We start from the raw sequence: 56890 nt of genomic DNA, 5'->3' as shown, positions 1-56890 counted from the left end.
GCGCGGCGTCACGGGCGGACTCGCCCGGCGCAACGCCCTGCGCAGCCCCAAGCGGACCGCCGCCACCGCGAGCGCCCTGATGATCGGCGTCGCCGTCGTCTCGCTCTTCACCGTCTTCGGCGCCTCCCTGAAGGCGACCATGGACCAGACGGTGAACCGCTCCTTCGCCGGTGACCTCGCCATCAGCACCCCGGGCTTCGGCGCGGGCGGCAGCGGACTCAGCCCCAAGCTGGCCCCCGCGCTCGCCGAGCGGCCGGAGGTGGCGACCGCGGTCGGCCTCGGCAAGGGCGCGGCGGAGGTCGACGGGAAAGGCCGCGCGCTGACGGTCACCGACCCGGGCCCGTTCGCCAAGTCCTTCGACCTCGGCGAGGTCGAAGGGACACTGGACGGCCTCGGCGCCGACGGCATCGCGATCACCCGGGAGGAGGCCGAGAAGCAGGACCTGAAGGTCGGCTCCAGGACGGAGCTCGCCTTCGCCGACGGCGAGAAGGCCACCTTCACCGTCCGCGCGCTGTACGGCCGCTCCGAGCTCGCGGGGGACTACGTCATCACCCGCGAGGCCTGGGCGCCGCACCGCATGCAGGACGCCGACAGTCTCGTCTCCGTCCGCTTCAGGGCAGGCGTGGGCGCGGACGAGGGTGAGGCAGCGGTCTCCGAGGTCGCGCGGAAGTACGGAAATCCGGATGTGCAGACCCGCGGTGAGTACGCGCAGTCCGCGGCGGGCGGCATCGACATGATGCTCACGCTGGTCTACGCCCTGCTGGCGCTCGCCGTCCTGATCGCCCTGCTCGGCATCGCCAACACGCTGACCCTCGCCATCCACGAACGGACCCGTGAGCTGGGGCTGTTGCGTGCCGTCGGGCAGACCAGGGCGCAGCTGCGGGCCATGGTCCGCTGGGAGTCGGTGCTCGTCGCCGCCTTCGGCACGGTCGGCGGCCTGGTGCTCGGCGGCTTCCTCGGCTGGGTACTCGTCAAGGCCTCGGACGGCGCGACGAGCAGTGCCTTCGCGTTCGCGGTGCCACCCGTGCAGTTGACGGTGGTCGTCCTGGTGGGCCTGACGGCGGGAGCCCTCGCGGGTCTGCGTCCGGCACGGCGGGCCGCACGCCTGGACGTGCTGCGTGCCATCGCCACCGAGTGACGTAGGACGCGCGCTCCACGGAGCCTGTCACCGCCCGGTCAGCCGACAACGGCCGACCGGGCGGGAGCATGTCGGGGCGCGTGCCCGTCGGCGAGGGACCGAGGCCCCGCGCCCAGGTCCGCGAAGGGACCCGCGGCGGCCGCGCCGTACGCCGGACAGGTGGACGCCAGGGCGACGGTGGTCGTAGGGGCCGGGAGGGTGAACCAGACGACCTTGCCGGTGTCGCCGTGCGGGCGCACCCCCCAGCTCTCGCTGACGGCGGCGACCATGGCGAGTCCGCGGCCACAGGTCGCGAACGGCTCCGCGTCGTTCACCTCGGGGAGGCGGGGATCGTGGTCGTGCACGGAGACCGTGAGGTGGTCGAGCAGCAGCTCGATCTCCACGGTGCACGCCTTGTCCGGCTGCGCGTGCCGGTGCACGTTGGTCAGGAGCTCGGTCACACCGAGTGTGGCCTGGTCTATCAACGGATCGAGATGCCAGTGGCGCAACTGCGCCGATACGATTCTGCGGACCTGGCCGATCCGCGACGGCAGAGCTTGAAGCTCCACCGTGCAATGTTTGCTTGGCTGGCTGATCACGGCTGCGGCTCCCCGAATTGTGGTCCGGAAGAAGACGACGATCGGATCCAGCAGCGGCCGCGGGGTCTGCCGGTCGCTTTCATGACCGGCGGGCTGGTTCGCAGCGTTATCGCCGATGAACCCAGAGTGATGTGAGACCAGAGTGACTCAGGGGGTGCGGGCGTGCAACTCGCACCCACCCGGCCGGGAGCCCACGGGCTCCTCAGACGTGCGCCATGCGGCCTTTGGCCCTGCGTACCGCGTCGATGAACTTGCGGACCGTGGGCGGCCCCGCCTTGCCAGGCGCCGGATCATGATCGGCGAGCGTGAGCCGATAGCGCGTGCCGTTCAGTTCGGCAAGGGCCCGGTCGTCGGCGGCGAACCAAGGTTTGCCTGCTCGCACCGTCTGCACGGGTGCGCTGTCGATCTCCCTGCCATAACTGGTCAGCAGCTCGAACCTGCCGTCGGTGATACGGATTTGGCCCGCCCGGGTGAGGGAGCGCAGCCGTCGTCCGATCCGCACGCCTGTGGCCGTGAACTCCGGCTCCGCCATGACGTTCCGCCCCCTTGAGCGCTTCGATAGGTCGTTCCGTACGGGACCGCGTTCCCCGTGCGGTGCAGTCTGCACGCACCTGACGTCTCGCACCAGTGCGTATGAAGACGTGGTCACCATTGCGCCGCATCCTCTCCCCAGTGTGCCGCGCCCCTGCGCCAGTCGGCTGTGCCAGGTGTGCCTTTGAGGTGCTCAAAGGTGTGTTTATGCAGGTGAGAAGCGTGCGGAAGGTGCTTATGATCGAGGTGTCCGGCCCGCTCCGAGCGCGGCCAGGTTGACGCCAAGGAGCCGCGCGGTGAGCACCACACAGCAGGATCAAGCCGACGAGCCGATGACCACGCTCGACGTGGACCGCAGCGACGCGGAGTATCGGGTCTGGCTCAAAGAAGCCGTGCGCAAAGTGCAGGCCGACGCCAACCGTTCCGCCGACACGCACCTGCTGCGCTTCCCGCTGCCGGAACAATGGGGCATCGACCTGTACCTCAAGGACGAATCGACCCACCCGACCGGCAGCCTCAAGCACCGCCTCGCCCGCTCGCTCTTCCTCTACGGCCTCTGCAACGGCTGGATCCGGCCGGGGCGGCCGGTCATCGAGGCGTCCAGCGGCTCGACGGCCGTCTCCGAGGCGTACTTCGCCAAGCTGATCGGGGTGCCCTTCATCGCGGTGATGCCCCGCACGACCAGCGCCGAGAAGTGCCGCCTGATCGAATTCCACGGCGGCCGGTGTCACTTCGTGGACGACTCACGCACGATGTACGCCGAGTCCGCCGCCCTCGCCGTCGAGACCGGCGGGCACTACATGGACCAGTTCACCTACGCGGAACGGGCCACGGACTGGCGAGGCAACAACAACATCGCCGAGTCGATCTACCAGCAGCTGAGGCTGGAGCGCTATCCGGAGCCCACATGGATCGTCGCCACGGCGGGCACGGGCGGCACGTCGGCGACCATCGCCCGCTACGTCCACTACATGCAGCACGACACCCGGCTCTGTGTCGCCGACCCCGAGAACTCCTGCTTCTTCGACGGCTGGACCCGCCACGACCCGGACGCCACCAGCGACTGCGGCTCCCGCATCGAGGGCATCGGCAGGCCGCGCATGGAACCGAGCTTCGTGCCGGGCGCCATCGACCGCATGATGAAGGTGCCGGACGCGGCGAGCGTCGCAGCCGTACGCGCCCTGGAGCAGGCGATCGGCCGCAAGGCGGGCGGATCGACCGGCACCGGCCTGTGGAGCTCCCTGAAGATCGTCGCCGAGATGGTGGCCGAGGGCCGCACGGGCAGCGTCGTCACGCTCATCTGCGACCCGGGCGACCGCTACCTGGACAAGTACTACTCGGACGCGTGGCTCGCCGAACAGGGGATGGACATCACGCCGTACTCCGCCGCGATCAAGTCGCTCCTGGCGAACGGAACCTGGACCTAGTCGCCCGCAACCGCGGCGTGGCACTCAGGCGTTGGCCGCGGCCAGGCGCCGGTCGAGGGCGGTGACGGCCTCAGTGAAGGCGCGGCCCATGCCGGGCCTGCCGAGTTTCAGCGCGAGGCGGAACGGTGCGACGCCGTCCGCGGCGAACGTCCACTGCACACGGGTGCCTGTCCCGGCCGGGGTGAGCCGCCACTCCTCCAACAGGGCACGCAGGCCCGGGGCGTTCGTCTCGTCGACGCGGTAGGCGTACCGCTCGCAGGCCTCGGCCGCGACGATCGTCTCCCAGAAGCGCGTGCCGCCCTTGAGCCGGACCTCGCGGCCCTTGCCGCCTTCCGCGCAGTCGATGGGCAGGCACAGCGTGACCGCCGTGAACCACTCGGGCCAGCCGGCCATGTCGTCGGCGAGCGCGCGGTACACCGCCTCCGGGGGCGCGCTCACCTCACGCGCGAAGACCAGACGCAACGGAGCGGACTTGACGAACTCCGGTCCCACGGGCCTCAGTCGGCGTGCCATCGAACTCAGCCCCCAAGCGGAATCGGGTCGTTGACCGGGCACCGACACCATAGCTGGCGGGCCGTCAGATGTCTGCGGTGCTCCCGGCGTTCGCGGCCCGTCCCGCGTCCACACCGTTTCCGACCGGCTCGTCGGCTCCCGGCTCCTCGGACTCGCCCGTGATCACCAGACGACGCAGACGCTCGGAAATCTCCGTCCGTGCCTCCGCGGGCAGTCCGGCATCCGTCACCAACGTGTCGACCTGATCAAGACCGGCGAACGAACTGAGGCCCACCGTCCCCCACTTGGTGTGGTCGGCGACCACGATGACGCGGCGCGCCGACTGCACCAGACGCCGGTTGGTCTCCGCCTCCGCGAGATTGGGCGTGGACAGACCGGCCTCCGCCGATATGCCGTGCACACCAAGGAAGAGCACGTCGAAGTGCAGCGCGCCGATCGCCTGGTCGGCGACCGGGCCGACCAGCGAGTCCGACGGGGTGCGCACACCGCCCGTGAGGACGACGGTGGCCGCTCCCTGGCGTCGGCCCGAGGTGCGCTGCGCGGAGTGGAAGACATCCGCGACCCGCACCGAGTTCGTCACCACCGTCAGGTCCGGCACGTCGAGCAGGTGGTGGGCCAGTGCGTACGTCGTCGTGCCGCCGGAGAGCGCGATCGCCGTGCCCGGCGCCACCAGGGAGGCCGCGGTGCGCGCGATGTCCTCCTTGGCGTTCAGTTCGAGGCCCGACTTGGCCTCGAACCCCGGCTCGTGCGTGCTCGCCTCCACCACCGGGACGGCGCCGCCGTGCACCTTCTCCAGGACACCCTGGCGGGCGAGGGCGTCGAGATCGCGGCGGACCGTCATGTCCGACACACCCAGCTTGCGGGTCAGTTCATTGACGCGGACCCCGCCCCGGCGGCGTACCTCATCGAGGATCAAGGCGCGGCGCTGCTCCGCGAGGAGGTTCTGATTCTCACTCACGTCCGTCCCGGCCCTTCTGCCTCGTCACACCTGTCGCGCCCGTCCATCACGCTGCCTCATCCTCGCATGGGCCACCGACAGGCGGTCCACCGCCCGATTCCGCGCGGTCACCCGGAACGGGGAGATTACGTGATGGCTGGTGTGGACGGCGTTCGGAGTGGAGATCCTTCTTCCCTGACCACGCGCACATCGGGGGAAGCGAACAGTGGCAGCTGACCACAGAGAAGAGACGGCTCTCGAACTCCTCGTCCACGGGGTGGGGGGCACGACACCCGAAGAGATGCTGGGCGATCCGCGGACCGTCCGGATCTCCGGCGACGAGACGGCGGCCGTGTTCCGCCGCACCGAGGACGCCGACGCCGAGAAACGTCCGGACGACTACCGGGGCAAGCCGGTCCCGGAGGCGTACGTCTGGTGCAATCTGACCTCCGGCAACGGCTCGCGGGCCCTGTGGCTGCTGCTGCTCCCGTTCATGGTGGTCAACCTCGCGCACTGGATGCGCCCCACCTCGAGGCGCATGCGCAAGACCGTCCGGACGTACGGCCTCCTCGTGCGCCTCATCGGGCTCACCCTCACCGTCCTGCTGGTCGCCGCCGCCTGCGAGATCGCCATCGACCTGACCGCCTGGCAGTGCGCGGGCACTCCGGAGTGCGCCGCCGAACGCTCCTGGCTGGGCTTCCTCGCGACCGACGCCTCCGGACACGGCGGCTGGTGGAGCCAGCCGGGACGCCGTCTCGCTTTCGCCGCCCTGCTGCCGACCGCGCTCACCGGCCTGCTCTGGTATCTGTCCCAGCGCACCTGGAGCGCGTACGAGTCCCAGACACCGCTGCCCCACCAGGACGACCCGGAGGAGGAGCCCGGCCGCACCGCGCTCGGCAAGCCCGGCTTCTGGTACGGACGCCGCCTGGTGGCCCGCCTGCGCGCCGCGCACACGGCTGCCGGGTTCCTCACGGTGGCCGCCGCGGTCGGCGCCGCGGCCGCTCGCCACGACCGGCGCCCCGGCGGACCCGCGCTGCTCGATGCTCTCGGCTGGACCCTCGTCGTGACGCTGCTCCTGGGAGGCGGCTTCGTCGCCCTGGTGGTCTGGCGCAGGGGCCGCAGCGAGAGCAGGCTCGACCGGCACCTCGACGAGAGACTCATCCGCGGGCTGCCCCTCGGCGCGCTCACCCTGCTCGTCCTGACGCTTGTGTACGCGGGATGGTCACGCCCCGCATGGACCTCCGAGGGCAGGCTGCCGGGCAACGCGACCTTCGGAGCCATCGCCCTTGGCCAGGGACTCCTGGTCATCGCGCTCGCGGTGGTCGCCCGCACGCTCTACCGCACGGCCCCCGACCCGCGCACCGCCCTGCGGGGCTTCGCCGGCCCCTCCGTCGCCATGCTCGCCTGCGCGCTCGGCGGTGTGATGTCCGGAGGCGGCGCCCAGCGTGTCGCCGACTGGCTCGACGGCGCGGGGGAGCCAGGCTCCGGCGGCACCATCGACGGCCCGCCCGTGCTCCTGACCTGGCAGGCATCGGTCATCCCGCCCCTCCTCGTGGTCCTCGCGGCACTCTGCGGCTGGCTGGGCGTCCGCACCTGGCGCCGGGCACGCCGCGACCGGGAGAACATCCCGCTCGAATACCCCGGCGAGCCGAAGGACGCGGCCCGCAGCCGCCGCATCGCCGGCACACGCGCGCGTGCCGCCCTCACCGACCGTGCCCCCCTTCTGGTGGGCATCACCTCGGCGGTGACGCTGCTGCTCGGCGCGGGCGCACTGGCCGGCGCGTGGATGACCGAGGAGGTCCCGAGCAAGGCCGCGCAAGGGCTGCCGCTCTTCTTCGAGGGCGCGGCCGAGACATCGCAGGCGCTCGGCTCCTGGCTGATCGGCTTCGGTTTCATACTGTTCGTGACGTGGGGCCGCCGCGCCTACCGTGACGCCTCAGCCCGGCGCACCATCGGCATCCTGTGGGACGTCGGAACGTTCTGGCCGCGTGCCGCCCACCCCTTCGCCCCGCCCTGCTACGCCGAGCGCGCCGTCCCCGACCTCACCTGGCGCATGCACACCTGGACCCGCGCGACGCGCGCCACCGGCGGCAGGCTCGTCATCTCCGGTCACTCGCAGGGCAGTGTTCTCGCCGCCGCGGCCGCCTGGCAGCTGTGGCCGTCCGTCCGCAAGAGGGTCGCCCTCCTCACCTACGGCTCACCCCTGGAGCGGCTCTACGGCCGCTGGTTCCCCGCCCATTTCGGCCCGGCGGCCCTCGGCTCCCTGCACCGCGAGGTCGACTGCTGGCGCAACCTGTACCGCGGCACCGACCCGATCGGCGGCCCCGTACGGGTACAGCCCGAGGACGGCGGACCGAAGGTCGACCACGACGCACTCAAGGACCCTCTGGTCTACGGACGCACGGAGGAACACCCGCTCCCCGCGCCGATCCTGGGCCACTCCGACTACCAGGCCGACCCCGCCTTCGCCGAGGAGCGCGCACGGCTGCTCGCCCGGCTCAAGCCCGCCGTGCCGGCGCCGCGCCCCCGGACCGAGGAGCCGCCCGCGCCCGCCGCCACGGTCACGGCAGCTCCGGCAGATCCTCCGGATACAGCAGGGTGAGGTCGTCCGTGCTCGGCTCCTCGAACTGGGCGACCCGGCCCGCGTGCCGCTCCACCATCGCCTCGAACGTCTGGCGCGCGGTGCGGCCGTTGCCGAACGCGGGACCCTTCGGAAGCGCCGTGAAGTACTTCAGGAGGGCCTCGCCCGTCCCCGTGTCGAGGCGGTACTCGTGCTCCTCGGCCTGCTGCTCGACGATCCGCAGCAGCTCCTCGGGGGCGTAGTCGCCGAAGGTGATGGTCCGTGAGAAGCGGGAGGCCACACCGGGGTTGACCGAAAGGAAGCGCTTCATCTCGGCCGTATAGCCCGCGACGATCACCACCACGGCCTCGCGGTGGTCCTCCATCAGCTTCACCAGCGTGTCGATGGCCTCCCGGCCGAAGTCACGCCCGGAGTCCTCGGGCGAGAGCGCGTACGCCTCGTCGATGAACAGCACACCGCCGCGCGCCCGGTCGAACGCCTCCTGGGTGCGGATCGCCGTCGAACCGATGTGCTCGCCCACCAGGTCGACCCGCGACACCTCGACGAGATGCCCGCTCTCCAGGACACCGAGCGAGGCGAGGATCTCGCCGTAGAGCCGCGCCACGGTCGTCTTGCCCGTGCCGGGGGAGCCGGTGAACACCAGATGGCGGCGCACGGACGCGGCCTTGAGACCGGCGAGCTGCCTGCGCCGCCCCACCTCGATCATGTCCGTGAGGGCGCGCACCTCGCGCTTCACGCTCTCCAGGCCGACCAGGGTGTCGAGTTCACCGAGCACGTCCTTGGAGGACCGGGACGGCGGCTCGGGGGTCGTGGTCGTCGCGGGCGCCAGATCCGCGCGCTGACCGGGGATCGCGCCGAGCAGCCCCACGGTCTGCTTGGCCGTCCGCGGGGCGGCCTCCTGCGCCGCCGAAGCCGCAGTCGCCGCAGTCGCCGCGGTGCGTACCCCGCCGCTCTCGTCGCTCGTGCAGTCCTCGACGAGCGGCCCGTCCTCCGCGAACTCGAAGCCGCCGCGCGCGCACCGCTCCGTACGGCACTTCTTCAGCGTCGTACGGCAGCCGTCGATGACATGGAAGCCGTACCCTCCGCTGTCGTTCACCCGGCAGCCGTGCAGGGTGCCACGGCCGCCGGCCGAGACGTAGAAACCCGCCTCCGCCGGTGAGGTGACCGTGCAGCGCTCGAGGGTGGGGTCGGCCCCCTTGGTGACGATGACGCCCGTCTGGACGCCGTCGACCGTGCAGTTGGCCAGGGTGCCGCCGCTGCCGTGGTCGCGGAACCACGCGCCGGTGGCGGCATCGCGGATGCGGCAGTCGTCCAGCTGCGCCGTCGCGCCGTCGCTCACGGACACCGCCGTGTTGCGCACCTGGGAGAGATCGCTGTCGACGACGTCGGCGCGCGAGCCGCGGTCCAGGACGAACAGGGCGTCCGGCACGTCGTGCACCCGGCAGGACTCCAGGACGGCCGTCGCGCCGTCGCTGACCCACACCGCGGGATAGTCGCCCGTGCTGTCGTGGATCTCGCACTGGTTGGCGTCCACGCGCGTGCCCGGGTCCCACACCGAGAGGCCGTTGCGCCCGAACTGCCGCACCGTGGAACGCGTGAGGGTCAGGACCGAGCGGGAACGCAGGTCGATCGCGTTCTCCGGGATGTCGTGGATGCGGCAGTCGGCGAGCGTGAGGACCGCGTCCGTGTCGAGCGTGACGCCGTCCGACGTCGTGCGGTGCACGTCGCAGTCCGTCAGATGAGCCGTGCCCCGCCCGGTGATCTGTACGCCCGAGCCCTTGACCTCGTACACCTCGCAGCCGATCGCCTCGAGGCCCGAGTGCTCACCGGTCACCGACAGACCCGCGCCGGACGCGTGATGCACCCGGCAGCGCTCGAGACGGGGATGCGCGCCGCCGCGCACCGCTATGCCCGACTGCCCGGCCGATACGACCTCGCACTCCTCGAAGACCCCGCCCCCGCCGTCGAGCACGGCGATGCCGATACCGCCCGGGTTGTCGACCGTGCAGCGCCGCACGGTGGGGCGTGCTCCGCCGCGCACCTCGATGCCGCTCGCGGAACGTGTCACCACGCGTACGTCGATGAGTTCGGGCGCCCCGTCCTCGACGAGCAGCGCGGGCGCGGCCGAGTCCTGGCCCTCGACGTGCAGGTCCTGCACCACGGCGGACGACCGGACGGTGAGCGGCACCCCGTCGGAGGGCGCGATGCGGACGGAGCCGGGGGAGCCCTCGGGGCCGCGCAGCGTCACCGCCCGCTGGACGACGAGGTTCTCGCGGTACGTGCCGGGGGCGATGGTGAGGACGTCCCCGTCGCTCGCGGCCTCCAAGGCGGCAGCGAGCGATGCGTACTCACCCGTGCGGCGCCGCCACCGCGAGGTACCGGTGTGCGTCACCTGGACCGTGCCCTGTGCCATGGAGTTGCTCTGCCCCCACCTTGTTGTACGCGGGACCTCACGACCTCGCGCAAGGCGCCGAAGAGTTCGGCCGGTCCACCGTAGCGCGCGCGGCGAGGGCGAGTTGACCCGATCGCCAGGCTCTCACCTGGTCATCGCCGCTCTCTCACCGGACCCGGAAGTCCGTATCGGTGCGACGATCAGGGCTTCACGAGCCGGTGCCGGTCCTTCCCCAGTCCGGCCCCGCCTTCTCCCAGGCCTGGTCCCAGCGGTCGTGGCGCCGCACCACGATCCGCCAGACGACGATCCGGCGGGCTCCCTCGACGAGTCCGGCGACCGCCGCGGCGGCGCCGATCCCGGCCAGTGCCGCGTGCGTGCTCGCGGTCGCGTCGTCCAGCGGGCGGCCGACCACCTGGCCGTGCTCGTCGGTCCAGAGCCGGAAGCGGTCGCCGGGGTCGGGGGACTTCAGGGCGGCCACCACCGTGCCGGAGTGCGCCGTGCCGTCCGGGGCCGTCCATTCGGCGAGCACACGGCTGTGCCTGTCGCGGGCGGAGGACGTCTCGGGATCGGGGTCGACCGGGGGTCTCGAAACCTTCTTGATCACCGTGCCCGCGACTGCGTGCCGCACCTCGCGCTGTTCCCGCACCGACTGGAGCAGGGCGTCCCGCGAGAGGCCGCCGACCGCGAAGCCGGCCAGCGGCACGGCGACGGCGATGAGCAGCACGGCCACGAGGGCCACCCAGGCTTCGACGAGGTCGGTCCTGCGGCGCAGCGGATTGTGCCGCCAGCGCCAGAGCCCGACGAGTGCTCGCACAGTCCTGCACCCCCTTCCGCGTCCGTCTTAACCACGAACGGCACGGCCCACGCCTCGGCGGGAAGAAGAGAGAGGCAAATCACCCTTCTCGTCCACGCTCAACGACCGTGCCGGGCCTTCGAGTTCCCGTGCGGACGCCTCTCAATCGAGGACGGTGAACGCGTCGCCGACCCGGATCGTCCCGGTCGTCTCCGGCACGAGATTCTGGCCGAAGACCAGCTGGTCACCGAAGCGGCGGTGCTTGGCGAGCGTGCGCAGCGGTTCCTTGCCGCGCTCGGCGCTGCGCTGGTCGGTGGTGGTCACGACACAGCGGCCGCACGTCTTGGCCACCCGGAAGGTGACCTCGCCGATGGCGACGCGCGACCAGTCGTCCTCGGCCCAGGGCGCCGTCCCGTCCACGACCACATTCGGCCGGAAACGGTTCATGGGGAGGGGCCCCTCGTCGGAGTGGTCGCCCTGGGCGATGAGCGAGTTCAGGGCGTCGAGGGAGGAGAGCGTGGTCAGGAGCAGCGGGTACCCGTCGGCGAAGGAGACGGTCTCGCCGTCCTTGGCGTACGCCGGGTCGATGGGGCGTCTGGTCGCGGGGTCGTCGAGGTGGAGGAGCCGGGCGTCCGTGTCCAGGTAGGCGCTGAACCAGGCGTGCGCCGCCGCGTCGGCGGGCACCGCGTCGACCAAGTCCTTCCAGATGTCCACCGTGACGGTCTCGCCGGGGGGCGGCACGGCGACCGTCAGCGGCTCCCGGCCGGGCGCGGACATGCGTATGCCGCCGCCGGGCAGGAGCTCGGCGGCGGCCAACGCCAGCCTCGGATGCGGTCGTTGCGTGATGATTCGTCCGTCGCTGTCCACAAGGACCCACCGTCGGTCACCCGCGAGCCCCCAGGGCTCGACGACGGCCTCACGCGGAGCGTGTCCCCCGACCGCCTTGAGCGGGTAGAAGTGGATCGAGTGCAGCGCTGGATTCGGCATGCCGCCATCCTGCCAGCACCCGCTGACAGGGAAGCGGGCGGTCGAATCAGTAGCCGCGGTAGGGGCGGTTGTACGGGTCCTCGTACGTCGCCGGGGCGGGGCGGGGTGCCGCGGGGCGCATGGCCTCGTAGCCCGTTCCGGCCGGGGGACGCTGTTGTTGCTGCTGAGGGCCCGGGTAGCCGCGCGGCGCCGACGGCTGCTGCGGGATGTACGGCGCGGGCGCCTGCTGCAGCGGTGCGGGCTGCTGCGCGTAGCCGTACGAGGGGTTGTGGTGGGACGGTGCGGCGGGCAGCGCGGGCAGGGCTGACTGCAGCGCGGGCAAATGGCTGCCCGTGTCGTACGCGGAGGGGACCCGGATCGGGGCGATCTGAGGAGTACCCCGCTCGGCGACAAGGGAGTCGTAGATCGGAGTGTCCGGGAAGGACGGCGCGGAGTAGTAACCGCCGCCATAGGTGGAGCGGGGGGAGGTCATGACACATAAGTTAAGCCCTTGATGTGCTGGTTGGGGAGACCGATAAGAGGGTTGTTTTACGTGTCGGTAGTGACCGGACGTCCCCAATGCGAGCGAACTTAGGAAAAATCGGTCGCGCGGCGGCGTAGGGATCCTGTAAAAGCCAAGCTCCGTACGGGTTACCGGCGGTTGACGCAGGGTTGACATGAAGGCCGTGCGGCAGGGTGTCGACGGTGGACATGGGCCTGCCGGGGGTCCGGGTAATAGGTTGGTCATGAACGGGACGGCGGCCTGGCCGGACGTGGCGACTTACGATGTGACTTGCGATGGGGGCGGACATGACAATGCCTAAGGGATCGAATGTTCCCGTGCCGGCACCTGCCGTGCGCGTCGAACTGGGATGGGCTTCAGGAGCGGGGGTGCCGGACGCCGACGCGTCGGCCCTGTTGCTCGCCGCTTCCGGAAAGGTCCGCTCGGACGACGACTTCGTCTTCTACAACCAGGCGGTCCACACCTCCGGTGCGGTGCGCCACGAGGGCAAGAAGACCGACGGCGGCCGGGTGACCGACGCGCTCGTGGTGGACCTCGCGCGCGTGGAGCCCGCCGTGGAGACCGTGGTCCTCGCCGCTTCGACGGACGGCGGCACGTTCGGGCAGATCCCCGGCCTCTTCATCCGGGTCGTCGACGCGGCGAACGGCGCCGAGATCGCGCGTTACGACAGCGAGGACGCCACCGTGGAGACGGCGTTCGTCCTCGGCGAGCTCTACCGCCGCCAGGGCGCGTGGAAGTTCCGCGCCGTCGGGCAGGGTTACGGCAGCGGACTCCAGGGACTGGCCACCGACTACGGGATCTCGGTGGACGAACCGCAGCAGGCGCCCGCGCCCGCGCCGGCCGCGGTGCAGCCGCCTCCGGCTCCGGCGGCCCCCGTCCAGGCCCCGACACCGCCCGCCGCCGCCCCCGCTCCCGCGGGCCGGCCCGTGCGCCTCAGCAAGGTCACGCTCACCAAGGACGCGCCGTCCGTCTCGCTGAAGAAGCAGGGCGGCACCTCCGGGGCGATGCGCGTGAACCTCAACTGGGAGGTGCGCAAGCAGTTCAAGGGCTGGGCCAGCAAGCTCGGCCGGGCCGTGGCGATGCACGCGGACCTCGACCTGGACCTGTGCGCCCTGTACGAACTGGCCGACGGCCGCAAGGGCGTCGTCCAGGCTCTCGGCAACGCCTTCGGCTCCCTCGACCAGCCCCCGTACCTGCTGCTCGACGGCGACGACCGCACCGGCGCCGTGGCCAGCGGCGAGAACCTCACGGTCAACCTCGACCACATCAACGACTTCAAGCGCATCGTCATCTTCGTGACCATCTACGAAGGCGCGCGCAGCTTCGCCGACCTGAACGCCACGGTGACCCTGCAGCCGCAGCACGGCGCCTCCATCGACTTCTCACTCGACGAGTGCACGGTGCCCTCCACGGTGTGCGCGCTCGCACTGATCACGAACAACAACGGCGACCTCTTCGTCCAGCGCGAGGCCCGCTACCTGGTGCCGGAGCGCGGCGTGAGCCCGCAGCGCACCATCGACTACGCGTACGGCTGGGGCATGAACTGGACGCCCGGCAGGAAGTAGCCGCCGACGTATCAGTTCTGCTCGGGAGCGGGATCGGGGCGGGTGTACGTCCGCCCCTTCCACGCCGCCCCGCGCCCCCTGTAGTGCTGCACCGCCGAATCCACCGTCATGAGGAGGTAGAGGAAAGCGGTGAACGGCAGCAGGGGAGCGAGCCAGAGGGTCTGCCGGTAGTAGCGCAGCATCGGGACGTACGTCGCCGTCATCACCAGCCACGCGATGCCGCCGAGCACGGCCGCCCACGCGCTGCCCGTGGCGAGACCGCCGAACAGCGCGACCGGGGGCAGCAGATAGATCAGGGCGAGCCCGAGGACCGTGCCGAGCAGGATCAGCGGGTTGTGGCGGAGTTGGGCGTAGGCGCTGCGCGAGACCATCCGCCATAGGTCGCCGAGCCCGGGGTAGGGGCGCACGCTGTCGACACGTTCCGCGAGCCCCAGCCAGATGCGGCCGCCCGAACGCTTCACCGCCCGGGCCAGCGTCACGTCGTCGATCACCGCGTGCCGGATGGAGTCGGGGATCGCCGCGCGCTCGGCGGCGGCCGTGCTCAGCAGGACGCATCCGCCGGCGGCCGCGGCCGTGCGCGAGCCCTTCTGGGCGATCCAGCGGAACGGATACAGCTGCGCGAAGAAGTAGACGAACGCCGGGACGACGAGCCGCTCCCACATGCTCGCGACGCGCAGCCGCGCCATCTGCGAGACAAGATCGAATCCGGCCGTCTCCGCCGCCGCGACCAACTCCCGCAGACTGTCCGGCTCATGGGCGATGTCCGCGTCGGTGAGCAGCAGATAGCGGGGCGCACGCGCGCGTGCCAGGCCGATGCCGTGCCGTACGGCCCACAGCTTGCCGGTCCAGCCAGGCGGCGGCTCTCCCGGTGAACCGACGGTCAGCGGCAGGCCGCCGTGCCGGTCGGCGAGGGACCGGGCCAGTGTGCCGGTGCCGTCCGAACTCCCGTCGTCGACAAGGAAGACCTCGGCCCGCCCCGGGTAGTCCTGGGCGAGCAGCGAGGGCAGGCTCTCGGGCAGCACCTCGGCCTCGTCGCGGGCGGGGACGACGACGCAGACCGAGGGCCAGACGTCCGGATCGCGGCGCGGCGGCAGACGCAGGTCCGTGCGCCAGAAGAAGCCCTGTCCCCACAGCAGCCACAGCCAGGCGGCAAGCGATGCGGCGGCGGTCCACACAACGGCGCTCATCCGCCGCAGTCTGCCCCACGCCGCCGGGCTCAGGAGGCCGATCGACTATGGTGACCGGGTGAAGATCGCGCTCATGGACTCCGGTATCGGCCTGCTCCCCGCCGCGGCGGCGGTACGTCGTCTGCGGCCGGACGCCGATCTCGTCCTCTCCTCGGACCCCGACGGACTGCCCTGGGGACCGCGCACCGCGCAGGACATCACGGAGCGCTCGCTCGCCATCGCGGAGGCGGCCGCCGCACACCACCCCCAAGCGCTGATCGTGGCCTGCAACACCTCGTCCGTGCGCGCCCTGCCCGCCCTGCGCGCCCGCTTCGAACCCGGCCTGCCCGTCATCGGGACCGTGCCGGCGATCAAGCCGGCCGTGGCCGGCGGTGGCCCCGTCGCCATCTGGGCCACTCCCGCCACCACCGGAAGCCCCTACCAGCGCGGCCTCATCGAGGAGTTCGCCGGCGGCGTCGGCGTCACCGAGGTGCCCTGTCCCGGTCTCGCGGACGCCGTGCAGTCCGCCGACGAGGCGGCCATCGACCGGGCGGTCGCCGCGGCGGCGGCACTCACCCCGCGTGACGTAAGGGCCGTCGTCCTGGGCTGCACCCATTACGAGCTGGTCGGGGAGCGCATCCGCGCGGCCCTCCAGCAGCCCGAGCTGCCGCCCCTGGTCCTGCACGGCTCCGCGGGAGCGGTCGCCGCCCAGGCGCTGCGCAGGACCGGCGAGCTTCCCGGCCCCGGCACCGGCCCGGAAGGCGGCCTCACGGTCATCCTCAGCGGCCGCGCCGCCGAGCTGCCCCTCGCCGCCCACACCTACGCAGAGGGCAGGCTCCTCGCGGCGGCCACCCCCGCACGCTGAGTCCCGTACGGACGCATGGCGGGCCCGCACGCCGGGCCCCCGCCCCGCCCGCGTACAAAGCGGAACCACCCGTACAACCGGCATGGTGACGCTCCGCGATGCCGTGCCTTCGCACCGGAACGTCGGTACTCTCGGTCGCATGAGGGACCACACCCACGGCGAGCGGGGCAGCACGGCCGACGCCCCGCCGGAAGTCTGGACCGGAAGCGCGACCAACCGCGTGCAGTGGCTGCTGGCCCTGGCCGGCGCCCTCTGCCTCGCGCTGGGGATCGAGCTGGCCGTCGACAGCATGTGGACGTCCGGGATCGCTGCCCTCGCCATGTCCGTGGTGGGGTGCATCGCCGCCGGGCTCTTGATCCTGTTCGGCACCCTCGCCTTCGTCCATGTCGCCGTGACGGTCGACGAGGACTGCCTGGAAGTGCGCTGCGGGCACATGGGCCTGCCGCGCCGCCGCATCCTCCTGTCCCACGTGGTGCGGGCCGAGTTCGCGCAGGTCGTCTGCCCCAGACAGTGGGGCGGCTGGGGCTACCGCTCGCGGCCCGAGCTCGGTACCGCCGTCGTCGTCAGGCGTGGTGAGGGCCTGGTCCTCAGCCTGGGGGACGGCCGGAAGTTCACGGTCACCGTCGACGACGCCGAAGCGGCCGTACGGATCATTCGCCACCGGCTGTCCCTGGCGGGGCGCCGGGCGGCCTGAGCTGCGCCGGTTCATCGCCCAGCGGTCGCGCCGTGGCGATGCCCGCGAGATAGCCCGCGCCCGTCGTCACCGCCGTGAGGCTCAGCGCGTTGCCGACCGATGCCACGGCGGCAAGCGCCGTCAGGGCCGCGCCCGCCGACAGGACGACCTGGGTGGAGCGCGGCGAGCGGTACAGGGCGTACAGAAGCCAGCAGAAGACCGCCGCGAGAAGGACCACACCCACCAGGCCCTGCTCCGCCACCTGCTGCAACGGTGCCGAATGGGGCTTGCCGTCGGTCAGGAGATGCTCGGCCACCGTCGGGCTGGAATCGGCGAACCTGCCGGGTCCCACCCCCACCGCGGGTTCCTGGCCCGCGAGCGCCAGAGCGTCCTGCCACAGCTCGACCCGGTGCCCGTCGAGCTGGCCCTCCAGGGACGCGCTCAGCCCCTCCGGCAGTACGTCATCGGCGATCGCCCAGGTCAGGCCGGTCACCACCGCCGTCGCCAGGGCAAGACCCGCCAGGCCGAGCACCCTGCGCCGCATCAGCGCGGTCGCCAGCGAACACAGCAGGATCCCGGTGCAGGCGACGACGCCGGCCACCGAACCCAGAGCCGCCGCGGCCACCGCGATCCCCACCGCCAGCAGCCGCATCCCAAGCCGCGTCGAGGCACTGCGGGCCGCCCACGCCGCGGAGCAGGCCGCCCCCGATGCCAGGATCAGGAGCGCGGCCGTGGCGCCGGTATGGCCGAGCGGCGCCGCGCTGACGGGGCCGGGCGAGAGCTGCGGGGCCGCCGCCGCGAGGCCCACCCCGGCCAGCGCACCGGCACAGGGCGCGGCGACCGGCAGCAGCGCGCCGCAGATGCGCCCGCCCGCGTATCCCGCGGCCACGGCGAGCACCGCGAGGAGCACTCCCTCAGGCCGGCCGCCGTGCACTCCCGCTGTGACCAAGGTCCAGGCGGCGCACACGCCGAGCAGCGCGCAGCCCGTCGCGTCGGACGCGCTGCGCCGTTCGTATGCCCCTGGCGGCCCGGCCGTAGCGGCCATCCCCGTTGTCCCCACCCCGTCGCCCCCCCGCCGTATGACGGGCCCCGAACACTGTGGCTCGATCCGGCCGCAGGTCAGGGACTCGGGCACACCGTAGTCGCTGGAACCGTGAGATGTGGACGTCTTGCGCAGGAACGATCCGCCGATCGCCTGGACAAGACCCCCGGCGACCTGGCACGACCGTCCTGTCTTTGTCCAAGTGACGCGCCGTACACTCCCCGAGTGACCGCCACCACCACCCCCGTAGACGAGTCGGAGCAGCTCGGACCGCGGCCCGCGCCCGCAACGCGCACGGCCCGCTTCCTGCGAGCGCTCGTCCCGGCCGCCGCCGCGGCACTCTCCGGAGTGCTGCTCTACGTCAGCTTTCCGCCACGCACCCTGTGGTGGCTGGCCCTGCCGGCCTTCGCGGTGTTCGCCTGGTGTCTGCACGGCCGCGGCTGGAAGGCGGGCCTCGGGCTCGGCTACCTCTTCGGCCTCGGCTTCCTGCTGCCGCTCCTGGTGTGGACCGGGGTGGAGGTCGGGCCCGGGCCCTGGCTGGCGCTCGCCGCCATCGAGGCGATGTTCGTCGCCCTGGTCGGAGCGGGCATCGCCGCCGTCTCCCGGCTGCCCGGGTACCCGCTCTGGGCCGCCGCCCTGTGGATCGCCGGTGAGGCGGCACGCGCGCGCGTGCCGTTCAGCGGATTCCCCTGGGGGAAGATCGCCTTCGGGCAGGCGGACGGTGTCTTCCTGCCCCTGGCCGCGCTCGGCGGCACCCCGGTGCTCGGCTTCGCGGTGGTCCTGTGCGGCTTCGGTCTGTACGAGATCGTCCGCCAGGTGCGCGAGGCCCGCGGCACCCACGGCACCCGTGCCGTGCACCGCGGTGCGGCGGCAGCGGCCCTGCTCAGTGTGCTCGTCCCGGTCGCCGGTGCCTTCGCCGCGCGTCCGCTCGTCAGCGACGACGCCGAGGACGGCACCGCGACCGTCGCGGCCATCCAGGGCAACGTCCCGCAGGCGGGCCTGGAGTTCAACGCCCAGCGCCGCGCCGTGCTCGACCACCATGTCCGCGAGACCGAACGGCTCGCGGACCGCGTGAAGGCGGGCAAGGCGAAGCAGCCCGACTTCGTCCTGTGGCCGGAGAACTCCTCCGACATCGACCCGTTCACCAACCCCGACGCCCACGCCGCCATCGAGCGCGCGGTCAAGGCGATCGGCGCCCCCATCTCGGTGGGCGGGGTCGTCGAGTCCAAGGACGGCAAGCTCTTCAACGAGCAGATCTTGTGGGACCCGGAGAAGGGCCCCACGGACACCTACGACAAGCGGCAGATCCAGCCCTTCGGCGAGTACATCCCGCTGCGCGACCTCGTCGGCTTCTTCAGCAGCGACGTCGGCATGGTGCGCCAGGACTTCAGCCGCGGCACCAGGCCCGGCGTCTTCACCATGGCGGGCACCAAGGTGGGCCTCGCCACCTGCTACGAGGCCGCCTTCGACTGGGCCGTGCGCGACACCGTCACCCACGGCGCGCAGATCATCTCGGTGCCCAGCAACAACGCGACGTTCGACCGCAGCGAGATGACCTACCAGCAGCTGGCGATGTCGCGGATCCGCGCCGTCGAGCACAGCCGCACCGTCACTGTCCCGGTGACCAGCGGCGTCAGCGCGATCATCATGCCGGACGGCCATGTCTCGCAGAAGACGAAGTGGTTCACCGCCGACTCACTCGTCGCTCAGGTGCCGCTGCGGTCCTCGCAGACCCCGGCCACCCGGTTCGGCACTCTGCCCGAGGGCATCCTCGTGCTGATCGCCGCGGGCGGTCTCGGCTGGGCGGTGACGGGCGCGGTACGGGCCAGGCGCACCCGGTAGGGCCGTTAGGGTCGACGGCATGGCAACTCCTGACTTCATCCGCACGATCCGGGCCGACGCCGGCCACCAGCTGCTGTGGCTCCCCGGGGTCACCGCCATCGTCTTCGACGACGACGGCAGAGTGCTCCTCGGGCGGCGCTCCGACAACGGCAAGTGGTCGGTCATCGGCGGCATCCCGGACCCGGGGGAGCAGCCCGCCGCGTGTGCCGTGCGCGAGGTCTTCGAGGAGACCGCGGTGCGCTGCGTGGCCGAGCGCGTCGTGCTCATCGAGGCCCTGGAGCCGGTGACGTACCCCAACGGCGACACCTGCCAGTTCATGGACATCACCGTGCGCTGCCGCGCCGTCGGCGGCGAGGCCCGCGTCAACGACGACGAGTCGCTCGAAGTGGGCTGGTTCGCACTGGACCAGCTGCCCGATCTGCACGAGACCGGGGTCTTCCGGATCAAGCAGGCCATGGCGGAGGACCAGCCCACCTGGTTCGACCGGAGCTGACGGGCGCCGAGGGCCGGCTCAGCTCGCCTTGATCATGTCGGCGCACTTCTCGCCGATCATCATGGTGGTGATGCACGGGTTGACCGCGGGCAGGAACGGCATGACCGAGGCATCGGCGACACGAAGCCCGGTGACGCCCTTGACGCGCAGTTGCGGGTCGAGCGGCGAGTCCGCGTCGTCGGTCGCGCCCATGCGCACGGTGCCCGCCGGGTGGTAGACGGTGTTGTGGGTCTGGCGGATGTAGGCGAAGAGCTCGTCGTCGGTCGTGGCGTCCGGACCGGGAGCGAGTTCGGCGCCCGCCCAGTCCGACATCGGTGCCTGCGCCGCGATCTCCCGGGCGAGCCGCAGCCCGTACGTCATGACGCGGATGTCGTGCTCGTGCGTGAAGTAGCGCGGGTCGACCTTGGGCTTGTCCCGGAAGTCGCGGGTGCGCAGCCGGACCGTGCCCATCGAGCGGGCCCGAGTGACGTTCGGGGTGAGGCAGAAGGCGTTGTCGGTGGTCGGGTAGCCGCGCCGGTAGGTGTTCATGTCGAAGGGCACCGAGCCGTAGTGGAACATCAGGTCCGGGCGGTCGAGGCCCGGTTCGGTGTCCGCGAAGATGCCGATCTCCCACCACTGGGTGGAGGAGGTGACCATCGGCTGCCTCGCCTCCCACATGATCACGCCCTCGGGGTGGTCCTGGAGGTGGGCGCCGACCCCGGGTGAGTCCACCCGCACCTCCACACCGCACTCCCGCAGATGCCCGGCGGGGCCGATGCCCGACAGCATCAGGAGCTTCGGTGAGTCGATGGCCCCGCAGGCCACGATCACCTCGCGGCGCGCCCTGACGCTGCCGCTGTGGATGGTGTCGGGCTGCAGGTACTCGACGCCCGTGCAGCGCCGGTTCTCGTCGAACAGCAACTGCCGTGCCTGCAGGCCGGTACGCACCTCCAGATTGGGGCGCTTGCCGAGGATCGGGTGCAGGTACGACACCGAGGCGGACGAACGGGTGCCGTCCGGGCGGGAGTTGATCTGGAACCAGTGCGCGCCGCGCTTCACCGTCGTGCCGGTGTTGAACGGGGTGGTGGGGATGCCCGCCGCCGCGCACGCCTCCAACAGGGCTGATCCGCACGGGTCGTTCGGCGGCACGCTCATGATGTTGACCGGGCCGGAGCGGCCGTGGTGGTCGCCGGGTGCGTCGTTGGTCTCCAGGCGCTGGTAGAGGGGGAAGCAGTCCGCCGCGCTCCAGCCCGTGCAGCCCAGCGAGCCCCACTCGTCGAGGTCCTCGGCGGGCGCCCAGAACGCGATGCAGGAGTTGTGCGAGGAGCAGCCGCCGAGCACCTTGGCGCGGGCGTGCCGCATGAAACTGTTGCCGTTCTCCTGCGGCTCCACCGGATAGTCCCAGTCGTAACCGGACTCCAGGAGGGCCATCCACTTGGTCAGCTGGAGGATGTTGTCGTCGCCGACGTCCGAAGGCCCGGCCTCCAGGACGCAGACGCTGACGTCCGGGTCCTCGGTCAGCCGCGCGGCGACGACCGCGCCTGCCGTACCGCCGCCTACCACCACGTAGTCGTACTCGGGCTGAGGGCTCTTAGCGGGCATGGTGACTCCAGATCAGCGGGATTCAGGGGGCGGCCGGGGGCGACGGGGGAGTGGTGGGGTCGACGGCCTCTTCGAAGCGGTGCTCGGCGAGTACGCCCGCCTTGTGCCGCTGCACGAACCAGTAGTAGGCGAAGCCGCCGCAGGCCACGATGCCGATGAAGACGAACGCGCCCCAGCGCAGGTACCAGTGCTGCGGTCCCGTCGCGTTGTAGACCTCCGCACGGGGCCAGGCCAGGTTGAGGGACATGGCCGCGCCCCAGAGCACGGCCACGATGTTGATGGGCAGGCCGAACTTGCCGAGCGAGAACTTGCCCTCGACGGGCTGCCACTGGCCGCGCAGACGCCTGATCAGCATCGGCAGGGTGACCAGCAGATAAGCCAGGTAGATCATGATGATCGCGATGCTCGTGATCACCGAGAAGATCTGCGGCTGATTGATGTTGATCACCAGGATGCCCACGCCGACGAGCCCGATGATGATCGCGGGCAGTACGGGGGTCTTGAAGCGCGGGCTGACCTTGGCGAGCAGCGAGGACGCGGGCAGGCAGTTGTCGCGGGCCATGGCGAACGCGAGACGGATGCCCGCCGCCTGCACGGCGAGCTCGCAGACCGTGATGGCGACGACCACGCACCAGAGCACGATCTCGCCGATCGTGGAGCCGAGCGTGCTCAGGACCACGTACTGCAGGCCGTCCACGGACAGTTCCTTCGCGTGCAGGTCCGGCACGGCCAGGAGCGCGAACAGCAGGATGAGCCCGCCGATCAGGAACGAGAAGATGAGCGCGCGCAGGATCGCCCGCGGGGCGTTGCGGCTCGGGTCGAGCGACTCCTCGCCGAGCGAGGACGCGGTGTCGAAGCCGTACATCACGTACGCCGAGGCGAGCGACGCCGTCAGGAACGCCCCGAAGTAGCCGAGGTTCTGCCCCTGTCCCAGGCCGCCGGTCTCCGTGATGGCGCTGGGGCCGCGCGTGATGTGGGCGGCGAGCAGCACGATCAGGACGACGGCCGCGATCAGTTCGATGAGTACGCCCGCGGAGTTGATCCGGGCCATCAGCTTGACGCCGAACGCGTTGACCAGGGTGGTGAAGAGAATCAGCACGGAGCCGAGCAGCACCGCGTTCTTCGCCGCGTCGGTCGTACCGCGGCCGTCCCCGATGAACTGGAACGCGTCGGAGATCTGCGGCAGCGTGATCTGGTACGCCAGGGCGACCGCCGCGAGGGACACCATGGTGGCCGTCAGCATCATCCAGCCACCGAGCCAGCCGACGTGCGGGCCGCCGAGCTGCTTGGCCCAGTTGTAGACGGACCCCGCGACCGGGAAGCGGGCGGCCAGCTCGCAGAAGCAGAGGGCCACCATCAGCTGGCCGACGAAGACCATCGGCCAGGACCACCAGTACGCGGGACCGCCGAAGCTCACACCGAAGTAGAAGAGCTGGAAGGTGCCGGTCAGGATGGAGATGTAGCTGATCCCGGCGGCGAAGGTGTGGAAGTTGCCCAGGGTGCGCTTGAGTTCAGGCCGGTAGCCGAGCTTGCCGAGCGCGTCGTCGTCGTCCTGATGCTGCTGCCGGGCGGCGTCGGCGGCGTTGCCGGGATCCGTGCTCATTCGAACCACCTCTGTGGTGTCGGTGCGAGGTTGCGCCAGATGTGCTTGGCCTCCTGGTACTCGGCGAGACCGGCCGGTCCGAGCTCGCGCCCGAAGCCGGACTGCTTCATGCCGCCCCACTCCGCCTGCGGCACGTAGGGATGGAAGTCGTTGATCCACACCGTGCCCGCGCGCATCCGGGACGCCACCCGGTGCGCCTTGCCGCCGTCCTGCGTCCAGACGGCGCCCGCGAGCCCGTAGACGGTGTCGTTGGCGAGCGCGACCGCCTCGTCCTCGTCCCGGAACCGCTCGACGGTGAGCACCGGGCCGAACGACTCGTCGGTGATCACGGACATGCCGGGCGTGCACTCGTCGAGCACGGTGGGCGGGTAGTAGTAGCCGTCCGCCAGGGCCGGGTCGTCGGGGCGAGCCCCGCCGCACCGCAGCACCGCGCCCTCGGCGATGCCCGCCGCCACGTACGCCTCGACCTTGTCGCGGTGTGCCGCGGAGATCAGCGGTCCTGTGCGGGCGTCGTCGTCGAAGGGGCCGCCGAGCCGGATCCGCTGCGCGCGTGCCACCACCTCGTCGACGAACCTGTCGTGCAGCCCGTCCTCGACGAGGAGTCGTGCCCCGGCCGAGCAGACCTGGCCGGAGTGCAGGAAGATCGCCATCAGGGCGTAGTCGACGGCCGCCTCGAAGTCGGCGTCGGCGAAGACGATGTTGGGGTTCTTGCCGCCCAGTTCCAGGGCGACCTTCTTCACCGTGGGAGCCGCGGCGGCCATGATGCGGCGGCCGGTGACGAGCCCGCCGGTGAACGACACCATGTCGACCCGCGGGTCCTCGCTGAGCGGGGCGCCCGCGGTGGGGCCCGCGCCCAGGATCAGGTTGGCGGCCCCGCCGGGCAGCCCGGCCTCGGTGAGCAGGCGCATCAGGATGATGGAGGTGTGCGGGGTCAGTTCGCTCGGCTTGAGGACGAAGGTGTTGCCGGCGCCGAGCGCGGGGGCGACCTTCCAGGCGGTCTGCAGCAGCGGATAGTTCCACGGCGTGATCAGCGCGCACACCCCGACCGGCTCGTGCACCACCCGGCTGTCCACCTCCGGGCTGCCGGCGTCGACGACCCGGTCGGTGCCGCCCGCCGCCGTCAGGTTGCCGAAGTAGCGGAAGCAGTTCGCGATGTCGTCCATGTCGTACTCGCTCTCCACGAGCCGCTTCCCGGTGTCCAGGGATTCGGCGCGGGCGAGTGCGTCCTTGTCGCGTTCGAGGAGGCCGGCCACGCGCAGCAGCAGACGGCCGCGTTCGGCCGCCGGGGTGCCGGGCCACGGCCCGGTGTCGAAGGCCTCCCGCGCGGCGGCGATGGCCGCCGCGGCGTCCTTGGGCCCTGCTTCGTCGACGGTGGCGACCAGGGTGTTGTCCGCAGGGCAGCGGATCTCCCGTGTCTGCCCGTCCACGGCAGTGGTCCATGTTCCGCCGATGAACAGCTCCGGCATGACGGCTCCTCGAGGATGGGATGCGCGGGTGCTCCACCAATGGACGCTATGGAGAACGGCCCGCACGCGCACCACAGGAGCCGCTGATCGGGGCAGCGGTCCCACTCCGTTAGCCTGAAGGCACGATGAACCGGCTGAGCACGTCATGGGGCGCGTACGACCTCACACGATTTCCCGAGGACCCTCGCGACCCGCTGCGCGCCTGGTCCGCCGCCGACGCCTACCTGCTGCGGCACCTGGCGGGCGAGGACAGTGGGGGCGCCGAGGCCGAGGACGGGGCCGCGCCCGTGGACCTCTCCGGCACCGTGGCCGTCGTCGGCGACCGCTGGGGGGCGCTGACCACCGCGCTCGCCGCACACGGTCCGACGCTGATCACCGACTCGTTCCTCGCGCTGGAGGCGACGCGGGCCAACGTGGCGCGCGCCGGGTTCGCGCCGGACGCGGTGCGCCTGACGACGACGGGCGACGCCCCGCCGAGCCGGATCGACGTACTCCTGGTCCGGGTGCCGAAGAGTCTCGCGCTCCTGGAGGACCAGCTGCACCGGCTCGCGCCCGCCCTGCACGCGGGCACGGTCGTCGTCGGCACCGGAATGGTCACCGAGATCCACACCTCGACGCTCGACTTCTTCGAGCGGATCATCGGGCCTACGCGGACCTCGCTGGCCCGGCAGAAGGCGCGGCTCATCTTCAGCACGCCGGACCCGGAACGCGCCGCGGGACCGAGCCCCTGGCCGCGCAGCTACGTCCTCGACGACGACTCCGGAGCGGGAGCGGGACTGACGGCCGTCAACCACGCCGGGGTGTTCTGCGCCGAGCGCCTCGACATCGGCACCCGCTTCCTCCTCCAGCACCTGCCGGCCGGCAGGGGAGCCGCGGGAGGCGCCGCGCACATCGTGGACCTGGGCTGCGGCAACGGCGTGCTCGGCACGGCCGCCGCCGTCGCCGACCCCGAGGCCACGGTCACCTTCATCGACGAGTCGTACCCCGCCGTCGCCTCGGCCGAGGACACCTTCCGCGCCAACGCCGCCGAGAGCGCACGTGCGCACTTCCTCGCGGGCGACGCGCTGGCCACCGTCCCCGCGGGGACGGTGGACCTCGTCCTGAACAACCCGCCCTTCCACACCCACCAGGCGACATCCGGCGCGACCGCCTGGCGGATGTTCAGCGGGGCGCGCGCCGCGCTGCGTCCCGGCGGCGAGCTCTGGGTCGTCGGCAACCGTCATCTCGACTACCACGTGAAGCTGAGGAAGCTCTTCGGCAACGCCCAAGTCGTCGCGGGCAACCCCAAGTTCGTGATCCTGCGGGCGGTCAAGCGGGACCGCTGACGCCACCTCGGCCCTTGCGGGAGACTCAGGCGTCGAAGGCCGTCGCCCGGGTCACCTTCTCCCAGGTGGCGATCTCCGCGCGGACCGAGTCGAGGTGGCCGACGACCGCGTCCACGGCGTCCTCGCCCAGCGGCAGGCGCAGCGGGGTCTCCTCGGCGTCGAGCGCGGTGATGATCGCCGCCGCGGCCTTCGCCGGGTCGCCGGGCTGTGCGCCGTCGCCGCCCGCGACCATCGTGCGCGTGGCGCCCGCCGTCTGCGCGTAGTCCGGGATCTCCACGGGGCTCACGCTGGTGTTGCCGAACAGGCTGGTGCGGAACGCGCCGGGCTCCACGACCAGGACCTTGATGCCGAGCGGCGCCACCTCGGCGGCCAGCGCCTCCGACATCCCCTCCAGCGCGAACTTGGTGCCGCTGTACGCCGAGAACCCCGCGAAGGACATCTGCCCGCCCATGCTGCTCATCTGCACGATCGCCCCCGAGCGCCGGGCCCGCATGTGCGGAAGGACGGCGCGGGTCAGCGCGGCGGGACCGAAGACGTGCACGTCGAACAGGGCACGCAGCTCGGCGTCCGAGTCCTCCTCCAGGGCGCCGACGTGGCTGCGGCCCGCGTTGTTCACCAGGACGTCGATGCGGCCGTGCCGGTCGGTGACGTCACGGACGGCGGCCTCGATGCCGGCCGTGTCGGTCACGTCGAGGGTGAGGGCCTCGACCTGGTCGGGGTGGGCCGCGACCAGATCGTCCAGGGAGGACGCGTTACGGGCGGTGGCCACGACCACGCCGCCCGCGGCGACGGCCGCCTCGGTGATCGCCCGGCCAAAACCGCTGTTCGCTCCTGTCACGAGCCATACCTTCGTCATGCCGAACTCCCGTTGTGTATATGCCGGTTCACTCATCCCCGGCTCTGTGGATCATCCTGCGGCAGAATCGGGTGGCCCGTCCAAGATCTGACGTGATAGCTGATGGTTATGGACCTACACGGCAGGGATGTGCACAGCAGGGATCTGCGCTACTTCGTCGCGGTCGCACAGGAGCTGCACTTCACCCGGGCCGCCGAGCGGCTCTTCGTCTCGCAGCCCGCGCTGAGCAAGCAGATACGGGCCCTGGAACGGCAGTTGGGTGCCGACCTGTTCGTGCGCGAGAGCCGAGGAGTGCGACTCACCCGCGTGGGTGCGGCGCTCCTGCCGTACGCCCGACAGGTGCTCGAGCACTGGCGGTCGGCGGTCGACGCGGTGGAGCGCGCCAAGACCGAGGAGCGGGCGACGCTCTCCGTGGGCATGAGCACGCGACCGGCTCGCGGGGGCCTCCTGCCGGCGGTACGGTCCCGCTTCGGCGACGCCCATCCGCAGGCCACGGTCCGCCTCCGGCAGGTGAGTTGGGAGGACGCCAGCGCCGGCCTCGCGGACGGCACGGCCGACGTCGCCTTCGTCTGGCTGCCGCTTCCGGACCTGGAGCGCTACGGCTGGGTGGTGGTCGCAGAGGAGCCGCGCCACGTCGCCCTTCCCGTGACGCACCGCCTCGCGGACCGGGACGAGGTGGACTTCGCCGACCTCCTCGACGAACCCTTCCTCGCGCTGCCCGGGAGCGCGGGCGCGCTGCGGGACTACTGGCTCGCCCTGGACGCCCGCGCGGGCCGCCCTCCTCGCATCGGCGTGGAGATCGCCAGTACCGACGAGACGTACGAGGCGCTGGTGGACGGCCGCGGGGTCTGCCTGGTCGCCGCGGGCAACGCTCCCCTGATCACGCTGGGCGGCGTCGTCACGCGTCCGGTCCGCGGCATCTCGCCCAGCCGGTTCGCCCTGGCCTGGCGTGTGGGTGACGAGCGGCGCCCGCTGGTGGCCGCGTACATCAAGGCATGCGGGGAGGCGCTCGGGCGGCCGGAGTAGGGACTCACGAACAGGCCGCCAGGCCGCGCGGGCGCCCGCGGACCCATCCCGTCGCAACCGTTGACCTTGCCCCAACACCCCTTTACCGTTTCGGCGTTCGGAGTATCAAATGGCGTTCGAAATGACGAACGTCGGCGCGAGGGGAGCCGCATGAACCACAGTGAAGTACCCAGTCGCAGAACCATGTTGAGGGGAACGCTGGCCGTCGGCGCTCTGGCCGCCGCACCCGCCCTCGCCCAGGCGCCCGCCCACGCGGCCTCCCGGGCCCCGGCCTACCGCAATCCGCTCGTCGAGCAGCGCGCCGACCCGCACATCCACCGCCACACCGACGGCCACTACTACTTCACGGCGACGTCCCCCGCGTACGACCGCATCATCCTGCGCCGCTCCCGCACCCTGCGAGGCCTGACGCGGGCGGACGAGTCCGTCATCTGGCGGCGGCACACCAGCGGCGACATGGCCTCGCACATCTGGGCGCCGGAACTGCACCACATCAACGGCAAGTGGTACATCTACTTCGCCGCGGCCCCCGCCGACGACGTGTGGAAGATCCGCATCTGGGTCCTGGAGAACGCCAACGCCAACCCCTTCAAGGGGACCTGGGCGGAGAAGGGGCAGCTCACCACGGCCTGGGACACGTTCTCCCTCGACGCCACCACCTTCACGCACCGCGGCAGCCGCTACCTCGCCTGGGCGCAGTACGAGCCCGGCATGGACAACAACACCGGTGTCTTCCTCTCCCGCATGGCCGACCCGTGGACCCTGACCGGCCCTCAGATACGCCTGACCACACCCGAGTACGACTGGGAGTGCGTCGGTTTCAAGGTGAACGAAGGCCCCAGCGTCATCCGGCGCAACGGCCGCGTCTTCCTCACGTACTCGGCGTCCGCGACCGACTTCAACTACTGCATGGGGCTGCTCACCGCCGGCGACCGCAGCGACCTCATGGATCCCGCGTCCTGGTCCAAGTCGCCGACCCCCGTCTTCACCAGCAACGACACGACCAAGCAGTACGGCCCCGGCCACAACTGCTTCACCGTGGCCGAGGACGGCCGCACCGACGTCCTCGTCTACCACGCCCGCCAGTACAAGGACATTGTCGGCGACCCGCTGAACGACCCCAACCGTCACACCCGCATCCAGAAATTCGGCTGGAAGGCGGACGGCACACCGGACTTCGGCATCCCCGTCGCCGACGCCGCGTCCTAGGACAGCGGCCCGAGGAAGCGCCGCACGAAGGCGTTGCGGAACTTCCCCGCCGGGTCGAGACGACCGGCGAGCGCGGCGAAATCGGCCGCGTGCGGATAACGGGCGCCCAGCTCGGAGGGGTCGGCGGCGAACACCTTGCCCCAGTGCGGCCGGGGCGAGAACGGGGCCAGGCGCTCCTCGACCCGTGCGACCACCGGGAGCACGGCCGCCGCGTCAGGCACCCATGTGAAGTGGAACGCCACGGTGTCGCGGCCGTGCGCGGGGCTGAGCCACTGGGTGTCGGCGGCGACCGTGCGCACCTCGCACACCTGAAGGACGGGCGCCACCTCGCCCCTGAGGGAATCCAGGGCGTGCAGGGCCGCCAGGGCGTGCTCGCGCGGCAGCAGATACTCCGACTGGAGCTCGGCGCCGCTGCTGGGCGTGAACTCGGCCCGGAAGTGGGGCAGCCGCTCGTGCCACGGGCCCGAAACGCCCAACTGCTGGGTGCAGTTGACGGCGGGCATGCCCGGCACCGGGTGCCGCGGGGCGCTCGCCGGCGCCGCCCAGGGGAAGTCCACGCGGGCCTCGCCGCGCTGCTTGAGCCACACCTGGTCGAAGCGCGGCCCGCGCCAGTCGGTGAACAGACTCACGCTGTACGCCGCCGATGTCACCGCCTCGAAGTCGATCCCCGCCAGCGGGAGTTCGCCGAACACATGCTGGCTCACCCCGAAGTCCGGCTCCAGATCGAGAGTGAGGGAGAGGACCACACCGAGCGCGCCGAGCGATACGACGGAGCCGTCGAACCCGTCGTCGCCGCGGTTCAGCACGACCGTCTCCCCGTCGGCGGTCACCAGCTCCACCGACCGCACGATCTCCGCCAGCGGCTGATTGCCGTTGCCCGAGCCGTGCGTCCCCGTGGCGACCGAACCGGCCACCGAGATGTGCGGCAGCGAGGCCATGTTCGGCAGTGCCAGCCCGAACGAGGCCACGTGTCGGGCGAGTTCGGCGTACCGAACGCCTCCTGACACGCGCACGGTGCGCGCCGAGGTGTCCACGTCGACGGACGGCTCAAGAGCGGACAGGGAGAGCAGGGCCGCGCCCGCCGCGTCACCGTCCACGTCGGCGATCCGGTTGAACGAGTGGCCGCTGCCGAGCACCCGCACCTGCCTGCTGCCCGCGACGAGCGCCCGCAGGGCGATCGGCGACGCGGGCCGGTGCAGCTCACGGGCCGAGAAGGTGATGTTCCCGGCCCAGTTGGTCACTGTTTCCATGGTCACGACTTTACGGCTCCGGGCTGACATCAGGCCCGCATCACCAGCCGGTCCACCGCGGGGTTCCCCGAGCCGTAGGGGACCGGCAGGAGTCCGGGGGTGCCGCCCCCGGTCGCGTACAGCGCCTGTTCCAGGCCGCTGATCAGGGGCTGTACGTCGACCGGCGGGCGGACCACCAGGCGCAGGAAGCGGCTCGAGCTGCCGATCTTGTTGCCGCACTCGCGCACCAGGATGCCGTGCTCCGCGAGCAGCCGGTCCCGCAAGACCGCACCGTCGACCCCGTCGGGCAGCCGTACGTACACGAAATTGCCCTGCGAGGGATAGCTGGTGAGTCCGGGGAGCCGGCCGAGGTGCCAGATCATCTCCTGGCGGTCACGCCGCACCTGATGCAGGCTCAGGTCATAGGCGGAGCGGTGCCGTCTCAGCATGAACACCACGGTCTCCGCGAAGGAGTTGAGGTTCCACTTCGGCAGCGCGGCACGAACCCGGCCCGCAAGACCCGGATTGGCGACGAGATACCCGAAGCGCACGCCGTGCAGCCCGAAGTTCTTGCCGAGGCTGCGCAGCACGATGACGTTGGGCCGCAGGACCGCCTCGTCGGCGACGCTCGACTCGGGTCCCCCGTCGGCGAACTCCAGGAACGACTCGTCCACGACGACCAGGTCGAGATCCTGCAGCGCGTCGAGCAGCGCGAGCACCGAACGGCGCGGCAACATGCCTCCGTCCGGGTTGTTGGGGTTGCAGATGACCGCGGTGCGCGAGCCCCGGGCCCGTACGAAGTCGACGAACGCCGCCGGATCGAGCACGAAGCCGTCGGCCTCCGGAAGCAGGTACATGTCGACCCGCTTGCCGGTCTCCATCGACTGATCGGTCCACCGGCCGAACGTCGGCACGGGCACCGCGAGCGAGTCCCGCACCAGCAAGTGGTCGATCCAGGTGATGAGTTCGGTCGAGCCGTTGCCCATCACGACGGTCTGCGGATTGAGCCCGAGCACGGCGCTGAGTTCGGCTGTGATGGTGTCCGCGCCGCTCGGGTAGTACGTGAGGATGTCCCGCAGCCGCCCGCCGAGCTCCTCGTACATCTCCGGCGTGGGGAAGTACGGATTGCACGGGATGCAGAAGTCGACGAGCGGCCGCCCGCTGTCCGCCGCCGCCCTGTTCAGCGCGGAGTACGAGGGGCTGTGCGCGGTGGACGCGCGGAAGAGGGCGGTGACGTTGCCCGCGTCTGCCATGTGAGGACTCCGGATGGGGGAGGGTGGTGTCTCCCGTACATACGTGCGCGGGTGAGGGTGCGCTCAACTCCTGGGGCGGGAGGGCCGGTGGATCTGCCGCCGTCCGTCAGCCCCGCGGAATCCAGACCCGCATGGCTCCGTCGTCGCGGTTCGCCCACGCGTGGTACGGCACCGCGGTCAGCGGGGCCGGCGTCCCGTCCGAGCTGCGGTGGCCGGTGGTGGTGACGACCGTGACACCGCCCAGGAGCTCCGGGCGGTGCTCGGCGACCAGGCGGGCGTGCGGTGCCAGCGTGACCTCGTCGAGGCGCAGGGCCGACCGCTGGTCGACGCTTTCCAGGCAGTACACGAGGGGTCCGCGCTCGATGGCCAGGCAGCCGCGCACGGCGTCCACCCGTGGATCCGGCTCCGTGAGGCGTACGTCGAGGGCGAGGTCGAGGACGACACGTTCGCCCGGGAGCCAGCGGCGCCGGATCCGGAGCCAGCCCCGGTCCGCCTCGGTGCGGTCCTGCCGGTCCGGTGCGGCCACCGTGAACTCGGCGCACCAGGAGGGGATGCGCAGGGAAAGCGTCCAGTCGCGGTCCTTCGGTGCCGCGTCGACGGTGACCGTGACGCGGCCCTTCCACGGGTAGTCCGTCTCCACCGTGACCGCTCCACCGGCCCCGGCGGTGTCGGCGTCGTCCGTCGCGCACGTCGTGTAGGAACCCGTCGCGTACTGGTGCAGTTGCAGGCCGTCCGCGTCGCCGCTCGCCACGTAGTGGGGGAGCGAGGCAAGCAGCCGCATGACGTTCGGCGGGCAGCACGCGCAGCTGAACCAGGGCGTGCGGCGGGGTGCCTGGTCGCCGTCGGGGGTCTCGTGATCGTCACGCACCTGGAGCGGGTTGACGTACAGCCAGCGGTCGCCGTCGAGGGCGACCCCGGACAGGAAGCCGTTGTAGAGGGTGCGCTCGACGAGGTCGGAGTAGCGGGTCTCGCCCGTGAGCAGCGCCATCCGCCAGGACCACTGGACGGAGGCGATGGCCGCGCAGGTCTCCGCGTACGCCCGGTCCGGCGGCAGCTCGAAGGGTTCGCCGAACGCCTCGCCCTCGTGGCGCGCGCCGACGCCGCCCGTGAGGTACGTCTTGGTGGCGGCCATCGAGTGCCACAGTCGCTCCAGGGCCTCGCGCAGTGTCTTGTCGCCCGTCTCCATGGCGAGGTCGGCGGCCCCGGCCAGGAGGTACAGCTGACGCACGGCGTGCCCCGTGACGGTCGGCGCCTCCCGCAGGGGCAGGTGGTCCTGCCAGTAGGCGGGGCCCGGATCGCGGGCGCGGTCGATGCCCTCCGCGAGCAGTCCGTGGCCGCGGCGGTCGGTGAAATGGCCCGCGAGACCGAGGAAGCGCCGCTCACCGGTCTCGCGGTACAGCTCCACGAGGGCGGTCTCGATCTCCGGATGCCCGCAGATGCCGTGGTTCTTCGCCTCGTTCTTCCCCTCGTTGTTCCCCTCCTCCTCGCCCGTCGCGTCCGTTCCGAAGAGGGAGTCGATGTGTGCGGCGAACCGGACGGCCACGTCCAGGAGTTCGCGGCGCCCGGTGGACCGGTGGTGGGCGACGGCCGCCTGGATCAGATGCCCCGCGCAGTACAGCTCGTGGCCCCAGTCGAGCTCGCTCCAGCGCCGGCCGGGGCGGGCGACCTGGTAGTACGTCTGGAGGTATCCGTCGGGGGCCTGGGCCGCGGCCACGAGGGAGGTCAGGCGTTCCACGTCCGCGGCGAGACCGTGCGGGTCGGGCTCGTCGGCCAGCTGCCAGGAGGCGGCCTCCAGCCACTTGTGGACGTCGGAGTCCTGGAACGGAAAGTCCCCGGTGAAGGCGCCGGAACTCCCTGAACCGTCAGTGGTTTCCGAGTTTTCCGCAGCGTCAGTGCCTTCCGAACCACGCGGGCGGTCCGCCGCCGCCCGGAGGTTGGCCAGGTTGCCGGCCTGTTCGAGGCGCTCGGGTCCCTGCCGGATGCTCACCGAGGCGTTGGTGCGCCGCCGGGCGGCCCAGAAACCGCCGGTGATCCGTGCGGTGGCCGCCGGGCGCAGGGTGGTGTGGGCATGGGCGCGAAGACGGATGGGTCCTTGCGAGCCCTGGGGCTGGGGCGAGGGCGCGGGCGTGAGATCGGGCATACGTGCCATTCCTCGGTGCCATGTGCGTTCGATATCTAGAACATCGTTCGGAAATCTGCTACTGGCGGTGACGCTACCGTGGGCCACGGGGCACGGGGGAGAGGTCGGCCACATCCGCCGTTTTCCTCACGCTTGCTCGCGGGCCACGGCTCCTACGATCGGGAGCCATGAGCCTGCGCCTGCTGATCTACAGCCGAACGACCGCCTACCGGCACGCGTCGATCCCCGCCGGGGTAGCCGCCCTGCGCGAGCTCGCCGCCGGGCTCGGCTGCCCGGCCGACGCGACCGAGGATCCGGCCGCCTTCGCGGAGGACCTGTCCGCTTATGCGGCGATCGCCTTCCTCTCCACCAGCGGCGACGTACTGACCCCGGCCGGGCGGTCGGCGCTGCGCGCTCACCGGTCGGCGGGCGGCGGTTTCCTGGGCGTCCACGCCGCGGCCTGCACCGAGTACGACTGGCCGTATTACGGCGAGCTCCTCGGCGCGCGCTTCGACCGCCACCCCGCCCTCCAGCCCGGCCGCCTGATCATCGAGGACCACGCGCACCCCGCCACCGAACACCTCCCCGCCACCTGGGAGTTCACGGACGAGTGGTACGACTTCCGGGCCTCGCCGCGTGGTGCGGTGCGGGTCCTGGCGTCCGCCGACGAAACCTCGTACGAGGGGGGCGGGATGGGCGCCGACCACCCTCTCGTGTGGTGCCACGACCACGGGGGCGGCCCGGTGTTCTACACGGCCCTCGGCCACGCCGACGAGGCCTACGCGGACCCGGCCTTCCGCACCCACCTCCTGGGCGGCCTGCGGTATGTCACGGGCGTCGGCTGAAGGGGCCGCGCATGGGTGAGCCCCCGCCCGGTGGGGCGGGGGCTCATGCACCAGGTGCCAGAGGTACCAGGGGTGCTAGAGGGTGCCGGAGGCGGCGATGGCGACCTCGGCCTTGGTGGCGCCCGACTGCGAGCCGAAGCTCTCGATCTTCTTGACGAGGGCCATGCTGTCCTCGTCCGCGACCTCACCGAAGACCACGTGCTTGCCGTCGAGCCAGCTCGTGACGACCGTGGTGATGAAGAACTGCGAGCCGTTCGAGTTGGGGCCCGCGTTGGCCATCGAGAGGAGGCCCGGCTTGGTGTGCTTGAGCTGGAAGTTCTCGTCGGCGAACTTCTCGCCGTAGATGCTCTTGCCGCCGGTGCCGTTGCCGGCGGTGAAGTCGCCGCCCTGGAGCATGAAGTCCGGGATGACGCGGTGGAACTTCGAGCCGGCGTAACCGTAGCCGTTCTCGCCGGTGGCGAGCGCGCGGAAGTTCTCCGCCGTCTTCGGCACGACGTCGTCGAAGAGGTTGAACGTGATGCGGCCTTCGGGCTTGCCGTCGATGGTGATGTCGAAATAAGCCTTGATTGTCATGGTCCTCATCCTGTCATTGCCCTGTCCCCACTCGCCAACCGAACCCCCCGAAGAGCCTGCCTCTACCCGTTTGACCAGGCATGATGGCGTTTGTACACAGGGCGCGCGCCGCGCTGAACGATCTTCTTCAGCCGGTTTTGACCCTCATGAAGGTGATCGAGTTCGCCGGGAACGTGTACGAGAACGTGTCGGACACGCCCCTGAACGTCGAGGTCACCGGCTTGACCGGCGTGGCGTCCTTCGTGTTCTCCGCGGCCGGGTCGGCGGCGAGCGTGGTCACCCTGGCGCTCGGTCCGACCTTCGTGGCCCCGCCCAGGGCGATCTTGGTGCGCGCATCCGAGCCCTGCGCGTTGACGACCTTGACGATGAGGTCACCGGTGGCCTTGTCGCGGGTGACGACCTGGCGGAAGGGCTCGGCCGGCTTGTCGTCCGTGAAGGATCCCCACTTCTCGCCGTCGAGGAAGAGGGTCACCTGCCGCCCGCGCACCTCCACGCGCAGGTCGTAGCTGCGGCCCGTCTCGATGGTCGTCGTGTCCTGGACCATGGTCTGCTTCGCGCCGTCGACGCTCTTCTCGACGGCCGACCGGGTGTTGTTCCAGCCGCCGAGGTTCCACCAGTAGTGGTTGCCGGTGTCCTTGACCCCGAAGGCGACCATGAAGCCCTCCTTGCCGGACTTCTTGGTGGCCTTCACGTTCAGGTCGTAGTTCTGCCAGCTCTTGTCGCCCGCCGTGACCAGGGTGTTCTCGGCTGCCTCGTCGGACTGGACGTACGTTCCGTCCTGGACGGCCCACGTGCCCTTGTCCGCCGCCTTGCTCCACTGGCCGTCACCGCCGGAGAAGTCGTCGGTCAGGAGCGTCCTGCCGTCCTCACCGGTGACCTTCACGTCGTCGTACGCGGCGCTGGTCGCCCAGGTGGACAGGCCGACGGCGCCGGTGATGGGGCCTGACGTGGCGGGGGTGCCGGACGCCGTGGACGGCACGACCTCGTCGCCGACGTTGCGCATGAAGAGCTTCTGCGTCTCGTAGTTGGCCGAGCCCCATGACTGGTCGTTGTCGTACCAGATCATGTTCGGCTTCCACTGCACGTAGTCCTCGTTGGCGAGCAGCGGGGCGTACGAGGCCAGCTTGACGACGTCGGCGTTGCGCTCGAGCCCGGTCATGAAGGCCGCTTCGGACAGGGCGTTGGAGAACGTGTTGCCCTGCGACGCGTACTCGCCGAGGAAGACCTTGGGGCCCTTGCGGTCGTAGGAGTCGTAGCGGTCGTTGTTCTCCAGGAACCACTGGGGGCTGTTGTAGTAGTGCTCGTCGACCATGGCGACGTCCGCGTCACGGTTGAGCTTCCAGGCCTTGTCGAAGGTCGAACCGCTGTCGTCGGGGCCGGAGTTGGAGATGACGGTGATGTCGGGGTACTTCGCCTCGATGGCCGCGCGGAACTCCTTGAAGCGGGCGAAGAACTCCTCGGGGAGGTTCTCCTCGTTGCCGACTTCCAGGTGGGTGAGGCGGAAGGGCTTGGGGTGGCCCATCGCCGCCCGCTTCTTGCCCCACTCGCTGGTCGCCGGGCCGTTGGCGAACTCGATCAGGTCCAGGGTGTCCTGGATGTGCCGCTTCAGGAGGGCCGGGTCGTCGGTGGCCTTGTTCTGGCCGCAGCCGGTCACCAGGGCGGGCACCACGGGCAGCGGCATGGCGCCGGTGTCCTCGGCGAACTGGAAGTACTCGTAGTAGCCGAGTCCGTAACTCTGGTTGTAGCCCCAGAAGTTGGCGTTGGTGGCGCGCTGCTCGACCGGCCCGATGGTGTCCTTCCACTGGTAGGAGCGCTTGCGCTGCCAGCCGGACTTCTCGTCGTACGCCTCGTGGGAGCCGGTGTTGACCAGGCAGCCGCCGGGGAAGCGCAGGAAGCCGGGGTCCAGGTCGTCGATCTTCTGGGCGAGGTCCTTGCGCAGGCCGTTCGCGCGTCCCTTGTAGGTGTCGCGCGGGAAGAGCGAGATCTCGTCGAGCGCGACACGGGCGCCCGAGGTGACCGCGAGGCGGCCGGTGGCGGACGTGCGGCCCGCGGTGAAGGAAGCCTTGTACTTCGCCCAGCCGCCACGCGTGGTGACACGGCGGGCCGGGGCCAGCTCACCCGAGGCGTCGCGCAGGGCGAGGGTCAGCGCGGCCCGGTCCGCACCGCTGGTGCGGGCCCAGACCGAGAAGTCGTAGCGCTTGCCCTTGGTGACCGCGATGCCGGTGTTGTAGCCGGCGTTGGTGACGGTCGAACCGCCGTCCAGGGAGAGGTAGTTGCGGTTACGGGCGTTCAGGCGGCCGTCGTCGTTCACCACCTCGGCGACGCCGGACGTGTCCCAGGAGGTCAGCGATGTGTAGGCGGTGTTGTCGGCAGGGGAGTACTCGAAAGATCGGTTCTGGACGAGCTCGGCGTAGAGGCCGCCGTCCGCCGCGCGGTTGATGTCCTCGTAGAAGACGCCGTACATCGAGTCGTCGATCTTCGCGCCGGTGCGGGCCGGGTCGACGTCGATGGTGTAGTCGGTGGGTTCGGCCGCGGCGGTGGGTCCCGCGGCGAGCGTTCCGGCGAGCAGGGCCCCCAGGGTGAGCCCGAGCCTCCATCGTCTGCGTGCCATGCGTACCCCAGTCCTCGTGCGGTATTTCGAACGCTGATCAGTAGGTCGAACGGCAACTTAGAGAGCGGGGAGCGGCGCGTCAACGCATCGCGCAGGAAGTGACCCAGGTGAGCTTCCGGGGTTCGTGATGTCGAACAACTGCCATGAAATTCGGGGGACTTCATCCCGGGCTCTGTCCGAACCGTTGACTGGCCCCGTGATCGACCTTACGGTCCCGTTCGAAGTTGCGAGCAGCATTCGAAATATCGAACAGAAGTGAGCCGCAATGTCACCACCCCTCCCGAGCCGACGAGGTGTGCTCGGCGGCATCGGAGCGCTCGCCGTCGCGGGCAGCTTCGGACTCGCCGCCGCGAACCGCAGCGCGTCCGCGATCGCGTCGGACGCGGACGTACGGGTCCGCTACTGGAATCTGTTCTCCGGCGGCGACGGCGCCAACATGATCGCGATGCTTGACGCCTTCCGCGCCGCGAACCCCCGCGTCGACGTCAAGGACTCGACCCTCCAGTGGGGCAACCCGTACTACACCAAGCTCGCCATGGCCGCAGCGGGCAACCGCGCCCCCGACCTCGCGGTGATGCACCTGGGCCGCATACCCGGCTTCGCGCCCGGTCGGCTCCTGGACCCCTGGGACGTACGGATGCTCGCCGAGCACGGGGTGCGCGAGGCGGACTTCGACCCGGTGCTGTGGAAGCGCGCCATGGTCGACGGCAAGCTGTACGGCCTGCCCCTCGACATCCACGCCCAGCTCTGCTTCTACCGCCGGGACGTGTGCGGGAAGGCGGGGCTGCTCGACGCCGACGGCGGCCTGGCGCAGGTCACCTCCACCGAGGACTGGTTCAAGGCGCTCAAGGCCGCGAAGAAGGCCGTCAAGGGTGACGTGCACACCATCGGCATCAAGGCCGACGAACCGAACTTCTCCTGGTGGTTCTTCCTGTCCTTCTACACCCAGCTCGGCGGCACCTGCCTCAGTGCCGACGGCCGGGACGTCACCCTCGACACCGACAAGGCCACCCAGGTCCTGGAGTTCCTGCGCCGGCACCTCACCGACGGCTACTCCACCGCGATCGGGATCGCCGACGGCGAGTCCTTCGTCAACGGCTCCGCCTTCACCTGGGAGGGCAACTGGTCGGTGCCCGTCTTCAGCGGCGCGAAGCTGAAGTACGGCGCGAGCCCGCTGCCGCCCGTCTTCGGGAAGCCCGCCACCCACACCGAGTCGCACTGCTTCGTCCTGCCGCACCAGTCGCGGCGGGGCGGCGCCACCGACGAGGGCGCGCACCAACTGGCCGCGTACGTCGTCAAGAACGCCACGGCCTGGGCGCGCGGCGGTCACATCCCCGCCCATCTGCCGACCCTCGACGACAAGAAGTACCTGGCACTCGAGCCGCAGTCGGAGTACGTCTCGGCGATGGACCACATGGCGGTCGAACCGCCCGCCTGGTTCGCCGGGTCCACCGGACTCCTGGCCCAGCGCATCGGCCCCGTCATCGCCTCGTCCAACGTCGGCTCCACCAAGCCCGACGCCACGGCCCGCCGCATGAAGGACGTACTCGAAAAGCTCGTCGCGATGAAGAACCCGATGGAAGGCAGAGCCGCCGCCGAGGGAGGGTCCGCCGCATGAGCGCCGTCGACACCGCGGTCGCCCCGGCCGCCGTACGAGCCGCCCCGGTGGCGGGCGCCGATTCGCTGCGGGCCCGGCTGACACGTCGCGTCCAGCACGGCGGCTGGTTCGTCGCCCCGTTCCTCGTCCTGTTCGCGCTGTTCGTGCTGCTCCCGATCAGCCGCGGCCTGTGGCTGAGCTTCACCGACGCCAACATCTCCGGCACCGGCGAACGCTTCGTGGGCCTGGACAACTACCGCGAGGCCCTCGACAGCCCGCTCCTGTGGGACTCCCTCGGTCACAGCGCGTACTTCACCCTGCTCGTGGTTCCCTGCATCGTCGTCCTCGCGTTCCTCCTCGCGATGCTCGCCCACCACATCGAACGCGCCAAGTGGCTGTGGCGGCTGTGCTTCTTCGCCCCCTTCCTGCTGCCGTCGACGGTCGCCGGGAATCTGTGGCAGTGGCTGTTCAACCCGGGCACCGGAATGATCAACCACGTCTTCGGTCTCGACACGCCCTGGCTGACCCAGAAGTCCACCGCCATGCTCGCCGTCGTGATCACCACCCTGTGGTGGACGGTCGGCTTCAGCTTCCTGCTCTTCCTCGCGGCGCTGCAGAACATCCCCAGGCATCTGTACGAGGCCGCCGAACTCGACGGCGCGGGCGCCTGGCAGCGGATGGTGCACATCACCCTGCCCATGCTGCGCAACATCACCGGCCTGGTGGTCACGCTGCAGATCCTCGCCTCGCTGCAGGTCTTCGACCAGGCCGTGGTGATGCAGGACTTCGGCCCAGGACCCGAGGAAAGCACCCGGACCTTCGTCCAGTACACCCTCGAAGAGGGCTTCACCGCCTACCGCGTGGGCTACGCGTCGGCGATCTCCATCATCTTCTTCGTGCTCATCGCGGCCGTCGCCCTCGGCCGGATGTGGCTCCTGCGCAAGCGTGAGGAGGGCGTGCGATGAGCACGGCCGTCGTACCCGAGACCGCACCGCCGAGCCGCAAGAAGAAGTGGACCCCGAGCCAGATCGTGCTGACCGCGCTGGGCGTCCTCGTCTCCGCGCTGTGGATGACGCCCCTGCTGTGGGCCCTGTTCACGTCCCTGAAGTCGGAGACCGAGGCCGTCGAGGTGCCCACCCACTGGGTGCCCGAGGAGTGGACGGGCCAGGCGTGGAAGGCGCTCTTCGAGAGCGGCAACATCACCAACTGGTTCGTGAACTCCCTCGTCGTCTCGGTCTGCGTCACCTTCGTCGTGGTGTTCGTCAGCGCGCTCGCCGGGTACGGCTTCGCGCGCACCGAGTTCCGCGGCAAGAACCTGCTCCTCGGGCTCGTGATGGCGGGCCTGATGGTGTCGCCCGCCGTGCTCGGCGTCCCCCTGTTCACGACCGTCCAGTCCATGGGGATGGTCGACACCTACTGGGGCATGATCCTGCCGCAGTGCGCGCCCGCCGCGATGGTCTACATCCTCTACAAGTTCTTCCAGTCGATCCCGCACGAGCTGGAGGAGGCCGCGTACATCGACGGCGCCGGACGCTGGCGGGTCTTCTTCACGATCGTCCTTCCGCTGTCCAGGCCCTCGCTCTCGGCCGTCGGGATCTTCACCTTCATCGCGTCCTGGAACAACTTCCTGTGGCCGTACATGGTGACCAACAACCCCGACCTGATGACGATGCCGAACGGCATCGCGACCGTCATGAACTCCTACGGCATCCAGTGGGCGCAGCTCATGGCGGGCGGCCTCATGGCGGGCCTGCCCCTGATCGTCGTCTTCGTCTTCTTCCAGCGCCAGATCGTCAGCGGCGTCGCCCACACGGGTCTGGCCGGACAGTAAACCCTCGCCCCAGAGCACTGCCGAAAGGTTCTCCATGGCACCCCGCACCGCCCGCTTCACCCTCGACCCCGCCTTCACGGTGGGCGGCGTCGACCCCCGGCTCTTCGGCTCCTTCGTCGAGCACCTCGGCCGCTGCGTCTACACCGGCATCCACGAGCCGGGCCACCCCGCTGCCGACGAGGACGGGCTGCGCACCGACGTGCTCGACCTGATCCGCGAGCTCGGCGTGACCGCCGTGCGCTACCCCGGCGGGAACTTCGTCTCGGGGTACAAGTGGGAGGACTCCGTAGGCCCCGCCGACGAGCGGCCACGCCGCCTCGACCTCGCCTGGCACTCCACGGAGACCAACCGCTTCGGGCTCTCCGAGTACATCGCGTTCCTGCGGAAGATCGGCCCGCAGGCCGAACCGATGATGGCGGTGAATCTCGGCACGCGAGGCGTCCAAGAGGCCCTGGAACTCCAGGAGTACGCCAACCACCCCTCCGGAACGGCCCTGTCCGACCTGCGTGCCGCACATGGCGACAAGAACCCCTTCGGCATCCGCATGTGGTGTCTCGGCAACGAGATGGACGGGCCGTGGCAGACCGGCCACAAGACCGCCGAGGAGTACGGGCGCCTGGCCGCCGAGACCGCACGCGCGATGCGCCAGGCCGACCCGGACGTCGAGCTGGTCGCCTGCGGGAGCTCCGGCCAGTCGATGGAGACCTTCGCCGCGTGGGAGGCCACGGTCCTTGCCGAGACCTACGACCTCGTGGACCACATCTCCCTGCACGCCTACTACGAGGAGACCGACGGCGACCGGGACTCGTTCCTCGCCTCCGCCGTCGACATGGAGTCGTTCATCGAGAACGTCGTCGCCACCTGCGACCACGTGGGCGCCCGCCTGAAGTCCAAGAAGAAGATCAATCTCTCCTTCGACGAGTGGAACGTCTGGTACCAGTCCCGGCCGCACCCCGAGGTCGAGGAGAGCCTGCGCGACTGGCCCGAGGCGCCGCGCCTCCTGGAGGACAACTACACCGTCACGGACGCGGTCGTCGTCGGCTCACTCCTGATCGCCCTCCTGCGGCACGCCGACCGGGTGGCCGTCGCCTGCCTGGCCCAACTGGTCAACGTCATCGCGCCGATCCTGACCGAGCCCGGCGGGCCGGCCTGGCGGCAGACCACCTTCTTCCCCTTCGCCCAGGCCTCACGACACGGCCGGGGCCAGGTACTCGACGTACGCGTGGACTCGCCCGCGCACGCGACGTCGAAGTTCGGCGACGTGCCCCTGCTGCACGCCACGGCCGTCCGGGCCGACGACGGCACCGTCACCGTGTTCGCGGTCAACCGCAGCCAGAGCGAGCCGTTGCCGCTGGAAGTCGCCCTCCACGGCCTTGAGTTGGCGGACGTCATCGAGCACAGCGCGCTCGCGGACGCGGACCCCGACGCGCGCAACACCCTCGCGGAGCCGGAGCGCGTGACCCCGCACGGCGTCAGCGGGACAGCACTCCAGGACGGCACGCTGAGCGCCGTCCTGGAGCCGCTGTCGTGGAACGTGATCCGCCTGGGCTGAGCCCCCTACGCCCGGATCAGTGGGCGACGGGCCACCCCGAGCTCCAGTTCAGGAGGTTGACACCGAGCTTCGGGGTGCCGTTGTCCTGGCCGTCGTAGTAGTGGTAGACGAGCAGGTCGCCGTCGGTGTCCTTCATGACCGACTGACCGCCGGGGCCGATGTAACGGCCGTGGCTCTCCTGGACCGGTGTGCCGCCGTTGTTCATCATGCCGACGCCGTTCTTGTCGACGTACGGCCCGGTGACCTTGGAGGAGCGGCCCACCTTGATCTTGTACGTGGAGCCGGTGCCGGCGCAGCACGTGTCGTACGAGGCGAAGAGGTAGTAGTAGCCGCCCCGCTTGACGAGGGAGGGAGCCTCGACAGCCTTGGTCCCGGTGGGGCGCGAGGCGAGTGAGCGCCGCGTGGTGTCGCCCGCGTACTGCTTGCCGGTCGAGGGGTCGATCCGGATCATCTTGATCCCGGTCCACCAGGAGCCGAAGGAGAGCCACCACTTGCCGTCGTCGTCGACGAAGAGATGGGGGTCGATGGCGTTGTAGTCGCTTGACGTGGTCGAGGTGTACACGGCGCCGTAGTCGGTCCAGGAGCCGGGCTCACCCGTCGTGGAGCCCGCGAGACCGATGGCCGACTTGTTCGAGCCGAACGACGAGACGGAGTAGTACATCAGGTACTTGCCGCCGTGGTACGAGATGTCGGGCGCCCAGACGTCCCCGGTGGAGTTGTAGTTGCTCCACCAGCTCGGCCGGGTGGGGAAGGCGGAGCCGCTGCGGCCGAAGGCGATCCGGTCGGTGGAGGTGCGCAGCTGCAGGCCGTCGCCGGTCGAGTAGAGCAGGTACGTGCCGGATGACGTGCGGGCCAGGGTCGGGTCGTGCACGACGATGTCGCCGGTGACCTGACCGGGGTTGGGGTAGGCGGTGGCGCTGCTCGGGATGAGCGCGAGCAGGGCGGCGGTGGGCAGGGCGACGACGGCTCTGCGCCAAGAGGCGGTGGGGATGCGGCTCACTCCGGTCTCCTTGGGGGTGTCCCTTCGGGTGGTTCGCGAGCACGGCAAGAGTGCGGCGCACAGAGGTGCGGGACGGGCCATGAGCGACTCCTCGGATTGAACCGGAATCGCTCCCACTGGTGCCGTGGAAGCTGGCAGTGAGTCGCCGCCGAGAACAGAAAGGTTGCCGGGTTCCTCAGATTCTTCGGATCGCCTCTGTCGAATTCATTCGACAACTCCCTTTCGTGTGCGGGCTCTTGACATCGGGCCCGTCCGGCTGAATTTTGGGAGCGCTCCCACTTGTGCTCCCACTTGTGCTCTCACTGGTTACTCAGCTCCCTGTGCGGAGCTCGCCCCCATCGAGCCGTCAGGAGATCCTCCCTCATGTCCGCATTCCCCCCATCTCCCCGACCCGGCCCCTCCAGACCGGAAATCAGCCGCCGCAACCTGCTTGCTCTCGGCGCCGGAGCCGCGCTGGCGCCGGTCATCGTGGCACTCAACCCCGCAGCTCACAGCGCTCATGCCGCCCCCTCGGCCACCGAGTACGAACAGCGCTTCCTCGACCTGTACGCGAAGATCACCGATACCGCGAACGGCTATTTCTCGCCGGACGGCATTCCCTACCACTCCGTCGAAACCCTCATTGTCGAAGCCCCCGACCACGGGCACGAGACGACATCCGAGGCATACAGCTATCTGCTCTGGCTGCAGGCCATGTACGGCAAGGTCAGCGGCGACTGGATACGTTTCAACGCGGCCTGGGAAACCATGGAGAAATTCATGATCCCGTCCCATGCCGACCAGCCGACGAACAGTTTCTACAATGCGGCGAAACCAGCCACGTACGCTCCCGAACACGACCAGCCGTCCCAGTACCCCGCCCGGCTCGACCCCGCCATCCAGGCAGGCGCCGACCCGATCGCCGCCGAGCTGAGGAGCGCCTACGGCACCGACGACATCTACGGCATGCACTGGCTCCAGGACGTCGACGACGTCTACGGCTACGGCGGCGACTCCGCCGGTCCCGTCTACATCAACACCTTCCAGCGCGGCTCCCAGGAGTCGGTCTGGGAGACCGTCCCGCACCCCACCCGCGACGAGTTCGAGCACGGCGGCAGGAACGGCTACCTCGACCTGTTCACCGGCGACGCGTCCTACGCCAAGCAGTGGAAGTACACCAACGCACCCGACGCCGACGCCCGCGCGGTGCAAGCCGCCTACTGGGCGCACGTCTGGGCCTCGGCCCAGGGCAAGGAGTCCGAGGTCGCGGCAACGGTCGCCAAGGCGGCCAAGATGGGCGACTACCTGCGCTACGCCCTCTTCGACAAGTACTTCAAGACCATCGGCGACTGCACCGACCCGTCCGGCTGCGCGCCGGGCAGCGGCAAGAACAGCTCGCACTACCTGCTGTCCTGGTACTACGCCTGGGGCGGCGCCACCGACACGTCCGCGGGCTGGGCCTGGCGCATCGGATCGAGCCACAACCACGGCGGCTACCAGAACCCCCTGGCCGCCTTCGCCCTCAGCGCCTACGCCCCGCTCGCCCCCAAGTCGGCCTCGGGCAAGGCGGACTGGGCCAAGAGCCTGACCCGGCAGATCGAGTTCTACCGCTGGCTGCAGTCCGCCGAGGGCGCCATCGCGGGCGGCGCCACCAACAGCTGGCAGGGCCGTTACGCGAAACCGCCGGCCGGCACCCCCACCTTCTACGGCATGGCCTACGACGAGCAGCCCGTCTACCACGACCCGCCGTCCAACCAGTGGTTCGGCTTCCAGGCCTGGTCGATGGAGCGCGTCGCCGAGTACCTCCACGAGACCGACGACCCCGCCGCGAAGACCGTCATGGACCAGTGGGTGAAGTGGGCCCTCTCCGAGACGAAGATCGCCGCCGACGGCTCCTACACCTTCCCCTCGACGCTGAAGTGGTCCGGCCAGCCCGACACCTGGAACCCCACAAGTCCCGGCGCCAACGCGGGACTTCATGTCTCCGTGGTCGACCGCACCAATGACGTGGGTGTGGCCGGCGCCTACGCCAAGACCCTCACGTACTACGCCGCCGCCACCGGCCACACCGAGGCCGCCGGCACGGCCAAGGCCCTCCTGGACGGCATGTGGCAGCACCACCGGGACCCCCTCGGCATCGCGGTGCCCGAGACCCGCGCCGACTACAGCCGTTTCGACGACGCGGTGTACGTCCCCGGCGGCTGGACCGGCACCATGCCGAACGGCGACACCATCAACTCCGGGTCCGACTTCACCTCTATACGCTCCTTCTACCGCGACGACCCGGACTGGCCGAAGGTCGAGGCGTATCTCGCCGGGGGAGCGGCCCCGCAGTTCACCTACCACCGCTTCTGGGCGCAGGTGGACATCGCGCTGGCCATGGGCGCCTACGCGGAGCTCCTCGAACCGAATCCGGGGTCGCGGTGACCGGCCGGATGACGCGCGCCGGGAAACTGCTCGGCGCCCTCGGCCTGATCCCGGGCCTGCTGCTCGTGGCCGCCCCGTCCTCCGGCGCCGACGACGCCAAGGAGAAGTCATCAGCCCCGTACACCTGGAAGAACGTGCGCATCGACGGCGGCGGCTTCGTCCCCGGCATCGTCTTCAACCGGGCGCAGAAGAACCTGGCCTACGCGCGCACCGACATCGGCGGCGCCTACCGCTGGCAGGAGAAGTCCCGGTCCTGGACCCCGCTGCTCGACTCCGTGGGCTGGGACGACTGGGGCCACACCGGGGTCGTCAGCATCGCGTCCGACAGCGTCGAACCGGACAAGGTGTACGCAGCCGTCGGGACGTACACCAACGACTGGGACCCCGGAAAGGGGGCCGTCCTGCGCTCGGCCGACCGGGGCGAGACCTGGAAGAAGGCCGACCTGCCCTTCAAGCTCGGTGGCAACATGCCGGGCCGCGGCATGGGCGAACGGCTCGCCGTCGACCCGCACGACAACCGCGTGCTGTACCTGGGGGCACCGAGTGGCCACGGCCTGTGGCGCTCCACCGACTCCGGGGCCAGTTGGTCGGAGGTGACCGCGTTCCCCAACCCCGGCAACTACCAGCAGGACCCCTCGGACACGACCGGCTACGCCTCCGACAACCAGGGCATCGCCTGGGTCACCTTCGACGAGTCAACGGGGGCGTCCGGCGCGCGCACCAAGACCCTCTACGTGGGCGTCGCCGACAAGGACAACGCCGTCTACCGCTCGACGGACGCGGGCGCCACCTGGACCCGGCTCGCGGGCCAGCCCACCGGACTCCTCGCCCACAAGGGCGTGCTCGACGCGGAGAACGGCTACCTCTACCTCGCCTACAGCGACAAGGGCGGCCCCTACGACGGAGGCAAGGGCCAGGTGTGGCGGTACGCGACCCGTACCGGTGAGTGGAAGAACATCAGCCCCGCCACCGACGCCGACACCTACTACGGATACAGCGGACTGAGCGTCGACCGGCAGCGCCCGGGCACCGTGATGGTCACCGGCTACAGCTCCTGGTTCCCGGACACCCAGATCTTCCGCTCCACCGACAGCGGCGGCAGCTGGACCGGCGCCTGGAACTACGGCGCCTATCCCGAGCGCACCAACCGCTACACCATGGACATCTCGTCCGTGCCCTGGCTGTCCTGGGGCGCGAACCCCGCACCGCCCGAACAGGCCCCGAAACTGGGCTGGATGACCGAGGCCCTGGAGATCGACCCCTTCGACTCCGACCGGATGATGTATGGCACCGGGGCCACCGTCTACGGCACCAGGAACCTCCGACAGTGGGACAGCGGCGGCAAGTTCACCGTCACCCCGATGGTCAAGGGCCTCGAGGAGACAGCCGTCAACGACCTCGCGGCGCCTGCCTCCGGTGCGCCACTGCTCAGCGCGCTCGGCGACATCGGCGGCTTCCGGCACACGGACATCACCAAGGTGCCGCCCCTGATGTACACCGAGCCCAACTTCACCACCACGACGAGCATCGATCACGCCGAGTCCGACCCGGACACCGTGGTGCGTGTCGGCCAGCTCGACAGCGGGCCGCGTATCGCCTTCTCCGACGACAACGGAGCCACGTGGGCCGCGGGCAAGGAGCCTGCGGGGGTCTCGGGCGGCGGCACGGTCGCCGCGGCGGCCGACGGCAGCCGTTTCGTGTGGAGCCCGGACGGCGCGGGCGTGCACACCAGTGGCGACCGGGGGGCCTCGTGGACGGCGGCCACCGGCATCCCGCAGGGCGCCGTCGTCGAGTCCGACCGGGCCGACCCGACGACGTTCTACGGCTTCAAGTCCGGCACGTTCTACGTCAGCAGGGACGGTGGGGCGACCTTCACCGCGAAGGAGTCCACCGGTCTGCCGGCCGAAGGAGCGGCGCGTTTCAAGGCCGTTCCGGGAGAGGCGGGGGACATCTGGCTCGCTGGCGGCAAGGCCGGAGGGACGTACGGCCTGTGGCACTCGGAGGACTTCGGCGCGAGCTTCACCCGCGTCCGGGGCGTCGAGGAGGCCGACACGATCGGCTTCGGAAAGGCCGCCCCGGGCTCCGGCCACCAGACGCTCTTCACCAGCGCGAAGATCGACGGGGTGCGCGGCATCTTCCGCTCCACCGACGCCGGTAAGAGCTGGGTACGTGTCAACGACGACGCGCATCAGTGGGGCTGGACCGGAGCGGCCATCACCGGCGATCCCCGGATCTATGGGCGGGTGTACGTGGCCACGAACGGGCGTGGCATCGTTTACGGGGACAACTCCCGCCGCTGAGCGACCAGTCGAAGCGCTTCGACAGATCTCTGGACAGCGCATGGGTGTCCCTCTAGGGTCAAGAAGGCCCCACGTCGAAGCGCTTCGCCACCGCCTCCAGACCAGACCAGGAGAGCCGCATGGTCACCCTTGCCGAGGTAGCCCACCACGCCGGAGTCTCGGCCAGCACGGTGAGCTACGTACTCAGCGGCAAGCGCTCCATCTCCGCCTCCACCAAGGACCGCGTCGAGCGCTCCATCCGCGAGCTCGGCTACCACCCGAACGCCGGCGCCCGCGCCCTGGCCAGCAGCCGCTCCAACATCATCGCCCTGATGGTCCCGCTGCGCACCGACATGTACGTGCCGGTGATGATGGAGATAGCCATCGCCGTCGCCACCACCGCACGCACCCACGGGTACGACGTGCTGCTCCTGACCGGCGAGGAGGGCCCCGAGGCGGTCCGCCGCATCGAGGGCAGCGCGCTCGCCGACGCCATGATCCTGATGGACGTGGAGCTGCACGACGAACGGCTTCCGCTGATCCGCGGGGCCGACCGGCCCACGGTCCTCATCGGCCTCCCCGCCGACCCCACGGGCCTGACCTGCGTCGACCTGGACTTCATGGCGACCGGCGCCCAGTGCGTGGAGCACCTCTCGGGGCTCGGCCACCGGGAGATCGCCGTGATCGGCGAGGCGCCCGCGGTGTACGAGCGGCACACCGGGTTCGCCGAGCGCACCCTGGAAGGGCTGCGCACGCGGGCCGGGGAGCTCGGCGTGCGGGTGCTGCACCGGCCCTGCGAGGGGACCTACGACGCGCTCGCCGCGACCCTGGCCCGGATCTCCGACGAACGCCCCGGCACCACGGGGTTCGTCGTGCAGAACGAATCGGCCGTCGAACCGCTCCTGAGCCTCCTGCGCCAGCAGGGCCGCGCCATACCGGAAGACGTCTCCGTCATCGCCGTCTGCCCCGACCAGGTGGCCACCCAGGCGTCGGTGCGACTCACCTCCGTGGCCATCCCCGCGCAGGAGATGGGGCGCCAGGCGGTGGAGCGCGTCGTCGCGAAGCTGCGGGGGCAGGACGTGGACGAAGTCGTCCTGCTGGCACCGGAGTTGACGGTGCGAAGCAGTTCGGGACCGGCCCCGGCGAAGGGCTGACGGCGGGCGGGAGCGGCAGGCCTACCGTCGGCGCCGGAAGTGCAGCCACAGGCGGGCGACGATCAGGCCGAGGATCACGACGCCGACCGTGATCTGCACCCAGCGGGGGAGGGTGCCGGAGCCGGGGAGGTACAGGGCGATCTGCATCGAAGACATCATTCCGCACGCCCGCGGCCCTCGCGACCGGGGAGATGACAGTCATCCCGTCACGCGCGCCCCGCGCGGGACATCCCTGGTGATGTCCCGCGCGGGGCGTACTGCTGTCAGGGAGTGGACACCACCGGGCGCGGTGCCTTCGCCATGCCCGAGCCGATGAAGAAGCTCGGGTGCGGGGGCTGGTTGTAGGCCGTGTTCTGCCAGGCCAGCGCCGTGCGGTACTGGATGTCGTGCAGCAGGGTGGTGATCTTCGTGCTCGTCTCGTGCGGAGTGGAGTAGATCCGCAGCGCCTTGTTGTCCGACGTGCGCCACACGACCTCCTCGCGCCAGTCGCCGAGGATGTCGCCGGAGAGCGCGGGCGTCGCCTTCGTGCCGTTGTTGGAGGCGACGGACGCCCCGGTCAGGAGCCGGGTCTCGCCGCCCGTGCCGTACTTGTCGATGCGGGTGCCGTCGAGGAGTTCGCGGGTGGTGTCGCCGTCCCACCAGTTCACGAAGTTGACGCTGGACGGCTCGCGGCCGACCGATGCCCCGGACGGCGAGCGCAGGGTGCTGTCGGCCGCTGACCAGGACTCGGCGCCCGCCGAACCGGCGTAGACGTCGGCGGACACGCCCCGGCCGTTGTCGGAGCCGGACGCCGTGGTCCACAGGCGCTGGCCCGTGCGGGCGTCCGCCATCCAGGAGCCCGGCTTGGAACTGTCCTCGGAGACCTTGAAGTACTCCAGGCCCGTGCGCGAGGGGTCGAGGTCGCCGATGTGCCCGGCGTCGCCGTGCCCGAGCTTGGTCGTCCACAGGCCGTTGCCGTTGTCGTCGACGGTCATCGCGCCGTAGACGATCTCGTCCTTGCCGTCGTCGTCGACGTCCGCGACCGACAGGCTGTGGTTGCCCTGGCCGTCGTAGCCTTTGCCGGTGTTGGTCGAGGAGTTGGTGTCGAAGGTCCAGCGCCGGGTGAAGGCTCCACCCCGCCAGTCCCAGGCGGCGATGACGGACCGCGTGTAGTAGCCGCGCGCCATGATCAGGGAGGGCCTGCTGCCGTCGAGATACGCGGTCCCGGCGAGGAAGCGGTCCACGCGGTTGCCGTAACTGTCGCCCCAGCCCGCGACGTTGCCCCGCGCCGGAACGTAGTCGACCGTGTCGAGCGCGGCGCCGGAGCGGCCGTCGAACATGGTCAGGTACTCGGGCCCGGCAAGGACGTAACCGCCGGAGTTGCGGTGGTCGGCCGAGGAGCTGCCGATCACCTTGCCCGCGCCGTCCTTCGTGCCGTCCGCCGTCTTCGTGGCGACCTCGGCCCTGCCGTCGCCGTCGTAGTCGTACACCTGGAACTGCGTGTAGTGCGCGCCCGAGCGGATGTTGCGGCCCAGGTCGATCCGCCACAGCCGGGTGCCGTCCAGCTTGATCCCGTCGAGGATCGTGTTGCCGGTGTAGCCGGACTGCGAGTTGTCCTTGGCGTTGGTGGGCTGCCACTTCAGTACGAAGTCCAGCGCGCCGTCCCCGTCGAGGTCACCCACGGACGCGTCGTTCGCCTCGTAGGTGTACGCCACGCCGTCCGGGGTCGTGCCTCCGGCGGGCGGCGTGATCGGCACGTCCTTGTACCCGGCGCGGAACTGCACCGCGTGCACGGAGTCGCCCTGTTCGGTGCCGTCGACCACCGCGCGCACGGTGTAGTCGGCGCTGTTCGGGGCGCCCGCGTGGAAGTAGTTCGTCGAGCCGGTGACCGGGGACGCGTTGACCTTCGTGCCGCCTCGGTAGACGTTGAAGGCCACGTCGTCGTCATCGGTGCCGAGCCAGCGCCAGCTGACCAGGTTCCCGGCGTCGGTGTGCACGCTGACCACGCCCCGGTCGAGGGCTTCGGCCTGGCGGGTGGTGGCCGCGGACGAGGTCGACGACAGGGCGATGAGCCCTCCCGCGGCGAGCGCGCCCGCGACGACGGCGGTGACCAGGATCCGGCCGCGGGCCCGGTGCGCTCTTCGGCCCCTGCGGCGGTGTCGATCGGGGTGCGGGTGCTCGGCCATGGAGTACGCGGGCATGGGTGCTCCTGCGGGGAGAGGGACAGTGCCTGGGATGAGTCGCCGCGGAGCGTGCGGAAGGTTGCCGCTCGTACGCATCCTTCGACCGCGGTTCCGGGATTCCGGTGGTCCGACGCGGAGGATTCGGTCAGGGCCTGGATGGCTCAGATCTGCCTGGGATTGCGGACGTTGTTCGATCTCTCGCACAGACGTTGCTATGCTCGCGCACCGCGCTTCGGCGGCACGGGGGCCACCCAGCGCGCGGGCAGAGCCGCGCAAGCACAGAAAGAGGTCACCCGTGGGGACAGCCGTCGATGACGCCGCCGCCGCGGAGTTCCACGACTTCTTCGAGCGGCACTACAACGAACTCGCGCGCTTGGCACACATGCTGACCGGTGAGAAGGACGCCGCGGACGATCTGGCGGCCGACGCCCTTGTCGCCCTCTGGAACCGCTGGGACCGTGTCAGGGCAGCCGACCACCCCGCCGCCTACGCCCGTGGTGTCGTCGCCAACATGGCCCGCAGCCGCATCCGCAGCGCCGTGCGGGAACGCCGCAGGGTGGCCCTGTTCTGGGGGCAGCGCACGGAGGGCGTCGACGACCCCGACGTACCCGCTGTCGTCGACGTCCAGGAGGCGTTGCGTACGCTGCCGTTCCGTAAGCGGGCCTGTGTGGTCCTGCGGCACGCCTTCGACCTGTCGGAGAAGGACTGCGCGCTCACCCTCGGGATATCGGTCGGTACGGTGAAGAGCCAGACGTCCAAGGGAATGGCGGAGCTGCAACGGCTCCTGGGCGAGCGGGCCGCTTCGCAACTCGTGGGAGGGAGGCAGTGATGGACGACGTACGCAAGCAGCTGCGCGATGCCGCGGCCGAGCACCGCCCCGACAGGGAACGCATGCTCGCCCGCGTCGAGCGCGGCATGGAGCGTGACGCCGTCGACCTCGGTGCCTCCGCCCCGGGCAGGCTGCGCCGGCCCGCCCCCTGGCTGCGGATCGCGGGCGCGACCGCCGCCGTGGCCGGGGTCTTCGCGCTCGGCGGCTACGCCGTCGCCTCGGTCGTCCAGGGCGAGGAGCCGCCGCCGAGCACCGTGGGCACGCCCGCCGCCCCCGATTCGCCGGCCGGGCCGAGCCCCTCCGCTTCCGCGCCGGACGACGAGAACGCAGGCCCCAGTTCGCCGGCGGAGCCCGCCCAGCCGTCGGGCAAGGCCACGAAGGGCACACCCGGCAAGGACGAGGGCCCGGACACGAAACGGCCGCCGAGGAAGTCCGATCCGCCGCCCTCCACGCGGCGCCTGGCGTCGGACGCCGAGAGCGTCGAGGACGATTACCTCTGGAGCGACGGCTCCGTCGACCCGCAGAGCAACGATTTCTGGGCGCAGAGCACCCTCACCTTCAAGACCGGCAAACCCCTCACCGCGCTCAGTGTCGAGCTGCGTGTCGCGCAGACCGGCGGCGTCACCGACACGGGCAACTGGCGCTCCCTGCCCGCCGACGACTTCACCGTCTCCGTACGCGAGGAGGGCGGTGAGCTGGTCTACCGCTGGACGCTGAAGGCGGGCCGGACCGTTCCGGAGGGCGAACACGTCTTCGCGGGCCAGTACAACCACGCCGAAGGCGGCAGGGACGCCGGCGAGGACACCTATGCGGCGGAGGCCACCGCGTCCGGCCAGAAGGCCGCCGTACGGGGCGACTTCGCCCGCACGTCATAGGACCCCGCAGAAATCTCGCGCACCCCGGCAACCTTCCGCACCCGGGCGGAGACCAGCAGACGCAAGGTCATCCCCCCAGCGAAAGAGCGGTCCCCATGACCACGCAACGAGCCGAACTGCGCAAGAGCCGCAAGCGCCGCCTCACCCGCCGCCGTGCCATGGGCGCGGCGGGCGGCGCTCTCCTGCTGACCGGCGCCACCCTCGGCGCCAACGCGCTGCTCTCCCCGGCGGGAGCGGCGACCGCGGCTGCCGCCTGGCCGACCCCCACCGGCGACAAGCCCGTCACCAAGACCATCGAGGTGTCCGGCACCTACGACGGCGGACTCCAGCGCTTCTACGGCAGCGGAGACCTCGGCGGCGACGGCCAGGAGGAGGGCCAGGACCCGATCTTCAAGCTGAAGGACGGCGCGGTCCTGAAGAACGTCGTGCTCGGCAAGCCCGCCGCCGACGGCGTGCACTGCTCGGGCAGCTGCACCATCCAGAACGTGTGGTGGGAGGACGTCGGCGAGGACGCGGCCACTTTCAAGGGCACCTCGTCCGGCTCGACGTACAACGTCACCGGTGGCGGCGCGAAGAAGGCCGACGACAAGGTCCTCCAGTTCAACGGCGCGGGCAAGCTGAACATCAGCGGCTTCCAGGTCTCGGACTTCGGCAAGCTGGTCCGCTCCTGCGGCAACTGCTCCAAGCAGTACAAGCGCACGATCACCGTCAACGACGTGGACGTGACCGCGCCCGGCAAGTCCCTGGTCGGCATCAACACCAACTACGGGGACACGGCGACCTTCAGCAAGATCCGCATCCACGGCGACTCCAGCAAGAAGATCAAGCCCTGTATCCGCTACACCGGCAACAGCTCGGGCGACGAGCCCACGGAGACGGGCAGCGGCCCTGACGGCACGTACTGCAAGTACAGCGCGTCGGACATCAGTTACCAGTAGGCGCGAGGCCCGGGCCTCCAGCGACCGGCCGGTCGCTGGAGGCCGCGTCTTCTCCCACGCGTCATCACCGTGACGGTGCCGGGGACGTGGCCTGTGCGAGCAACCCGTCGACGAACGTGCGAAGACCCTGGGGGTAGATGTCCCGCGCGGCGAGCGCGGCCCAGCGGACGCCGATGGCCGCCAGGTGGGGCACCTGGGACGGGTCCAGGTCGTCGCGGTAGGCGAAGGGCCGGCCGGCGGCGTGCCGGCGGGCGGAGTGGGCGCGGACGAGCACCTCGCCGACGGTGTAGTACCAGAGGCTGCGGAAGACGTCGACGCTCTGCTCGGGCGTGCACCCGTGGTCGTCGGCTCCGGCCACGATGGCTTCGACCATCCACATCGCCGACTCGTCCAGGAGACCGACGAAACCGTCGGCGGACAGGATTTCCGCGGCCCATGGCCAGGCGGTGAGCGCGTTGTGCAGCGCGGTGGTGGCCACGACGATGCGCTCCCTCGGGTCGTCGGGCAGCGGGGGGCGCTCGATCTGGGCGACGTGGTGATTGAGGAGCAGGAGCAGGAGATCGTCCTTGCTCTGGATGTGGTGGTACAGGGTCGTCGCGCCGATGCCGAGCTCGGCGGCGAGCCTGCGGATGGTCAGCTTCTCCCAGCCGTCCCGGTCGATCAGACCGCGGGCCGCCGTCAGGATCTGCGTACGGGACGTCACGGGCGGGCGGCCGGTGCGGCCCTGCGGTGCGGGAGAGCGGGGCGATGCGGGCATGGCCCCATCATGCCGTCCCGTCGTCCTCCGCCGTGCGGCCGGTGCGGGGCCCACCCCCTTTCGAGGTCGACAGAGGGCACCCTCGATGCTACTTTCGGAACGCGTTCGGAAAGTCGGGGAGCAGGGCCGAGGGACGGGGACTGTGATGACGAACAGAGCGAGACGTACGGGGAGTTCAGGGCTGCTGCGCGCCGCCCCGCCGGCAGTGGCGGGGGAGCGATGAGCGGCATGACACGGCTGCTGCGCCCGCACGCCGGGAGTTTCGCCGCCGTGGTGCTTCTGCAGGTCATCGGCGCCGTCGCGGGCCTTGCGCCACTGCTGGCGGTCGTCGAACTGGGCCGGACCCTGCTGGGGCCGGACCCCGTCGACCGCGGCCATGTCTGGAGCGTCGTCGGCGTCGGCGCGGCCGGGCTGTTCGTCCGGCTGCTGTTCACGGCCGCGTCGTCCGGGATCGGCCATGTCGTGGACGGCCGGGTGCAATTGGCGTTCCGTCGGCAACTGGCCGCGCACCTTGGCCGCGTGCCGATCGGCTGGCTCTCCCGGCGCCGTACCGGTGAGCTGGCCAAGGTGGTGGGGGAGGACGTCGGCGCCGTCCACCCGTTCGTCGCCCACACTCCCGGCGAGCTCGTCTCCGCGTTCGTGGTGCCGCTGGTGTCGCTGATCTACCTGTTCACCGTCGACTGGCGGCTGACCCTGATCACCTTGATACCCGTGGTGCTCGCGGTGGCGCTGGTGCCGCTGATGATGACACCGACCCGGCTGCGCGAACAGGAGGACTTCGACGCGGCCATGGGACGGATCTCCAGCTCCGTCGTCGAGTTCGTGCAGGGCATCGCGGTGGTCAAGACGTTCGGAGGTTCCGGGCGCGCCCACCGCAAGTTCCTCGACGCCACCGACGACTTCGTCGGGACCTTCAACCGCTGGGTGCACGGCATCTCCCGGATCGCCGCGGCCATGCAGCTGGTGCTGTCACCGCCGTTCGTCCTGCTCGTCGTCCTGATCGGCGGCGCCGTGCGCATCACCGGCGGCGGCCTGGCCCCCGCCGACCTGCTGCCCTTCCTGCTGCTCGGCCTCGGCCTGACCGCCCCGGTGGCGGCGCTCGGCCACGGCTTCGACGAGACGCAGGCCGCCCGGCGCGCGGTCGGCCGTATCCGGGACGTGCTGGACGTACGGCCGCTGCCGGAGCCCGCACACCCGGTCATCCCACGGGGGCACCGGGTGGAACTGCGCGACATCCGCTTCGGGTACGAGGCCGGTCACGAGGTGCTGCGCGGGATCGACCTGGTCCTTGAGCCGGGGACGGTCACCGCGCTCGTCGGGCCGTCGGGAAGCGGCAAGTCCACGCTGGTACAGCTGTTGCCGCGGTTCTTCGACCCCACGCACGGATCGGTCGTCATCGGCGGCGTCGACCTGCGCGAACTCGGCGGCCAGGAGCTCTACCGCCTGGTGTCCTTCGTCTTCCAGGACGTCTCCCTGCTGCGTGCCTCGATAGCGGACAACATCGCGCTCGCCGTGCCGCACGCCGACCGCGAGGACGTGATGCGCGCCGCCCGTCTCGCGAACATCCACGACCGGATCCTCGCATTGCCGCGCGGATACGAGTCGGTGATCGGGGAGGACGCCGGGCTCTCGGGCGGCGAGGCGCAGCGCATCTCGCTCGCACGCGCCCTCCTCGCCGACACGCCCGTCCTGGTGCTCGACGAGGCGACCGCCTTCGCCGACCCGCAGACCGAACTGGCGGTGCGCGAAGCCCTCGCGACCCTGAAGGGCGAGCGGACCATCCTGGTCA

At 70.7% G+C, this 56890-nt stretch carries 45 protein-coding genes and 1 pseudogene (2 of these 46 only partly in view); 23 read left to right on the top strand and 23 right to left on the bottom strand.

The annotated features are described in order from the left end of the window. Positions 1 to 1138 carry the final stretch of an ABC transporter permease gene (locus ACWGIH_RS25715; protein WP_453446375.1) on the top strand. The gene continues 1433 nt to the left of window position 1, outside the view, so only the last 1138 of its 2571 coding nucleotides appear in the window; its start codon lies off the left edge, out of view; the stop codon is at positions 1136 to 1138. 38 nt (positions 1139 to 1176) lie between these two features. On the opposite strand, the gene ACWGIH_RS25710 is transcribed toward ACWGIH_RS25715, so the two are convergent. Both ACWGIH_RS25710 and ACWGIH_RS25705 read right to left on the bottom strand, forming a co-directional pair. After that, positions 1177 to 1716: an ATP-binding protein gene (locus ACWGIH_RS25710; protein ID WP_453446377.1), complete on the bottom strand. Its 540-nt coding sequence runs from the start codon at positions 1714 to 1716 to the stop codon at positions 1177 to 1179. A 202-nt stretch (positions 1717 to 1918) separates the two neighbouring features. Then, positions 1919 to 2248, bottom strand: a complete 330-nt coding sequence (locus ACWGIH_RS25705; protein WP_453446378.1) for a hypothetical protein — start codon at positions 2246 to 2248, stop codon at positions 1919 to 1921. Between the two features lie 331 nt (positions 2249 to 2579). Between ACWGIH_RS25705 and ACWGIH_RS25700 the strand changes: the two genes are divergently transcribed. Continuing rightward, on the top strand, positions 2580 to 3674 hold the full coding sequence (locus ACWGIH_RS25700; RefSeq protein WP_453446520.1) for a PLP-dependent cysteine synthase family protein: 1095 nt from the start codon (positions 2580 to 2582) through the stop codon (positions 3672 to 3674). Positions 3675 to 3698: 24 nt separating this feature from the next. Here the strand turns inward: ACWGIH_RS25700 and ACWGIH_RS25695 are convergent, their stop codons facing one another. Continuing rightward, positions 3699 to 4187: an SRPBCC family protein gene (locus ACWGIH_RS25695; RefSeq protein WP_453446380.1), complete on the bottom strand. Its 489-nt coding sequence runs from the start codon at positions 4185 to 4187 to the stop codon at positions 3699 to 3701. 64 nt (positions 4188 to 4251) lie between these two features. Continuing rightward, positions 4252 to 5145: a DeoR/GlpR family DNA-binding transcription regulator gene (locus ACWGIH_RS25690; protein ID WP_453446382.1), complete on the bottom strand. Its 894-nt coding sequence runs from the start codon at positions 5143 to 5145 to the stop codon at positions 4252 to 4254. Positions 5146 to 5425: 280 nt separating this feature from the next. Here ACWGIH_RS25690 and ACWGIH_RS25685 point away from each other — a divergent pair, with 280 nt between their 5' ends. After that, positions 5426 to 7726, top strand: a complete 2301-nt coding sequence (locus tag ACWGIH_RS25685) for a hypothetical protein (RefSeq protein WP_453446521.1) — start codon at positions 5426 to 5428, stop codon at positions 7724 to 7726. Here the strand turns inward: ACWGIH_RS25685 and ACWGIH_RS25680 are convergent. From ACWGIH_RS25680 to ACWGIH_RS25665, 4 genes are all read right to left on the bottom strand, one after another. Further along, positions 7686 to 10118, bottom strand: a complete 2433-nt coding sequence (locus tag ACWGIH_RS25680) for a right-handed parallel beta-helix repeat-containing protein (protein WP_453446384.1) — start codon at positions 10116 to 10118, stop codon at positions 7686 to 7688. The two genes, ACWGIH_RS25685 and ACWGIH_RS25680, sit on opposite strands and share 41 nt — an antisense overlap. Before the next feature lie 187 nt (positions 10119 to 10305). Continuing rightward, positions 10306 to 10911 carry an Rv1733c family protein gene (locus ACWGIH_RS25675; protein WP_453446386.1) on the bottom strand — a complete coding sequence of 202 codons (606 nt, stop codon included), beginning with the start codon at positions 10909 to 10911 and terminating at the stop codon, positions 10306 to 10308. A 141-nt stretch (positions 10912 to 11052) separates the two neighbouring features. Continuing rightward, entirely contained in the window at positions 11053 to 11877 is an 825-nt protein-coding gene (locus ACWGIH_RS25670; protein WP_453446388.1) for an MOSC domain-containing protein, read from the bottom strand. A 46-nt stretch (positions 11878 to 11923) separates the two neighbouring features. Then, the gene (locus ACWGIH_RS25665; RefSeq protein WP_363206394.1) at positions 11924 to 12349 is read right to left on the bottom strand and encodes a DUF6643 family protein; all 426 of its coding nucleotides are present in this window, start codon (positions 12347 to 12349) and stop codon (positions 11924 to 11926) included. Positions 12350 to 12654: 305 nt separating this feature from the next. Here ACWGIH_RS25665 and ACWGIH_RS25660 point away from each other — a divergent pair, with 305 nt between their 5' ends. Then, a complete protein-coding gene (locus ACWGIH_RS25660) occupies positions 12655 to 13944 on the top strand; it encodes a TerD family protein (RefSeq protein WP_453446389.1) in 1290 nt (429 codons plus the stop codon). Between the two features lie 11 nt (positions 13945 to 13955). Here the strand turns inward: ACWGIH_RS25660 and ACWGIH_RS25655 are convergent, their stop codons facing one another. Beyond that, positions 13956 to 15131: a glycosyltransferase gene (locus tag ACWGIH_RS25655; RefSeq protein WP_453446391.1), complete on the bottom strand. Its 1176-nt coding sequence runs from the start codon at positions 15129 to 15131 to the stop codon at positions 13956 to 13958. Positions 15132 to 15189: 58 nt separating this feature from the next. Between ACWGIH_RS25655 and ACWGIH_RS25650 the strand changes: the two genes are divergently transcribed. Beyond that, complete coding sequence (locus ACWGIH_RS25650) at positions 15190 to 15975, top strand: glutamate racemase (protein ID WP_453446392.1); 786 nt, start codon at positions 15190 to 15192, stop codon at positions 15973 to 15975. A 139-nt stretch (positions 15976 to 16114) separates the two neighbouring features. Continuing rightward, positions 16115 to 16669, top strand: a complete 555-nt coding sequence (locus ACWGIH_RS25645) for a hypothetical protein (protein WP_453446393.1) — start codon at positions 16115 to 16117, stop codon at positions 16667 to 16669. Here ACWGIH_RS25645 and ACWGIH_RS25640 read toward each other — a convergent pair. Continuing rightward, a complete protein-coding gene (locus tag ACWGIH_RS25640) occupies positions 16626 to 17693 on the bottom strand; it encodes an O-antigen ligase family protein (RefSeq protein WP_453446395.1) in 1068 nt (355 codons plus the stop codon). The genes ACWGIH_RS25645 and ACWGIH_RS25640 overlap by 44 nt on opposite strands. A gap of 222 nt (positions 17694 to 17915) precedes the next feature. Between ACWGIH_RS25640 and lnt the strand changes: the two genes are divergently transcribed. Both lnt and ACWGIH_RS25630 read left to right on the top strand, forming a co-directional pair. Continuing rightward, the gene (lnt, locus tag ACWGIH_RS25635) at positions 17916 to 19532 is read left to right on the top strand and encodes an apolipoprotein N-acyltransferase (RefSeq protein ID WP_453446396.1); all 1617 of its coding nucleotides are present in this window, start codon (positions 17916 to 17918) and stop codon (positions 19530 to 19532) included. A gap of 19 nt (positions 19533 to 19551) precedes the next feature. Continuing rightward, a complete protein-coding gene (locus ACWGIH_RS25630) occupies positions 19552 to 20025 on the top strand; it encodes an NUDIX hydrolase (RefSeq protein ID WP_453446398.1) in 474 nt (157 codons plus the stop codon). 18 nt (positions 20026 to 20043) lie between these two features. Here the strand turns inward: ACWGIH_RS25630 and ACWGIH_RS25625 are convergent, their stop codons facing one another. The 3 genes from ACWGIH_RS25625 to ACWGIH_RS25615 are packed head-to-tail and all read right to left on the bottom strand — an operon-like array spanning position 20044 to position 24675. Then, positions 20044 to 21606: a GMC family oxidoreductase gene (locus ACWGIH_RS25625; protein WP_453446399.1), complete on the bottom strand. Its 1563-nt coding sequence runs from the start codon at positions 21604 to 21606 to the stop codon at positions 20044 to 20046. A 22-nt stretch (positions 21607 to 21628) separates the two neighbouring features. After that, on the bottom strand, positions 21629 to 23209 hold the full coding sequence (locus ACWGIH_RS25620) for an APC family permease (RefSeq protein WP_453446400.1): 1581 nt from the start codon (positions 23207 to 23209) through the stop codon (positions 21629 to 21631). Beyond that, positions 23206 to 24675 (bottom strand): aldehyde dehydrogenase family protein, encoded by a 1470-nt coding sequence (locus ACWGIH_RS25615; protein ID WP_453446402.1) that lies wholly within the window; start codon positions 24673 to 24675, stop codon positions 23206 to 23208. The genes ACWGIH_RS25620 and ACWGIH_RS25615 overlap by 4 nt, the downstream gene beginning before the upstream one ends. Before the next feature lie 125 nt (positions 24676 to 24800). Here ACWGIH_RS25615 and ACWGIH_RS25610 point away from each other — a divergent pair, with 125 nt between their 5' ends. Further along, positions 24801 to 26000 carry a methyltransferase gene (locus tag ACWGIH_RS25610; RefSeq protein WP_453446403.1) on the top strand — a complete coding sequence of 400 codons (1200 nt, stop codon included), beginning with the start codon at positions 24801 to 24803 and terminating at the stop codon, positions 25998 to 26000. Between the two features lie 25 nt (positions 26001 to 26025). Here the strand turns inward: ACWGIH_RS25610 and ACWGIH_RS25605 are convergent, their stop codons facing one another. Further along, positions 26026 to 26856 carry an oxidoreductase gene (locus ACWGIH_RS25605; RefSeq protein WP_453446405.1) on the bottom strand — a complete coding sequence of 277 codons (831 nt, stop codon included), beginning with the start codon at positions 26854 to 26856 and terminating at the stop codon, positions 26026 to 26028. A 102-nt stretch (positions 26857 to 26958) separates the two neighbouring features. On the opposite strand from ACWGIH_RS25605, the gene ACWGIH_RS25600 reads away from it, so the two are divergent. Beyond that, the gene (locus ACWGIH_RS25600) at positions 26959 to 27882 is read left to right on the top strand and encodes a LysR family transcriptional regulator (protein WP_453446407.1); all 924 of its coding nucleotides are present in this window, start codon (positions 26959 to 26961) and stop codon (positions 27880 to 27882) included. 183 nt (positions 27883 to 28065) lie between these two features. Next, entirely contained in the window at positions 28066 to 29091 is a 1026-nt protein-coding gene (locus ACWGIH_RS25595) for a glycoside hydrolase family 43 protein (RefSeq protein WP_453446409.1), read from the top strand. Here ACWGIH_RS25595 and ACWGIH_RS25590 read toward each other — a convergent pair. The 3 genes from ACWGIH_RS25590 to ACWGIH_RS25580 form a co-directional block, all read right to left on the bottom strand. After that, complete coding sequence (locus ACWGIH_RS25590; protein ID WP_453446410.1) at positions 29088 to 30341, bottom strand: FAD-binding protein; 1254 nt, start codon at positions 30339 to 30341, stop codon at positions 29088 to 29090. The two genes, ACWGIH_RS25595 and ACWGIH_RS25590, sit on opposite strands and share 4 nt — an antisense overlap. Positions 30342 to 30370: 29 nt before the next feature. Then, positions 30371 to 31573 carry a pyridoxal phosphate-dependent aminotransferase gene (locus ACWGIH_RS25585; RefSeq protein ID WP_453446412.1) on the bottom strand — a complete coding sequence of 401 codons (1203 nt, stop codon included), beginning with the start codon at positions 31571 to 31573 and terminating at the stop codon, positions 30371 to 30373. Between the two features lie 106 nt (positions 31574 to 31679). Beyond that, a complete protein-coding gene (locus ACWGIH_RS25580; RefSeq protein WP_453446414.1) occupies positions 31680 to 33722 on the bottom strand; it encodes a glycoside hydrolase family 127 protein in 2043 nt (680 codons plus the stop codon). A gap of 158 nt (positions 33723 to 33880) precedes the next feature. On the opposite strand from ACWGIH_RS25580, the gene ACWGIH_RS25575 reads away from it, so the two are divergent. Further along, a complete protein-coding gene (locus ACWGIH_RS25575; protein ID WP_453446415.1) occupies positions 33881 to 34537 on the top strand; it encodes a ThuA domain-containing protein in 657 nt (218 codons plus the stop codon). A gap of 75 nt (positions 34538 to 34612) precedes the next feature. Here ACWGIH_RS25575 and ACWGIH_RS25570 read toward each other — a convergent pair whose 3' ends face one another. Continuing rightward, on the bottom strand, positions 34613 to 35110 hold the full coding sequence (locus ACWGIH_RS25570; RefSeq protein WP_453446416.1) for a peptidylprolyl isomerase: 498 nt from the start codon (positions 35108 to 35110) through the stop codon (positions 34613 to 34615). Positions 35111 to 35237: 127 nt separating this feature from the next. Continuing rightward, complete coding sequence (locus tag ACWGIH_RS25565) at positions 35238 to 37721, bottom strand: alpha-L-arabinofuranosidase C-terminal domain-containing protein (protein WP_453446418.1); 2484 nt, start codon at positions 37719 to 37721, stop codon at positions 35238 to 35240. A gap of 265 nt (positions 37722 to 37986) precedes the next feature. Between ACWGIH_RS25565 and ACWGIH_RS25560 the strand changes: the two genes are divergently transcribed. Genes ACWGIH_RS25560 through arfA form a run of 4 tightly spaced genes read left to right on the top strand, consistent with a single transcriptional unit; the run spans position 37987 to position 42701 of the window. Then, entirely contained in the window at positions 37987 to 39339 is a 1353-nt protein-coding gene (locus tag ACWGIH_RS25560) for an extracellular solute-binding protein (protein WP_453446419.1), read from the top strand. Continuing rightward, positions 39336 to 40283 carry a carbohydrate ABC transporter permease gene (locus ACWGIH_RS25555; protein ID WP_453446420.1) on the top strand — a complete coding sequence of 316 codons (948 nt, stop codon included), beginning with the start codon at positions 39336 to 39338 and terminating at the stop codon, positions 40281 to 40283. Before ACWGIH_RS25560 ends, ACWGIH_RS25555 begins: the two co-directional genes overlap by 4 nt. After that, on the top strand, positions 40280 to 41149 hold the full coding sequence (locus ACWGIH_RS25550; RefSeq protein ID WP_453446421.1) for a carbohydrate ABC transporter permease: 870 nt from the start codon (positions 40280 to 40282) through the stop codon (positions 41147 to 41149). Before ACWGIH_RS25555 ends, ACWGIH_RS25550 begins: the two co-directional genes overlap by 4 nt. 34 nt (positions 41150 to 41183) lie before the next feature. Next, a complete protein-coding gene (gene arfA / locus ACWGIH_RS25545; RefSeq protein ID WP_453446423.1) occupies positions 41184 to 42701 on the top strand; it encodes an arabinosylfuranosidase ArfA in 1518 nt (505 codons plus the stop codon). Positions 42702 to 42717: 16 nt separating this feature from the next. Here arfA and ACWGIH_RS25540 read toward each other — a convergent pair whose 3' ends face one another. Then, positions 42718 to 43701: an arabinan endo-1,5-alpha-L-arabinosidase gene (locus tag ACWGIH_RS25540; protein WP_453446425.1), complete on the bottom strand. Its 984-nt coding sequence runs from the start codon at positions 43699 to 43701 to the stop codon at positions 42718 to 42720. Positions 43702 to 44223: 522 nt separating this feature from the next. Here ACWGIH_RS25540 and ACWGIH_RS25535 point away from each other — a divergent pair. The 3 genes and pseudogenes from ACWGIH_RS25535 to ACWGIH_RS25525 all read left to right on the top strand — a co-directional run. Continuing rightward, positions 44224 to 46107 (top strand): annotated as a pseudogene (locus ACWGIH_RS25535) (glycoside hydrolase family 48 protein); the annotation flags it as partial. Between the two features lie 8 nt (positions 46108 to 46115). Continuing rightward, complete coding sequence (locus tag ACWGIH_RS25530) at positions 46116 to 48407, top strand: xyloglucanase (protein ID WP_453446427.1); 2292 nt, start codon at positions 46116 to 46118, stop codon at positions 48405 to 48407. A gap of 119 nt (positions 48408 to 48526) precedes the next feature. Further along, positions 48527 to 49540: a LacI family DNA-binding transcriptional regulator gene (locus ACWGIH_RS25525; RefSeq protein WP_453446429.1), complete on the top strand. Its 1014-nt coding sequence runs from the start codon at positions 48527 to 48529 to the stop codon at positions 49538 to 49540. Between the two features lie 21 nt (positions 49541 to 49561). Here the strand turns inward: ACWGIH_RS25525 and ACWGIH_RS25520 are convergent, their stop codons facing one another. Beyond that, positions 49562 to 49687 (bottom strand): hypothetical protein, encoded by a 126-nt coding sequence (locus ACWGIH_RS25520; protein WP_453446431.1) that lies wholly within the window; start codon positions 49685 to 49687, stop codon positions 49562 to 49564. Between the two features lie 116 nt (positions 49688 to 49803). Then, positions 49804 to 51720: a rhamnogalacturonan lyase gene (locus tag ACWGIH_RS25515; protein ID WP_453446433.1), complete on the bottom strand. Its 1917-nt coding sequence runs from the start codon at positions 51718 to 51720 to the stop codon at positions 49804 to 49806. A gap of 277 nt (positions 51721 to 51997) precedes the next feature. On the opposite strand from ACWGIH_RS25515, the gene ACWGIH_RS25510 reads away from it, so the two are divergent. The 3 genes from ACWGIH_RS25510 to ACWGIH_RS25500 all read left to right on the top strand — a co-directional run bounded on the left by ACWGIH_RS25510 (position 51998) and on the right by ACWGIH_RS25500 (position 54344). Further along, complete coding sequence (locus ACWGIH_RS25510) at positions 51998 to 52531, top strand: SigE family RNA polymerase sigma factor (RefSeq protein ID WP_453446435.1); 534 nt, start codon at positions 51998 to 52000, stop codon at positions 52529 to 52531. Beyond that, positions 52531 to 53406, top strand: coding sequence for a hypothetical protein (locus ACWGIH_RS25505; protein ID WP_453446437.1), 876 nt, complete (start codon positions 52531 to 52533; stop codon positions 53404 to 53406). Before ACWGIH_RS25510 ends, ACWGIH_RS25505 begins: the two co-directional genes overlap by 1 nt. A 95-nt stretch (positions 53407 to 53501) precedes the next feature. After that, the gene (locus ACWGIH_RS25500; protein ID WP_453446438.1) at positions 53502 to 54344 is read left to right on the top strand and encodes a pectate lyase; all 843 of its coding nucleotides are present in this window, start codon (positions 53502 to 53504) and stop codon (positions 54342 to 54344) included. A 64-nt stretch (positions 54345 to 54408) separates the two neighbouring features. Here ACWGIH_RS25500 and ACWGIH_RS25495 read toward each other — a convergent pair whose 3' ends face one another. Further along, on the bottom strand, positions 54409 to 55101 hold the full coding sequence (locus tag ACWGIH_RS25495; RefSeq protein ID WP_453446440.1) for a TetR/AcrR family transcriptional regulator: 693 nt from the start codon (positions 55099 to 55101) through the stop codon (positions 54409 to 54411). A 219-nt stretch (positions 55102 to 55320) separates the two neighbouring features. On the opposite strand from ACWGIH_RS25495, the gene ACWGIH_RS25490 reads away from it, so the two are divergent. Beyond that, positions 55321 to 56890 carry the 5' portion of an ABC transporter ATP-binding protein gene (locus tag ACWGIH_RS25490; RefSeq protein ID WP_453446442.1) on the top strand. The gene runs 200 nt beyond the window's last position, so the window shows 1570 of its 1770 coding nt (coding positions 1-1570); the start codon lies at positions 55321 to 55323; the stop codon falls past the right edge of the window.

It is taken from the genome of Streptomyces sp. NPDC054872, assembly GCF_053610705.1.
The sequence above is the reverse complement of the archived record's forward strand: the minus strand, read 5'-3'. Positions and strand labels throughout refer to the sequence as shown.

Excerpts from the sequence above, each read along its gene's own strand:
- ACWGIH_RS25705 (WP_453446378.1), bottom strand. The coding sequence starts at position 2,248 with ATGGCGGAGCCGGAGTTCACGGCCACAGGCGTGCGGATCGGACGACGG.
- ACWGIH_RS25700 (WP_453446520.1), top strand. The coding sequence starts at position 2,580 with ATGACCACGCTCGACGTGGACCGCAGCGACGCGGAGTATCGGGTCTGG.
- ACWGIH_RS25695 (WP_453446380.1), bottom strand. The coding sequence starts at position 4,187 with ATGGCACGCCGACTGAGGCCCGTGGGACCGGAGTTCGTCAAGTCCGCT.
- ACWGIH_RS25685 (WP_453446521.1), top strand. The coding sequence starts at position 5,426 with ATGCTGGGCGATCCGCGGACCGTCCGGATCTCCGGCGACGAGACGGCG.
- ACWGIH_RS25680 (WP_453446384.1), bottom strand. The coding sequence starts at position 10,118 with ATGGCACAGGGCACGGTCCAGGTGACGCACACCGGTACCTCGCGGTGG.
- ACWGIH_RS25670 (WP_453446388.1), bottom strand. The coding sequence starts at position 11,877 with ATGCCGAATCCAGCGCTGCACTCGATCCACTTCTACCCGCTCAAGGCG.
- ACWGIH_RS25665 (WP_363206394.1), bottom strand. The coding sequence starts at position 12,349 with ATGACCTCCCCCCGCTCCACCTATGGCGGCGGTTACTACTCCGCGCCG.
- ACWGIH_RS25660 (WP_453446389.1), top strand. The coding sequence starts at position 12,655 with ATGGGGGCGGACATGACAATGCCTAAGGGATCGAATGTTCCCGTGCCG.
- ACWGIH_RS25655 (WP_453446391.1), bottom strand. The coding sequence starts at position 15,131 with ATGAGCGCCGTTGTGTGGACCGCCGCCGCATCGCTTGCCGCCTGGCTG.
- ACWGIH_RS25645 (WP_453446393.1), top strand. The coding sequence starts at position 16,115 with ATGAGGGACCACACCCACGGCGAGCGGGGCAGCACGGCCGACGCCCCG.
- ACWGIH_RS25640 (WP_453446395.1), bottom strand. The coding sequence starts at position 17,693 with ATGGCCGCTACGGCCGGGCCGCCAGGGGCATACGAACGGCGCAGCGCG.
- ACWGIH_RS25630 (WP_453446398.1), top strand. The coding sequence starts at position 19,552 with ATGGCAACTCCTGACTTCATCCGCACGATCCGGGCCGACGCCGGCCAC.
- ACWGIH_RS25625 (WP_453446399.1), bottom strand. The coding sequence starts at position 21,606 with ATGCCCGCTAAGAGCCCTCAGCCCGAGTACGACTACGTGGTGGTAGGC.
- ACWGIH_RS25620 (WP_453446400.1), bottom strand. The coding sequence starts at position 23,209 with ATGAGCACGGATCCCGGCAACGCCGCCGACGCCGCCCGGCAGCAGCAT.
- ACWGIH_RS25615 (WP_453446402.1), bottom strand. The coding sequence starts at position 24,675 with ATGCCGGAGCTGTTCATCGGCGGAACATGGACCACTGCCGTGGACGGG.
- ACWGIH_RS25610 (WP_453446403.1), top strand. The coding sequence starts at position 24,801 with ATGAACCGGCTGAGCACGTCATGGGGCGCGTACGACCTCACACGATTT.
- ACWGIH_RS25605 (WP_453446405.1), bottom strand. The coding sequence starts at position 26,856 with ATGACGAAGGTATGGCTCGTGACAGGAGCGAACAGCGGTTTTGGCCGG.
- ACWGIH_RS25600 (WP_453446407.1), top strand. The coding sequence starts at position 26,959 with ATGGTTATGGACCTACACGGCAGGGATGTGCACAGCAGGGATCTGCGC.
- ACWGIH_RS25595 (WP_453446409.1), top strand. The coding sequence starts at position 28,066 with ATGTTGAGGGGAACGCTGGCCGTCGGCGCTCTGGCCGCCGCACCCGCC.
- ACWGIH_RS25590 (WP_453446410.1), bottom strand. The coding sequence starts at position 30,341 with ATGGAAACAGTGACCAACTGGGCCGGGAACATCACCTTCTCGGCCCGT.
- ACWGIH_RS25585 (WP_453446412.1), bottom strand. The coding sequence starts at position 31,573 with ATGGCAGACGCGGGCAACGTCACCGCCCTCTTCCGCGCGTCCACCGCG.
- ACWGIH_RS25580 (WP_453446414.1), bottom strand. The coding sequence starts at position 33,722 with ATGGCACGTATGCCCGATCTCACGCCCGCGCCCTCGCCCCAGCCCCAG.
- ACWGIH_RS25575 (WP_453446415.1), top strand. The coding sequence starts at position 33,881 with ATGAGCCTGCGCCTGCTGATCTACAGCCGAACGACCGCCTACCGGCAC.
- ACWGIH_RS25570 (WP_453446416.1), bottom strand. The coding sequence starts at position 35,110 with ATGACAATCAAGGCTTATTTCGACATCACCATCGACGGCAAGCCCGAA.
- ACWGIH_RS25565 (WP_453446418.1), bottom strand. The coding sequence starts at position 37,721 with ATGGCACGCAGACGATGGAGGCTCGGGCTCACCCTGGGGGCCCTGCTC.
- ACWGIH_RS25560 (WP_453446419.1), top strand. The coding sequence starts at position 37,987 with ATGTCACCACCCCTCCCGAGCCGACGAGGTGTGCTCGGCGGCATCGGA.
- ACWGIH_RS25555 (WP_453446420.1), top strand. The coding sequence starts at position 39,336 with ATGAGCGCCGTCGACACCGCGGTCGCCCCGGCCGCCGTACGAGCCGCC.
- ACWGIH_RS25550 (WP_453446421.1), top strand. The coding sequence starts at position 40,280 with ATGAGCACGGCCGTCGTACCCGAGACCGCACCGCCGAGCCGCAAGAAG.
- arfA (WP_453446423.1), top strand. The coding sequence starts at position 41,184 with ATGGCACCCCGCACCGCCCGCTTCACCCTCGACCCCGCCTTCACGGTG.
- ACWGIH_RS25530 (WP_453446427.1), top strand. The coding sequence starts at position 46,116 with ATGACGCGCGCCGGGAAACTGCTCGGCGCCCTCGGCCTGATCCCGGGC.
- ACWGIH_RS25525 (WP_453446429.1), top strand. The coding sequence starts at position 48,527 with ATGGTCACCCTTGCCGAGGTAGCCCACCACGCCGGAGTCTCGGCCAGC.
- ACWGIH_RS25520 (WP_453446431.1), bottom strand. The coding sequence starts at position 49,687 with ATGCAGATCGCCCTGTACCTCCCCGGCTCCGGCACCCTCCCCCGCTGG.
- ACWGIH_RS25515 (WP_453446433.1), bottom strand. The coding sequence starts at position 51,720 with ATGCCCGCGTACTCCATGGCCGAGCACCCGCACCCCGATCGACACCGC.
- ACWGIH_RS25505 (WP_453446437.1), top strand. The coding sequence starts at position 52,531 with ATGGACGACGTACGCAAGCAGCTGCGCGATGCCGCGGCCGAGCACCGC.
- ACWGIH_RS25500 (WP_453446438.1), top strand. The coding sequence starts at position 53,502 with ATGACCACGCAACGAGCCGAACTGCGCAAGAGCCGCAAGCGCCGCCTC.
- ACWGIH_RS25495 (WP_453446440.1), bottom strand. The coding sequence starts at position 55,101 with ATGCCCGCATCGCCCCGCTCTCCCGCACCGCAGGGCCGCACCGGCCGC.